At 26.7% G+C, this 57,671-nt stretch carries 46 protein-coding genes, 3 tRNA genes, 1 riboswitch and 1 other annotated feature (2 of these 51 cut by a window edge); of the genes, 41 read left to right on the top strand and 8 right to left on the bottom strand.

The window, feature by feature from the left end:
• From IGS63_RS11500 to uvrB, 14 genes are all read left to right on the top strand, one after another.
• Positions 1 to 408 carry the 3' end of a hypothetical protein gene (locus tag IGS63_RS11500; RefSeq protein ID WP_190614982.1) on the top strand. 429 nt of this gene lie to the left of the window's left edge, so the window shows 408 of its 837 coding nt (coding positions 430-837); its start codon lies beyond the left edge, outside the window; it ends in the stop codon at positions 406 to 408.
• A gap of 124 nt (positions 409 to 532) precedes the next feature.
• Positions 533 to 608: transfer RNA gene (locus IGS63_RS11495), tRNA-Thr, on the top strand.
• Positions 609 to 621: 13 nt separating this feature from the next.
• Positions 622 to 708 (top strand) — tRNA-Tyr (locus IGS63_RS11490).
• Between the two features lie 36 nt (positions 709 to 744).
• Positions 745 to 909, top strand: coding sequence for a 50S ribosomal protein L33 (rpmG, locus tag IGS63_RS11485; protein ID WP_190614981.1), 165 nt, complete (start codon positions 745 to 747; stop codon positions 907 to 909).
• 68 nt (positions 910 to 977) lie between these two features.
• Positions 978 to 1,205: a preprotein translocase subunit SecE gene (gene secE, locus IGS63_RS11480; RefSeq protein WP_232521235.1), complete on the top strand. Its 228-nt coding sequence runs from the start codon at positions 978 to 980 to the stop codon at positions 1,203 to 1,205.
• 26 nt (positions 1,206 to 1,231) lie between these two features.
• A complete protein-coding gene (locus IGS63_RS11475) occupies positions 1,232 to 2,293 on the top strand; it encodes a transcription termination/antitermination NusG family protein (RefSeq protein WP_190614979.1) in 1,062 nt (353 codons plus the stop codon).
• A gap of 121 nt (positions 2,294 to 2,414) precedes the next feature.
• Positions 2,415 to 2,843: a 50S ribosomal protein L11 gene (gene rplK, locus IGS63_RS11470; RefSeq protein ID WP_190614978.1), complete on the top strand. Its 429-nt coding sequence runs from the start codon at positions 2,415 to 2,417 to the stop codon at positions 2,841 to 2,843.
• A 16-nt stretch (positions 2,844 to 2,859) separates the two neighbouring features.
• Positions 2,860 to 3,558, top strand: coding sequence for a 50S ribosomal protein L1 (gene rplA / locus IGS63_RS11465; protein WP_190614977.1), 699 nt, complete (start codon positions 2,860 to 2,862; stop codon positions 3,556 to 3,558).
• 12 nt (positions 3,559 to 3,570) lie between these two features.
• Positions 3,571 to 3,717 (top strand) — a sequence feature (ribosomal protein L10 leader region).
• 7 nt (positions 3,718 to 3,724) lie between these two features.
• Positions 3,725 to 4,273, top strand: a complete 549-nt coding sequence (gene rplJ / locus IGS63_RS11460) for a 50S ribosomal protein L10 (RefSeq protein WP_190614976.1) — start codon at positions 3,725 to 3,727, stop codon at positions 4,271 to 4,273.
• Positions 4,274 to 4,300: 27 nt separating this feature from the next.
• On the top strand, positions 4,301 to 4,678 hold the full coding sequence (rplL, locus tag IGS63_RS11455) for a 50S ribosomal protein L7/L12 (RefSeq protein ID WP_190614975.1): 378 nt from the start codon (positions 4,301 to 4,303) through the stop codon (positions 4,676 to 4,678).
• A gap of 229 nt (positions 4,679 to 4,907) precedes the next feature.
• A complete protein-coding gene (gene rpoB, locus IGS63_RS11450; RefSeq protein ID WP_190614974.1) occupies positions 4,908 to 8,468 on the top strand; it encodes a DNA-directed RNA polymerase subunit beta in 3,561 nt (1,186 codons plus the stop codon).
• 60 nt (positions 8,469 to 8,528) lie between these two features.
• Positions 8,529 to 13,466 carry a DNA-directed RNA polymerase subunit beta' gene (locus tag IGS63_RS11445; protein ID WP_190614973.1) on the top strand — a complete coding sequence of 1,646 codons (4,938 nt, stop codon included), beginning with the start codon at positions 8,529 to 8,531 and terminating at the stop codon, positions 13,464 to 13,466.
• A 90-nt stretch (positions 13,467 to 13,556) separates the two neighbouring features.
• Complete coding sequence (locus IGS63_RS11440) at positions 13,557 to 14,210, top strand: HAD family hydrolase (protein ID WP_190614972.1); 654 nt, start codon at positions 13,557 to 13,559, stop codon at positions 14,208 to 14,210.
• Between the two features lie 4 nt (positions 14,211 to 14,214).
• The gene (gene uvrB, locus IGS63_RS11435) at positions 14,215 to 16,179 is read left to right on the top strand and encodes an excinuclease ABC subunit UvrB (RefSeq protein ID WP_190614971.1); all 1,965 of its coding nucleotides are present in this window, start codon (positions 14,215 to 14,217) and stop codon (positions 16,177 to 16,179) included.
• A gap of 15 nt (positions 16,180 to 16,194) precedes the next feature.
• Here the strand turns inward: uvrB and IGS63_RS11430 are convergent, their stop codons facing one another.
• From IGS63_RS11430 to IGS63_RS11415, 4 genes are all read right to left on the bottom strand, one after another.
• A complete protein-coding gene (locus IGS63_RS11430; RefSeq protein ID WP_190614970.1) occupies positions 16,195 to 16,554 on the bottom strand; it encodes a hypothetical protein in 360 nt (119 codons plus the stop codon).
• A 91-nt stretch (positions 16,555 to 16,645) separates the two neighbouring features.
• Positions 16,646 to 18,472, bottom strand: coding sequence for a translation elongation factor 4 (gene lepA, locus IGS63_RS11425; protein WP_190614969.1), 1,827 nt, complete (start codon positions 18,470 to 18,472; stop codon positions 16,646 to 16,648).
• Positions 18,473 to 18,588: 116 nt separating this feature from the next.
• Positions 18,589 to 21,159 (bottom strand): type I pullulanase, encoded by a 2,571-nt coding sequence (gene pulA, locus IGS63_RS11420; protein ID WP_190614968.1) that lies wholly within the window; start codon positions 21,157 to 21,159, stop codon positions 18,589 to 18,591.
• An 11-nt stretch (positions 21,160 to 21,170) separates the two neighbouring features.
• Positions 21,171 to 22,157, bottom strand: a complete 987-nt coding sequence (locus IGS63_RS11415) for a LacI family DNA-binding transcriptional regulator (RefSeq protein WP_190614967.1) — start codon at positions 22,155 to 22,157, stop codon at positions 21,171 to 21,173.
• Between the two features lie 244 nt (positions 22,158 to 22,401).
• Between IGS63_RS11415 and secG the strand changes: the two genes are divergently transcribed.
• The 14 genes from secG to IGS63_RS11345 all read left to right on the top strand — a co-directional run bounded on the left by secG (position 22,402) and on the right by IGS63_RS11345 (position 37,591).
• Positions 22,402 to 22,641, top strand: a complete 240-nt coding sequence (secG, locus tag IGS63_RS11410) for a preprotein translocase subunit SecG (protein ID WP_190614966.1) — start codon at positions 22,402 to 22,404, stop codon at positions 22,639 to 22,641.
• 18 nt (positions 22,642 to 22,659) lie between these two features.
• The gene (tyrS, locus tag IGS63_RS11405; RefSeq protein ID WP_190616179.1) at positions 22,660 to 23,835 is read left to right on the top strand and encodes a tyrosine--tRNA ligase; all 1,176 of its coding nucleotides are present in this window, start codon (positions 22,660 to 22,662) and stop codon (positions 23,833 to 23,835) included.
• A 95-nt stretch (positions 23,836 to 23,930) separates the two neighbouring features.
• A complete protein-coding gene (locus tag IGS63_RS11400; protein ID WP_190614965.1) occupies positions 23,931 to 24,668 on the top strand; it encodes an S-layer homology domain-containing protein in 738 nt (245 codons plus the stop codon).
• Positions 24,669 to 24,790: 122 nt separating this feature from the next.
• On the top strand, positions 24,791 to 26,284 hold the full coding sequence (locus IGS63_RS11395; RefSeq protein ID WP_190614964.1) for a hypothetical protein: 1,494 nt from the start codon (positions 24,791 to 24,793) through the stop codon (positions 26,282 to 26,284).
• A gap of 57 nt (positions 26,285 to 26,341) precedes the next feature.
• Positions 26,342 to 27,988, top strand: a complete 1,647-nt coding sequence (locus IGS63_RS11390) for a hypothetical protein (RefSeq protein ID WP_190614963.1) — start codon at positions 26,342 to 26,344, stop codon at positions 27,986 to 27,988.
• 13 nt (positions 27,989 to 28,001) lie between these two features.
• Complete coding sequence (gene mtnA / locus IGS63_RS11385; RefSeq protein WP_190614962.1) at positions 28,002 to 29,054, top strand: S-methyl-5-thioribose-1-phosphate isomerase; 1,053 nt, start codon at positions 28,002 to 28,004, stop codon at positions 29,052 to 29,054.
• Positions 29,055 to 29,227: 173 nt separating this feature from the next.
• Positions 29,228 to 30,382 (top strand): glycosyltransferase family 4 protein, encoded by a 1,155-nt coding sequence (locus tag IGS63_RS11380; protein ID WP_190614961.1) that lies wholly within the window; start codon positions 29,228 to 29,230, stop codon positions 30,380 to 30,382.
• Between the two features lie 6 nt (positions 30,383 to 30,388).
• Positions 30,389 to 31,468, top strand: coding sequence for a lysylphosphatidylglycerol synthase transmembrane domain-containing protein (locus IGS63_RS11375; protein ID WP_190614960.1), 1,080 nt, complete (start codon positions 30,389 to 30,391; stop codon positions 31,466 to 31,468).
• Entirely contained in the window at positions 31,434 to 32,324 is an 891-nt protein-coding gene (locus tag IGS63_RS11370; RefSeq protein ID WP_190614959.1) for a glycosyltransferase family 2 protein, read from the top strand. Before IGS63_RS11375 ends, IGS63_RS11370 begins: the two co-directional genes overlap by 35 nt.
• A gap of 7 nt (positions 32,325 to 32,331) precedes the next feature.
• Entirely contained in the window at positions 32,332 to 33,438 is a 1,107-nt protein-coding gene (gene glf / locus IGS63_RS11365; RefSeq protein ID WP_190614958.1) for a UDP-galactopyranose mutase, read from the top strand.
• Between the two features lie 10 nt (positions 33,439 to 33,448).
• Positions 33,449 to 33,880 carry a Mini-ribonuclease 3 gene (locus IGS63_RS11360; RefSeq protein ID WP_190614957.1) on the top strand — a complete coding sequence of 144 codons (432 nt, stop codon included), beginning with the start codon at positions 33,449 to 33,451 and terminating at the stop codon, positions 33,878 to 33,880.
• Positions 33,853 to 34,581, top strand: a complete 729-nt coding sequence (gene rlmB / locus IGS63_RS11355; RefSeq protein ID WP_190614956.1) for a 23S rRNA (guanosine(2251)-2'-O)-methyltransferase RlmB — start codon at positions 33,853 to 33,855, stop codon at positions 34,579 to 34,581. Before IGS63_RS11360 ends, rlmB begins: the two co-directional genes overlap by 28 nt.
• Positions 34,581 to 36,452, top strand: a complete 1,872-nt coding sequence (gene mutL, locus IGS63_RS11350; RefSeq protein ID WP_190614955.1) for a DNA mismatch repair endonuclease MutL — start codon at positions 34,581 to 34,583, stop codon at positions 36,450 to 36,452. Before rlmB ends, mutL begins: the two co-directional genes overlap by 1 nt.
• A 2-nt stretch (positions 36,453 to 36,454) precedes the next feature.
• Positions 36,455 to 37,591, top strand: coding sequence for a glycosyltransferase family 2 protein (locus IGS63_RS11345; protein ID WP_190614954.1), 1,137 nt, complete (start codon positions 36,455 to 36,457; stop codon positions 37,589 to 37,591).
• Between the two features lie 18 nt (positions 37,592 to 37,609).
• Here the strand turns inward: IGS63_RS11345 and sdaAB are convergent, their stop codons facing one another.
• On the bottom strand, positions 37,610 to 38,269 hold the full coding sequence (gene sdaAB, locus IGS63_RS11340) for an L-serine ammonia-lyase, iron-sulfur-dependent subunit beta (protein WP_190614953.1): 660 nt from the start codon (positions 38,267 to 38,269) through the stop codon (positions 37,610 to 37,612).
• An 84-nt stretch (positions 38,270 to 38,353) separates the two neighbouring features.
• Between sdaAB and IGS63_RS11335 the strand changes: the two genes are divergently transcribed.
• The 4 genes from IGS63_RS11335 (at position 38,354) to IGS63_RS11320 (ending at position 42,683) form a co-directional block, all read left to right on the top strand.
• Positions 38,354 to 39,475, top strand: a complete 1,122-nt coding sequence (locus IGS63_RS11335) for a hypothetical protein (RefSeq protein WP_190614952.1) — start codon at positions 38,354 to 38,356, stop codon at positions 39,473 to 39,475.
• 102 nt (positions 39,476 to 39,577) lie between these two features.
• Entirely contained in the window at positions 39,578 to 41,161 is a 1,584-nt protein-coding gene (locus tag IGS63_RS11330) for a DNA-binding protein (protein ID WP_190614951.1), read from the top strand.
• Between the two features lie 87 nt (positions 41,162 to 41,248).
• A tRNA-Leu gene (locus tag IGS63_RS11325) sits at positions 41,249 to 41,338 on the top strand.
• A gap of 76 nt (positions 41,339 to 41,414) precedes the next feature.
• Positions 41,415 to 42,683 carry a glycoside hydrolase family 1 protein gene (locus IGS63_RS11320; protein WP_190614950.1) on the top strand — a complete coding sequence of 423 codons (1,269 nt, stop codon included), beginning with the start codon at positions 41,415 to 41,417 and terminating at the stop codon, positions 42,681 to 42,683.
• Positions 42,684 to 42,731: 48 nt separating this feature from the next.
• Here IGS63_RS11320 and IGS63_RS11315 read toward each other — a convergent pair whose 3' ends face one another.
• Complete coding sequence (locus tag IGS63_RS11315) at positions 42,732 to 42,944, bottom strand: hypothetical protein (RefSeq protein ID WP_190614949.1); 213 nt, start codon at positions 42,942 to 42,944, stop codon at positions 42,732 to 42,734.
• Between the two features lie 373 nt (positions 42,945 to 43,317).
• On the opposite strand from IGS63_RS11315, the gene aspC reads away from it, so the two are divergent.
• From aspC to IGS63_RS11280, 7 genes are all read left to right on the top strand, one after another.
• Entirely contained in the window at positions 43,318 to 44,475 is a 1,158-nt protein-coding gene (aspC, locus tag IGS63_RS11310; RefSeq protein WP_190614948.1) for an aspartate aminotransferase, read from the top strand.
• A gap of 5 nt (positions 44,476 to 44,480) precedes the next feature.
• Positions 44,481 to 45,827, top strand: a complete 1,347-nt coding sequence (locus IGS63_RS11305; RefSeq protein WP_190614947.1) for a GlmL-related ornithine degradation protein — start codon at positions 44,481 to 44,483, stop codon at positions 45,825 to 45,827.
• A 7-nt stretch (positions 45,828 to 45,834) separates the two neighbouring features.
• A complete protein-coding gene (locus IGS63_RS11300; RefSeq protein ID WP_190614946.1) occupies positions 45,835 to 46,686 on the top strand; it encodes a deoxyribonuclease IV in 852 nt (283 codons plus the stop codon).
• Positions 46,687 to 46,887: 201 nt separating this feature from the next.
• Positions 46,888 to 47,496: a class I SAM-dependent methyltransferase gene (locus tag IGS63_RS11295; protein ID WP_190614945.1), complete on the top strand. Its 609-nt coding sequence runs from the start codon at positions 46,888 to 46,890 to the stop codon at positions 47,494 to 47,496.
• 36 nt (positions 47,497 to 47,532) lie between these two features.
• Entirely contained in the window at positions 47,533 to 51,732 is a 4,200-nt protein-coding gene (locus IGS63_RS11290) for an acyl-CoA dehydratase activase (protein ID WP_190614944.1), read from the top strand.
• An 81-nt stretch (positions 51,733 to 51,813) separates the two neighbouring features.
• Positions 51,814 to 52,680: a DegV family protein gene (locus IGS63_RS11285; RefSeq protein WP_190614943.1), complete on the top strand. Its 867-nt coding sequence runs from the start codon at positions 51,814 to 51,816 to the stop codon at positions 52,678 to 52,680.
• A gap of 146 nt (positions 52,681 to 52,826) precedes the next feature.
• Complete coding sequence (locus IGS63_RS11280) at positions 52,827 to 53,930, top strand: MFS transporter (RefSeq protein ID WP_190614942.1); 1,104 nt, start codon at positions 52,827 to 52,829, stop codon at positions 53,928 to 53,930.
• A 44-nt stretch (positions 53,931 to 53,974) separates the two neighbouring features.
• On the opposite strand, the gene IGS63_RS11275 is transcribed toward IGS63_RS11280, so the two are convergent.
• A complete protein-coding gene (locus tag IGS63_RS11275) occupies positions 53,975 to 54,808 on the bottom strand; it encodes a CPBP family intramembrane glutamic endopeptidase (protein ID WP_190614941.1) in 834 nt (277 codons plus the stop codon).
• A gap of 78 nt (positions 54,809 to 54,886) precedes the next feature.
• Positions 54,887 to 55,837 (bottom strand): sensor domain-containing diguanylate cyclase, encoded by a 951-nt coding sequence (locus tag IGS63_RS11270; protein ID WP_190614940.1) that lies wholly within the window; start codon positions 55,835 to 55,837, stop codon positions 54,887 to 54,889.
• 166 nt (positions 55,838 to 56,003) lie between these two features.
• On the opposite strand from IGS63_RS11270, the gene IGS63_RS11265 reads away from it, so the two are divergent.
• The gene (locus tag IGS63_RS11265) at positions 56,004 to 56,753 is read left to right on the top strand and encodes a substrate-binding periplasmic protein (protein ID WP_190614939.1); all 750 of its coding nucleotides are present in this window, start codon (positions 56,004 to 56,006) and stop codon (positions 56,751 to 56,753) included.
• Between the two features lie 119 nt (positions 56,754 to 56,872).
• On the top strand, positions 56,873 to 57,553 hold the full coding sequence (locus tag IGS63_RS11260) for a substrate-binding periplasmic protein (RefSeq protein ID WP_190614938.1): 681 nt from the start codon (positions 56,873 to 56,875) through the stop codon (positions 57,551 to 57,553).
• 101 nt (positions 57,554 to 57,654) lie between these two features.
• Positions 57,655 to 57,671: riboswitch (Lysine riboswitch) on the bottom strand (it continues 153 nt past the right edge of the window).

Raw genomic sequence — 57,671 nt, 5'->3', positions numbered from 1 at the left:
TTAAAAGCCCTTTTTGCATATACTTATGTTAATGTAGACATTTCAGTTGATACAATAACTCAAATAGATCAAAGAAAAAATATAGGTAATACAATTACATACCTTTATGCAAAAAATTCTCCATATGATCCTTATTTAAATTGGAATTCAAATACAATTACTCTTAGAAGAGGAACTTTTCCAACGATTGCTACTGGAGTAAGAAAAATTAAACAGATTTATAATTATAGAAAAAAAGAATTACATATAGAAAATTTATTTCCAATAATATCTTGGGATATTTGGAGTGGATTTTATAGATTTCCAGAGTTAGAATTATATTCGAATATGTATATTCCAAGCAATTTAGAGCCTGGGAATCATGTAGTGGTTTTAGATATAAAAGTATTCCCTCAAACAGCTTTTTAATTTTTAATATACATGTAACACAAATGAAATTGACAACGTAGTAAATCTCTGCTATAATAATTCACGTTTGGCGCAGAAAACAAATGCGAAAAACACAAAGGATCTTTAAAGTAATTAAGTAATTGCCGACGTAGCTCAATTGGCAGAGCGGCTGACTTGTAATCAGCAGGTTGGGGGTTCAAGTCCCTTCGTCGGCTCCATTTTTTAAAAAGTGGTGAAGTGCCCGAGCGGCCAAAGGGGGCGGACTGTAAATCCGCTGGCGGATTGCCTTCGTAGGTTCGAATCCTTCCTTCACCACCATTTTTATATAAAATAAATACTTGCGAGGTGGAAAAAATGGCTGCAAAGAATCAGATCGTCCATTTTTCTTTAAAGTGTACAGAGTGCGGAACAAGAAATTACTATAAAGTAAAAAACAGAAACGTTAAAGAAAAATTTGAAATGAAAAAGTACTGTCCGAAGTGTAATAAACACACTCTACATAAAGAATCTAAGATATAATATAAGCCCCTCGGCATGGTGAGGGGCTTTATTTCATGACTGCGACTTTTTCTCGGGGAGGTGGACTTGTGTCTAAATTTTGGGTTTTTTTAAGTTCTGTAATGCAAGAAGCAAGAAAGGTTAATTGGCCATCAAGAAAAGAACTATTAAATTCAACAGCTGTTGTATTAGTAATAATAGTTTTTATAGCCTTATACCTTATGCTAGTAGATTTTGGTATGTTGAACTTTTTCCAAAAACTAGTTTATCCATTATTACTTGGAGGTGCATCAGCAACTTTGCCACCCGGTAAGTAAAAAAAATAAAAAGTGGGTGATGTTAAGTGCGTAAAGAGTGGTATGTTTTACAAGCATACTCCGGAATGGAAAATAAAGTAAAAGAAATGATACAAGAAAAAGCAAAGATGCATGGAATTCAAAATTATTTTGGAAAAATTTTAATTCCAGAAGTTGAAGAAATAAATTATTCTAATAAAAAAGGAGATAGATTTTTTGTATCTCCAAATGCTGAAATTTTTATAAAAAAAGGTAAAGATGTAAAAAAGAATGATTTAATCGCAGAAGAACCCGCTACATTAGTTAAACATTCCGGAGAAATAATTGAATCAAAGAATTATAGAAAAATAATAGTAGAAACAAATGATAAAAAATATTCAAAAACATTTTTGATTCCAGAAAGAGCTGGAATAATTCCTGGTATTCGTGTTGGTAAAAATGTAAAACCAGGTACTCCATTTACAAAAGATTTTTCATATGAAAGTGATGTTGATGGAGAAGTTGGAGCAGTAATAAAAGTAAAAAGGCTAGTTGTTGAAACAACAGATGGTGAAAATGATGTTTACGTTGTTCCATTGAAACTTTTTAATAGTAAGGTATTTAAAGTTGGAACAACTGTCAATAAAGATGAAAAATTGGCGAGTGGAGAACAATATTTTGCAAAATCGTCTGGAAGAATAGAAATTAAAGAACATTCTATGAGAAAAGAAATTAAAATAATAAAGACAAGCAGAGTAAAGTTATTTCCTGGATATATTTTTATTGAGATGATTCATTTAAAAGAATCTGAAAAATTAATACAATCTATTCCTTATGTTTCAACGTTTTTAAATGTTGGTGGAAAGCCTATTAAATTGAATAGAAAAGAGATAAGGGTGTTATTAAGAACATCTGGTGAAGAAGAATATAAGGAAAAGAAAGTTAAAATGAGATCGGATTATTCTCTTGATGAACATGTAAAAATAATTTCAGGACCTTTTGAATTCTTTACTGGTAAAATTAAAGAATTAAATTTACAAAAACAAGAAGTTACAGTTTCTGTTACTATGTTTGGTAGAGAAACAGAAGTGGAACTTTCTTTATCGGAAATAGAAAAAATTCTTGATTAAATTTAACTTTTTCTAAATCAATATTTTACGATTGTGCTTTTTATTTTAAAAATAATATATTATTATAAAGAAGTAAATCGTGGGAGGAATTTTTCCGATATAACCACAAGGAGGTAGAAAAATGGCAAAAAAATTAACAAGAGTTATAAAATTACAGTTGCAAGCTGCTAAGGCAACACCAGCTCCACCTGTAGGACCTGCTTTAGGTCAAGTTGGAGTTAATTTAATGGAATTTTGTAAAAAATTTAATGCAGCAACAGCAGATAAAGCTGGTACACTTTTACCTGTTGAAATTTCAGTTTATGAAGACAGATCATTTACATTTGTAGTAAAGACTCCTCCAGCTTCATTTCTTATCAAAAAAGCTCTTGGTTTAAAATCAGCAGCAAGTAATCCTGGAAAAGAAATTGCTGGTAAGATTAAAAAGAGCCAAGTAAAAGAAATAGCAGAAATAAAAATGCCTGATTTGAATGCAAGAGATATCGATGCAGCAATGAAAATAATCGAAGGAACTGCAAGACAAATGGGTATAGAAGTAATAGAAGGATAAGAGAGGAGGAGAATAAATGAGACGAGGTAAAAAATATCTTGAAGCTAAAAAATTAGTTGATAGTTTGAAATTATACAGTATAGATGAAGCAGTGGAATTAGTAAAAAAAGTTGCTTATTCAAAATTTGATGATTCAGTTGAAGTTCATGTTCAACTTGGTATTGATTCTACAAAAAGTGATCAAAATGTTAGAAATACAGTTTCTTTGCCTCATGGTACAGGTAAAGATGTTAAAGTATTAGTTTTTGCTACAGGTGAAAAAGCAGAAGAAGCAAAAGCAGCAGGTGCAGATTACGTTGGTTCTGATGAATTAGCAGATAAAATAGTAAAAGAAGCATGGTCTGATTTTGATGTAGCAATAGCAACACCTGATATGATGAGAGTTGTTGGAAAGTTAGGAAGATTTTTAGGACCTAGAGGTTTAATGCCTTCTCCTAAAGCAGGAACTGTTACAGCAGATGTAACTGCTGCAGTAAAAGAATTTAAAGCTGGTAGATTAGAAGTTAGAAATGATAAAACTGGTAATGTGCATTTTCCAGCTGGAAAAAAATCTTTTGATAATGAAAAATTAAAAGAAAATATAATTTCTGGTTTAGAACAATTGAGTAAACTAAAACCTTCATCATCAAAAGGTAAATTTATAAAGAAAGTTTCAATTGCACCTACAATGGGACCTGGAGTTAAACTTGACACAACAGGTATGGATATAGTATAATAATACGAAATTTAAAAAATGAATATAATACCAAAGACAGTAGGTACTTGTATTAAAGTCTTAATAAATTAAGACGCCTGCCGAGGTATGTAGAATACAAGGGCATAATAGTCCATAATTTTTCTGCGACCTCAAGGTCGCAGTTTTGTTTAAGGAGGTGCAAAAAGTGTTGACAAAAGCAAAAAAAGTTGAATTATTAGATGAATTAGCTGTTGTTTTAAAGGAATCTTCAATAGTTGCTTTTACAGATTTTAAAGGTGTTCCAGTTTCTGATTCAAATGAAATGAGAACTGAAATTTTCAAAAAATTTGAAGGTGGAGCAAACTATAAAGTAACTAGAAACTCTTTAATTAAAACTGCTATAAAAAAAGCTGAGTTAAATGTTGAAGACTTTGAAGAAATTTTAAAGGGTAGTACAGGTATTTTTTATGTTAAAGAGGGCGATCCTATTGAAGGACTTAAGCTTTTAACAGATTTTGCAAAAAAACATAAAGATTTACCTATTATTAAAGGTGGTTTGCTTGAAGGTAAAGTATTTACAGCTGAAGAAGCAATTGAACTTTCTAAATTACCATCAAAACAAGAACTTCTTGCAACATTGGTTGGCAGCTTAAATGCTCCTATTTCTGGAATTGTAAATGTTCTTGCAGGAACAGTTAGAAGTTTAGTAAATGTTTTAAGCGCAATTAAAGACGAAAAAGAAAAAAGCGAATAATTATAAATTTAGTGGAGGTGTTTTTAAATGACAAAAGAAGAATTAATTACAGCTATTAAAGAAATGAAGGTTGCTGACTTAGCAGAATTAGTAAAAGCTTTAGAAGAAGAATTTGGTGTAAGTGCATCAGCTCCAATGATGGCAATGCCAGTTGCAGGTGCAGCAGGTGCAGCAGCAGCTGAAGAAAAAACAGAATTTGATGTTATCTTAACAAGCTTTGGATCAGCAAAAATAAAAGTTATTAAAGCAGTAAGAGAAATTACTGGTTTAGGTTTAAAAGAAGCTAAAGACTTAGTTGAAAAAGCAGGACCAGCTAACAAAATTAAAGAAGGTATTTCTAAAGATGAAGCAGAAGAATTAAAGAAAAAATTAGAAGAAGCTGGAGCAGAAGTAGAAGTAAAATAATTTAACTAATTGTTTTGCTTTTTTAATATGAATTTTATAAAACAATGGTAAAATTAAAACCGCATTGGGCTAATTAGTTTAATGCGGTTTCGTTTTGCTTAGAATTTTATTTATAAAATAAATTTAAAATTGTTTCAAATTACAAATTTAAATCATAATTTTTCCGAAAATATTTTTTCGGAAATTATTTATATGAAAACCATATTTTTAAAAGTCGAGGTGATTCATTGTGAACACCCGCACCTTAAAGGTCGGAAACAGGGAAAGAGTATTTTTTGGTAAGGTTCAAGAGGATTTTGCCATTTATGATGATTTAATCAAAATTCAAAAAGAATCATTTAATGAATTTTTGAGAACGGGTTTGATGGAATCTATAAAAAAACATATGCCTATGAAGGTTCCAATCAAAATTACGGGAAAGAAAACAAAAGAAGTTATTGTTAACTTTTCTGGTATTAAGTATGAAGATCCAAAAATTACCGAAATAGAGTGTAAATTAAAAAATTTATCTTATTCGGGTAGAACTTTTTTAAAAGTTCAAATTACGGATACTTCTACTGGTGAAACAATCGAAAAAGATGACGTGTTTTTATGTAATATACCTTATATGACAGATAGAGGTATATTTATTATTAATGGTGCAGAAAGAGTTATTGTTAGTCAGCTTGTAAGGTCACCAGGAATTTATTTTGTTAAAGAAGAAGAAAAGGATTCTAACAAGGAATTATTTATTTCTCATTTTCTTCCTGTAAAGGGAGCATGGTTAGAAATAATGTTTAATCCTAATCCTGGTAAAGAAATTCTTCAAATAAGAATTGATAGAAAAAGAAAATTTAATTTCTTTCTATTCTTAAAAGCTATAGGGTATGAAAATGATTTAGATATATTAGATTTATTCCCTGTAGACCTTGAATTGAGTTCTGAAGTCGATATTGAATCATATTTAGATTCAATGGTTCTTTCGGATATGAATTTTCAAGAGTTGGATGAATTAGAACCACCTAGAACTTCAATTAGAGGGATGAGACTTCAAGAAGCTATGCCTTATTTAGAAAAATACGGTATAGAAAAAGTTAGAGTTGCTCATAGAGTTTCTCAAATAACTTTAGATAAGATGAAAAAAAGATATGAAAAAGAAGGGCCATTAACTTCTCTTGAAGCTTATAAAGAAATGTATATAAAATTGAGACCTACTGAAATTCCAAAGGGTCAAAAGGCAAAAGAAGAAATTGACAATATGTATTTTGTTGATGATAAATTTGATTTTTCTGAGATAGGTAGAAAGAAAATTCAAACAAGATTAAAAGATGTTTATATAAGATATTTAAAAGAAGTTGAAAACAGAGATCTTGGAGAAGATGAAGAAAAAATAGAATATCCAATTAGCAATAGAACAATAGATAAGCTTGATATTATAATTTCTGCAAGACATCTTTTAGAACTTGAAAAGAACTTGGAATTTTTAGATACAAGAGATCACTTAGGTAATAAAAGAGTTAGAGCTGTTGGAGAATTAATGCAAATTGAATTTGAAAAAGCTTTTTCAAAAATGCTTCAACACATACCAGAAAAAATAACAATGGCTCAAGATTTAAATAAAATAAATCCACAATCATTGATAAATTCGAGAGCAATAATTACAGCATTTCATCAATTTTTTGCTACTAGCCAACTTTCACAGTTTATGGATCAGGTAAATCCTTTATCTGAATTAACACATAAAAGAAGATTGTCTGCAATTGGTCCTGGTGGTTTAAAAAGAGAACATGCAAAGTTTGAAGTTAGAGATGTCCATCATTCTCATTATGGTAGAATGTGTCCTATTGAAACACCTGAAGGTGCTAATATAGGTCTTATAACTTCTTTGGCAATTCTTGCAAAAACTGATGAATTTGGATTTTTAAAAACTCCATATTATAAAGTAAAAAAAGGTAGAGTTTTAAGCGATGAACCAATCTATTTATCGGCGGATGAAGAAGAAGTTTATAAAATAGCTCCAGCATCTGTTGAAAGAAATGAAAAAGGATATTTAGTTCCAGAATACGTTGAAATAAGACATTTAGGTAAAGTTACTTTTGTTCATAGGGAAGATGTTGAATATATAGCATTAGTTCCAAAACAAATAGCTTCTGTATCAGCTTCATTGATACCTTTCTTAGAACATGATGATGCTAACCGTGCTTTAATGGGATCAAACATGCAGAGACAAGCAGTTCCATTATTGTATACTGATGCACCATATGTTGGAACAGGTGTTGAATGGCTTGCAGCAAGAGATTCAGGATACTTATCTTTAGCTAAGCATAAAGGTATTGTTGAGTTTGTAGATGGAAGTAAGATAATTGTTCAAAGAACTGATGACAAGGACAATCCGTTAAAGGATAAATATGGAAACTTATTAAAAGATGAATATATACTTTCAAAATATGTACGTTCGAATCAAGATATGTGTATTAACCAAAGACCATTAGTTCATTTGGGGCAAAAAGTTGAAAAAAGGCAACCATTATCAGATGGACCTTCAACTGAAATGGGCGAACTTGCTCTTGGTAAAAATATTTTAGTAGCATTTTTACCTTGGGAAGGTTATAATTTTGAAGATGCTATAGTTGTTAGTGAAGAATTACTTGAAAAAGATTCTTTTACATCAGTACATATAGAAGTTTATGAAACAAAGGCTATGGATACACAACTTGGACCTGAAGAAATAACTGCTGATATTCCAAATGTAAAAAAAGAATTGTTAAAGAATTTGGATGAAAGAGGAATAGTAAGAATAGGTGCTTACGTTTCATCAGGAGATATTTTAGTTGGAAAGGTAACTCCAAGAGGAGAATCTGAAACTTCTCCTGAAGAAAAATTAATAAAATCTGTATTTGGTGATAGAGGAAGAGATGTAAAAGATTCATCTTTAACCCTTCATCATGGTATAGAAGGAAGAGTAATAGATGTACAAGTATTTACTAGAGATGATATACCTAATCTTGAAATTGGAGTAAATACTTATGTTAAGGTTTACATTGCAACTAAAAAAACATTACTTGCAGGAGATAAACTTTCTGGAAGGCATGGTAATAAAGGTGTTGTTTCTAACATTCTTCATAAAGAAGATATGCCATTTTTACCAGATGGTACTCCAATACAAATGATGCTTTCTCCTTTAGGAGTTCCATCACGTATGAATATTGGACAGGTATTAGAACTACATCTTGGATGGATTGCAAATCTTTCAAATAGATACTTTGCAACTCCTATTTTTGATGGTGCAAGTGAAGAAGAAATAATGAATGAATTACATAAATTAAGAAAAGAAAATGGTTTAGAACTTGGTGAAACTGATGAAAATATAACTGGTAAAATTATATTGAGAGATGGAAGAACAGGTGTTCCATTTGATTATCCAGTAGATATAGGTTATATGTATATGTTAAGGCTTGCTCATATTGCTAAAGATAAAATTCATGCAAGAGCAACAGGACCTTATTCTTTAATACATCAACAACCTCTTGGAGGAAAGGCTCATTTTGGTGGACAGAGATTTGGGGAAATGGAAGTTTGGGCTCTTGAGGCATATGGTGCAGCACATACATTAACTGAAATGTTGACTTATAAATCAGATGATATAAGGGGAAGAAATGATGTTTATAAAGCTATATTAAAAGCAGAAAATCTTCCTGAACCAGGAATTCCTGAAAGTTTTAAAGTTCTTGTAAAAGAATTACAAGGTTTAATGTTAGATATAAGATTATATGATGAAGATGGTAATGAGCTTGATGTCGATAAATTATAATGAAGGGCGCACAAGGGTGTGCCCATTCTCTAAAAATATACCCTCAAGGAGGGAAGATGGATGACAAAGGTATCTTCTTTTCAGAGAAAAATCGCTAAGATAAAAGTTGGATTAACTTCTCCTGAAAAAGTTTTAGAATGGTCAAATGGAGAAGTAAAAAAACCAGAAACATTGAATCATAGAACTAGTAAACCAGAAAAAGATGGTTTGTTCTGTGAAAAAATATTTGGTCCTACAAAGGATTATGAATGTGCTTGTGGTAAGTATAAAGGCAAAAAATACGAAGGAACAGTGTGTGAACGTTGTGGAGTTCGTGTTGAATCAAAAGAATCAAGAAGAAGAAGAATGGGACATATTGAACTTGCAACACCTGTATCTCATATATGGTTTTTAAAGTCTTCTCCTTCAATATTGTCTATAATTCTTGGAACAAGTGTAAAAGATCTTGAAAATATTATTTATTATGGTTCTAAAAGAGTTATAGAAAGATCTTATTTAACTCTTGCAAACGAAAATTCTGAGGAAACAGAAGATTTAGATTTAGATTATTATCCAGGTGAAATTTTATATCAAAGAGAATATGATATATATTCTCAATATATGGATATGGCAGTTGAACCTGCAATTAGAATTAGTAGAATAAAAGGACTACCTACTACTGAAGTTTCTGGAACAGTTGAATTAGAAACAGAAATGACTCATACAGAAAGAGAAATTACTTGGGTAAAGGTAAAAGCGGAAGATGGTACAATAAGAAAGTATCCTTTATTTGAAGGCGTTACCTTAATGGTAGAAGACGGTCAAGAAATAGAAGCAGGTACAGCACTTGCAGATAGATTCCTTTTTGAAGAAGATTATTTAACTCATCAAGAGTATACTATTTTTTCTGATTATTATCCAGGAAGAATAGAAATAGAAAGGGATATAGAAAGGGATACACCAATAGTTGTTATAAGTGAAATAGATAAAAGATTTTCAAAAAGAATTGGTAAAAAAGTTGGTGATATTCTTTTAGAAGATGAAGCAAGAGCTTATGAAGAAGTAATGAGAATTCTTAATTCAAAAGTAAAATATCAAAGAGAAGAGATTATAGGGACTACTCTATCTGAAGATATATTTGTTAATGGTAAAAAATATGAAAAAGGTATAGAAATAGATCAAGAATTTCTTGATGAAATGATTGATTATGGAATAAAAGATGTTCTTGTTATTACAAATGAAAATGAAGAAAAGAAACTTCAAATAAATTTGTATGAAGAGTTTGAAGCTAGTTATGGTGCTGAAGCTGTAAGAAAACTATTACAAGAATTAGATCTTGAAGTTTTAAAAGCTAAACTTGAAAATGAATTAGAAAAATTAGATAAGAGAAGTCAAAAAGCTCTTAAACTTTTAAAAAGATTAAAGGTTGTAAAAGACTTTTTGAAATCTGGAAATAAACCTGAATGGATGATTATAAAAATTTTACCAATTATTCCACCAGATTTAAGACCTTTAATACAAATAGATGGTGGCCGTTTTGCTGCTACTGACTTGAATGACCTTTATAGAAAAGTTATAAATAGAAACAACAGATTGAAAAAATTAATGGATATGGAAGCTCCAGAAATAATTGTAAGAAATGAAAAAAGAATCTTACAACAAGCTGTTGATTCATTAATTTATAATGGTAGAGTCGGAAAAGCCATGACTGATAGAAGTAAAAGACCTTTGAGATCTTTAACAGATTTATTAAAAGGTAAAAAAGGTAGATTTAGAAGAAATCTACTTGGAAAAAGGGTTGATTACTCTGGAAGGGCTGTTATTACAGTTGGTCCTGATCTTGAAATTCACGAATGTGGTCTTCCAAAGAAAATGGCTCTTGAATTGTTTAAACCATTTGTACTTGCAGAATTATTAAAAGATTCAAATGTTGCTAGTAAAAATGCAAGAAAATTAAAGAAAACAATAATTGAAAAAGAGATGCCACAAGCTTGGGAGATACTTGAAGAAGTTATAAAAGGACACCCTGTTATGTTAAATAGAGCTCCAACTCTTCATAGAATTTCAATACAGGCATTTATACCAAAATTAATAGAAGGTAATGCTATAAGATTACATCCATTAGTTTGTCCTCCTTTTAATGCTGATTTTGATGGAGACCAAATGGCTGTACATGTTCCATTATCTGCTGTTGCACAGGCAGAAGCAAAATTCTTGATGCTATCAAGATACAATATTATATCACCTGCTAATGGTAAACCTGTATCAATGCCTGCAAAAGATATAATAATAGGTTCATATTATTTAACGACACATGATCCTGTTGAATTTAATAAATTAAAGGTTCCTAAAAAATACAGTGATTTAAATAAAAAAGGATATATAAAGAATATATTCTCAGATAATTTACATGCAGAATATGCACATGAATTTTCAAAGGTAACAACAGCTGGAGTTTTTTATAATAAGGATAAATTTTCTTGGAGTAGAGCAAAATTAACCTTACATAATACAATTGCATTTAGAAAAAATGATAAATTAATAAAAACGACAATTGGTAAGATAAGATTCAATGAAGCTTTACCAGAAGATTTAAGAGATTACGAAGCTAAAATAGGTAAAAAGTCAATAAAAAAATTAATCTTTAATACGTTTAAAAAGTATGGAATTGACAAAACAGCAGATATACTTGATGAAGTTAAAACATTTGGATTCCACTATGCTACTATTTCTGGATTAACTGTATCTATAAGAGACGTTTTAGTATCTGATAAAAGACAAGAAATTATTAAAAATTCTGAAGAAAAAGTTTTTGAAATTGAACAAATGTATGAAGAAGGATACTTGACGGATAATGAAAGATATAAAGAAATAGTTCATATTTGGGAAAATACTACAAAAGATGTTACTGATGTAACTGCTGATGAATATATGAAACCTGAAAATGTATTTAATCCAATATGGATGATGGTTGATTCTGGAGCAAGAGGTAATATTGACCAATTGAAACAACTTGCTGGTATGAGAGGTTTGATGGCAGATCCTTCTGGTAAGATTATAGAGGTTCCAATTAAATCAAACTTTAAAAAAGGCCTTTCAGAACTTGAATTCTTTACTTCAACTCATGGTTCAAGAAAAGGATCAGCTGATACTGCTTTAAGAACGTCAACTGCAGGTTATTTAACTAGAAGACTTGTAGATGTAGCTCAATCAATAACAATAACAGAAAATGATTGTGGAACACATCGTGGTGTTGAAGCAGAAGAATTATGGTCAGATGGTTCAAAGATAGAAGATCTTTCAGATTTATTATTTGGAAGAGTTCTTGCTAAAGATGTTTTAGATCCTGTAACGGATAAAATTATAGAAAAAGATGGTAAAAAATATTTAAGAAATATGATGTTAGATGAAATTGATGGAACCTTCTTATCAAATTATAATAGAACAATAAATGTTTTTGAAGAAAAAGAATTAAAAGTAAAGAATATAAATGAAAATGTTTATTATGAATTATTAGAAGATTTAGAAGTAGAAAATGAAGTTATTTTAGAAAAAGGTGAAAGATTAACTGTAGATGTTGTTAAAGAATTAACCTTACATAATATAAAATCAATAAAAGTAAAAGAATATAAGGCAGTTAATTTTATTCACATTGGAGAATCATTAAAAGTAAAAGACGAAAATGATAAAGAAATTGAATTATTAAAATATCAAGAAAAAATAGATATAAAAACGGCAAAATTATTAGAAAAATTCAACATAAAAACTGTTGAAGTAAGACCTTCAATTTATATAAGATCAGTATTGACTTGTGAAGCGGGAAATGGTCTTTGTGCAAAATGTTATGGTATGGATCTTGCTTCTCATAAACCTGTTAACATAGGTGAATCAGTTGGGGTTATTGCTGCTCAATCAATTGGTGAACCTGGAACGCAATTAACTATGAGAACTTTCCATACAGGTGGTATTGCAACTGCTTCAGATATTACTCAAGGATTGCCAAGAGCTGAAGAATTATTTGAAGCTAGAAAAAAGACAAAAGGTCCAGATGGAACTTTTTCTAAGATAAAAGGTATAATCAAAGCAATAGATAGAGAAGAGAGTAAAAAATCAACTGTATTAAGATTTGTTGTTGAAAGTTTAAATGGAGATACAGAAGTATATGATGCAGACTTTAGAACTAAACCTGTTGTTAATGTTGGTTCAAAGGTATTGCCTGGAGAAAGATTAACTTCTGGAAACATTAAGCCAAGGAAAGTACTTGATGAACTTGGTGTAGATGCTGTTTCTAACTATCTATTAAAAGAAATTAAGAAAATATATGCAGAACAAGGTGTTGAAATCCACGATAAACATTTTGAAATAATTATAAAACAAATGTTGAATAAAGTTGAAATAACTGATAGTGGAGATACAGATTTCATGCCTGGAGATTTATTGAGTTACAATAGAGCAAGAAAAATAAATGAACAAATTTTATATGAAAATTCTAAAATTTCTGAAAATAGAGAACTTGTTCTAGGTAAAAAGCTAGCAAAAAGAGTCATTATAGAAATAAATGAAGATACTGATGAAGAAAAAATATTTAATGTTGGTGAAATAGTTACAAAAGAAATGTTGAATGAAATGATAAAAATAAAAGTAAAAGAAATAGAAGTTTTTGAAAGTTATGAAGAAGATATTAATGAAAAAGAAGAAATAGTATTAACAGGTGTAAAAAAGACATATCTTATAACTCCAAGAAGTACAATTAAATATGAAAGGAAACTTTTAAGAATTACAAAAGCTTCGTTGGAAAAAGAAGGATGGCTTTCAGCTGCTTCATTCCAACAAACTGTTCAAATATTAACAGAAGCAGCAATTGAAGGAAAAATGGATTACTTAAAAGGATTAAAAGAAAATGTAATTGTAGGACAACCTATACCTGCAGGAACTGGATTAAAAATATACTCTGAAAATGATTTTGAAACAGTTACAAAAATAAGTCAAGAAACAGAAACTACAGAACAAGCAGGATAAAATAATAAAAAAAAGAAGAATCAGAAATCTGATTCTTCTTTTTTTATGCTATAATAAGTTTGAAATAAAAAGTTGAGGGAGGTAAAAAAAATGATAAAAGGTATAATTTTTGATTTATATGGAACTCTTATAGATGCAAGTTCTTTATTTAAAAAAGTTGCATTTGAATTATCTGATGAAACTAATATAGATCCTTTAATAATAGAAAATAGAATTTATGAATTGTATGATGATATTTTTAAAAATTATTATTTAAATGAATTTAAATCAGAGAGATATTATTATGGGAAATTATTTAAGAAATTAAAAGAAGAAATATCTTTTATTTCAAGTATAGAAGAAATTATAGATTTTATGTATGAATCATTTTCAAAATTACCACTTTATGCAGATGTGACATATTTAAATGAATTACGACAAAATGGTTATAAGATAATAATTCTTAGTAATGCAGATTCATCTTTTGTAAAAGAAGGATTAATAAATAATAGACTTTTTTATAATGAATTAATAATTTCAGAAGAAGTAAAATTTTATAAACCATCAAAAGAAATTTTTGATATTGCATTGAGTAAAAGTAATTTAAGAACAAGTGAAGTTTTATTTGTGGGAGATAATTTAGACACAGATATAAAAGGTGGAGTAAATGCTGGAATAAAATCTATTTTAATTGATAGAGATAATAAATATAAATATGCACTTAAAATAAAAAATTTATATGAATTAAAAAAATATATGGAGTAAAGGTATGTATAAATTAAAATCAAAGTTTAAACCACAAGGTGATCAACCAGAAGCAATAAAAAAATTAGTTGAAAATATAAATATGGGAATAAAATATAATACTTTATTAGGTGTAACTGGTTCTGGAAAAACTTATACTATGGCAAAAATTATTGAAGAAACTAAAAGGCCTGCATTGATTCTTTCACCAAATAAAATTTTAGCTGTTCAACTTTATAGAGAATTTAAAGAATTTTTTCCAGAAAATAGAGTTGAGTTTTTTGTTAGTTATTATGATTATTACCAACCAGAAGCTTATTTACCAACTAGAGATATGTATATTGAAAAAACTGCTGATATAAATGATGTTTTAATGAAAATGAGACTCTCAACATTAAAATCTATTTTAACGAGAAAAGATGTTATAGTTGTATCAAGTGTTTCGGCTATATATGCAAGTGGAAATCCAGCAGATTTTGCAGAAACAAATCTTTATTTAAAGGTTGGAGAAGAATATAATAGAAGAAAGATTTTAGAAAAGCTTTCTAAAATGCAGTATACAAGAAAAGAAGATGATTTTGCTGGTGGAACGTACAGATTAAAAGGAGAAATTTTAGATATTTTCCCACCATATGATGATTTTGGAATAAGAGTTGAATTTTTTGATAATGAAGTTGAAAGTATAAAATCGTTTGAAATTTTAAATAAAACAACAATAGAAAAATTTGATAAAATAACTTTATATCCAGCTAAAGAATTTATTACAAGTGAAAAAAAAATTATGAATGCTTTATCTTCAATAGAAGAAGAATTAAATCAAAGAATTAATTTTTTTAAAGAAAATGGAAAATTATTAGAAGCTCAAAGAATTGAACAAAGAGTTAGACAAGATATAGAATTTCTTGAAGTAATGGGATACTGTAAGGGAATAGAAAATTATTCGAGATTTTTTGATGGTAGAAATCCTGGAGATACACCTTCAACTTTATTAGATTATTTTGAGAAAGATTTTATAACTTTTATAGATGAATCTCATATAGCAATTCCACAAATAAGAGCAATGTATCGTGGAGATCATGCAAGAAAGAAAAATTTAATAGAGTATGGATTTAGACTTCCGGCTGCATTTGATAATAGACCTTTGAGATTTGATGAATTTATGGAAAAAACAAATCAAACTGTATATGTTTCTGCAACTCCTGGCCCATTTGAATTAGAAATTTCAGACTCTATTGTTGAACAAATAATAAGACCAACAGGATTATTAGATCCAGAAGTAGTTGTTAAGCCTACAGAAGGACAAATAGATGATTTTATTGAGGAACTCAATAAGGTAATAAAAAGAAATGAAAGATCTCTTGCTGTTGTGTTGACAAAGAAAGATGCTGAAATGCTTTCAGAACATTTAAATTTAATAGGGATAAAATCTGCTTATTTGCATTCTGAGTTAGATACATTAGAAAGAACAGAGGTGGTAAAAAAATTAAGAAATGGTGATATAGATGTTGTAGTTGGTATTAATTTACTTAGAGAAGGGCTTGATCTACCTGAAGTTTCTTTGGTTGTAATTATGGATGCAGATAGAGAAGGTTTTTTACGTTCTGAAACAACATTAATTCAAACTATAGGAAGAGCTGCAAGAAATGTCAATGGGAAGGTGTTATTGTACGCAGATAAAGTGACAAAAGCTATGAAATTTGCAATTGATGAAACAAATAGAAGAAGAAAATTACAAAAAGAATTTAATGAAAAAAATAATATAATTCCTAAGTCTATAATTAAAGAACTTCCAAAAGATATATTTGAAACTTACAAAGAAACAATAAAAGAAAATGAATTTATTTTTGAAGTAGCAGAAGATACATCTATGGAAGATTACATAGCATTACTTGAAGAAGAAATGTATAAAGCGGCATCTGAATTAAATTATGAGAGAGCAGCTGAATATAGAGATGAAATAAATAAAGTAAAAAAACAATATAAAAAATAAACGGGATATACCCGTTTATTTTCTTTTTATTTTCAAAAATCTTTTTGAATCAAAGAAGAATGTATAAATTCCCCATGAAAATATTATGAGAAGTGTAAAAGTTATCCACAACATCTCAATACCTTTTGGTGCCATTCCAAAGTATCCAGTTCCTCTTACAACTGTTAATAAAAGGCCAAGTAACCATTCTTTAGAAATTGCAGCCAAGAAAACTGGAATAGCTAATAATAAAGGTTGATTTAAACTAGGTATACTTTTCCATAATGGTGAAAAAATAATGAGAATAGCAAAACCCGCAACCCATAGTGAAACTCTATACACAAAAAGCCAATTAGTATTATTAGCCTTTGCGTTAGTAACTGTTTTTGCAGTCAAAACACACACCTCCACAATAAACTTTGTATTTTCAAAAACATTATACATTAAAATGAAAAATTTTTCAAATATAAAAATAACTGGTAATTAGCTATTTTTTAGTGTCTTCATCATTTATTCTTAAAAGAGCTAAGAAAGCATCTTGTGGGATATTTACATTTCCTATTTCTCTCATCTTTTTCTTTCCTGCTTTTTGTTTTTCGAGTAATTTCATTTTTCTTGTTATATCTCCACCATAACATTTAGCCAAAACATCTTTTCTAAAGGCTTTTATAGTGGAACGAGCTATTATTCTTCCATCTGCATATCCTTGAACAGGTATTTCAAACTGATGTTTAGGAATTAAATCTTGTAATTTATCTACAACTTTTCTTGCCGTTTCATAAGCTTTTGATTTGTGAGCAATAAAAGATAAAGCATCTACTGGTTCTTTATTTACTAATATTTTTACTTTAATTAAGTCTGATTGTCTATAATCTAAAAATTCATAATCCATAGAAGCATAGCCACGACTTATTGCTTTCATTTTATCAAAGAAATCAAAGATTAATTCAGCTAAAGGAATTTCAAAATGTAAAACAACTCTATTTTTACCAGCATTTGAAACTGATAAAAATTCTCCTCTTTTTTCAACTTGAGCAAGGTTTATTAAATTGCCCATATATTCAGGAGGAGTTATTATTTCTAATTTTGCATAAGGTTCAAAAACTTTGTCTATACTATCAGGTTCTGGGTATTCTGCTGGATTATTTATTTCTACAATTTCAGAATTTCTTAATTTTGCTTTATAAACAACACTTGGAGCAGTTAATATTACTGCAAGTTCGAATTCTCTTTCAATTCTTTCTCTAATTACTTCCATATGTAATAATCCCAAAAATCCACATCTAAATCCAAAACCCATTGCTGGAGAATTTTCTGGTATAAAACTAAATGATGCATCATTTAGTTTTAATTTATCAAGAGCTTTACGGAGTTCTTCGTAATAATCGGGAACACCAGGATATAATCCAGCATAAACCATAGGTTTGACTTCTTGATACCCTTCAAGAGGTTTAGAAATAGGATCAAGAGAAGATGTTATTGTATCTCCGACTTTTGCTTCTTCAATATTTTTAATACCAGCAACTATGTATCCAACTTCACCAGCTGATAAACTATCGCTTTCTGTCATCTCTGGATGAAAAATTCCTAATTCTATTACTTCATAATCTTTTCCGGTGGCCATTAATTTTATTTTGTCTCCTTTTTTTATGGTGCCAGAAAATACTCTTGTGTTAATTATTATTCCTTTATATCTATCATATATTGCATCAAATATTAAAGCTTTTAATTTATCTTTAGATGTTCCTTTTGAAGTTGGTGGTGGGATTTTTGAAACAATTGTTTCTAATAGTTCTTCAACACCTTCTCCTGTTTTTCCACTAATTGTTTTAATGCTATCTACATCTAATCCAATTAGATCATCGAGTTCTAACATTGTTTCTTCTGGATTTGCATTTGGTAAATCTATTTTATTTAATGCAGCTATTATTTCTAAATCATTTTCAATAGCAAGATATGTATTCGTAACTGTTTGAGCTTCAACTCCTTGTGATGCATCAACAAGCAATACAGCGCCTTCACATGCTGCTAAACTTCTTGAAACTTCATATGTGAAATCAACGTGGCCAGGAGTATCTATTATATTTATTTCATACTTATTTCCATCCTTTGAATTAAAGTAAATTTTTACAGGTTGAGATTTTATAGTTATTCCACGTTCCCTTTCTATATCCATCATATCTAAATATTGATCTTTCATTTTTCTTTCATCAATAGAATGAGTTAATTCAAGTATTCTATCTACAAGTGTAGTTTTACCATGATCTATATGAGCGATAATAGATATATTTCTTATCAATTCTGGGTTGTACAAAGATGGCACCTCCAAAAAATTTTTTACAAAAGAATTTTCAACATTTTATTATACCATAAAAATATAAATAGCCAAATCATATTTAATAATAAATCTATTATGATTTGGCTATTTTATTAGTTGTTTTTATAAAGTATATAAATAGAAAGAGGAGTTACTTCAATATTATTTTTCATATTTTTTATAGAATTCATATTTACTGTGTTTCCATTAACTACTAAATTCCAAACTCCGTTAGGTAGATTAAATTCTATTGTTTTATCTAAGTTTGCATTATAAATTACAATTATATCTTTCCAAGAATCTTTTTCATAATTTATTTCAAATGAAACAACTTTTTTTGGAGATTTAAAAAAAGTTATAGAATTCTTAATATCCTTTGAATTAGTTAATTTAAAAGCAGGATGATCTTTTCTAAGAGAAATTAGATCTTTGTAATATTTAAAAACATCATAATTTTTTTCTTTTAACGACCAATCAAATATATTTGGCTTTTCTATATTATATGGATTTCCATTACCTTCTTTGCTTCTACAAAATTCAACTCCTCCACTTAAAAAAGGAATTCCTTGCATAGTTAATATTATAGCGTTTGAAAATTTTTGAGATTGTTTTAAAAGATTTAAATCTTTTTCAGAAATTTTGTTTTTCCAAGGTTTTAAACCAAGAGCAAGCGCATTTTTATCCCATAGTGTATTATTATCATGGTTAGAAACATAATTTATTGTTTCTTGTGGAGAATTTGTCCAAGATCTTATTAATGAGTTATATTCTATTGATCCAACAATACCTCTTTTAATTCTAGTTTCTTTTCCAAATCCGCCTAATCCAAATCCTTTTAGCTTTACAACAGAAACACTTCCTCGTATTGCATTTCTAACATCATCATTAAAAACGGCAATATTTAAATTTTTTTGATCGCCTTTTCCAAATCTTAATTTTCCTCCACCAGTCCATGGTTCTCCATAGAGTAAAATAGAAGGTAGCTCTTTATGTAATTCTTTAGAAATTAATTCAACTGTTTCTTTATCAAACATACCAAGAAGATCAAATCTAAAACCATCAACATGATAGTTATTTATCCAATACTTTAATGAATCAAGAATGTATTTTCTTACCATATATCTTTCCGTTGCTATTGAGTTACCACATCCCGATCCATTTATATATTTTCCTGTGGAATTTGTTCTATAATAATAGTATGGAACAGTTTGATCAAATGGAGAATCTTTACCTATTTGAAATGTGTGATTGTAAACAACATCCATGATTAATCTTATTCCGTTTTTATGTAAAGTATTTACCATTTCTTTTACTTCTTTTATTCTTGTATAAGGATCTTTTGGATTTGTAGAATAAAGTCCATCTGGAACAAAGTATAATTTAGGGTCATAACCCCAGCCATACTGTGAAAAATTATTTTCATCTAATGAACCAATATCTTGAAATGGCATTAAATGTATGTGTGTTATTCCTAGTTCTTTTAAATGTTCTAATCCTGTTTTATAACCATTATAAGAAGTATTTTCTTCAACTAATCCAATATATTTACCTTTATTAGTAACTCCTGAATTTTTATTTAAAGTAAAATCTTTTACATGTGTTTCGTAAATAATTGAATCTACAGGATCATTTAAAATTGGTCTTTTTCTCCATTTTATATTAGTTTTATTCAAATTAATAATGGCAGATCTTTGAGAGTTTAAAGTAACCGCTTTTGAATATATATCTGGAGTTAAGTGTTTTTCTCCATAAGAAGTTAATTCGTAAAGATAGCTTTTACCTTCTAAATCACCATTTATGGATAATTCCCATACTCCTTCTTTATTTTTTTTCATTGGAAATTTTTTATTTTTATTTGAATAAAAGTCATCATAAAGTATTAATTCTACCTTTGAAGAAACTGGAGACCATACTTTAAAAGTTGCTTTTTCTTTTGTGTAAGTTAAGCCAAGATCATTTTTTTCATATCTAAAAATCTCATTATCTAATACATTTCTCATTATCCCATAATTATTTGAAGTAAATCCTCTTATTTTTACAGTAAGCAATTTAGATACATCAGTGATTTTATTAGAAAGATTTATTGTTATTGAAGTAGTAGTTGAGATATCTGTTGGATCTGTTTTTACAACTGAATCAATTTTTAATTCAGTATTTCCAGATAAAACTTTTATTTTATTTTTCCAAGTTTTAACATTAAGCCCTTTAGTTAAATTTACTTTTATAGAGTCTAATGAATCAATTATTATACTTTTTACTTTTGGGCCAAGATCAATTTTTTGAGGATCTGTATAAAATTTTTCTGTATCAGATAAAACCCATATTTCAGCAATACCATTTTTTGGAATGTCAATAAATCTATCAATAGAAACATCTTTTTCCCATTTATCTGTTCTGACTATGAATCCTATTTTTGTGTATTTATCATCAAAATTTATTATGGCATACTTTCCAAAATTATCTTTTCCTGTAAAAAGATATCTTTTTCCATCTAAACCAACAGGTGCTTTTGGCCAAATCCATAAATTCCATTTTTCATAGTTCCCATCAGGTCTATTATAATGAATTATAACTGTAGTTTTAGATTTAGATGTTATGCTCGGAGCCAATGGTTTAAACTGAGAAGCAAAAATAACATTCAACAATAAACTAAAAACAAGTACCATAAAAAACTTTTTTTTCATAAAATCCCTCCTCAAGATTCTCTTTTAATTAATTTTGATTCAAGTTCTATATTTTCAACTTCTTTTCTTCCATTTAAGTGTGAGAAAAATAATTCACAAGCTTGTTTTGCCATCATTGCTATTGGTTGCCTTATAGTTGTTAAACCTATTATTTTACTTTGTGGCAAATCATCTGTGGAAATTAAATTATAGTCTTTATTAGGAATATATTCATTTTTATCAAAAAATATTTTTGCACCATATCCAATAATGTCACTAATTGTAAAAACAGCTATTTTCTTTTCTTTTTTTGTTTTAAATAATTTTTCGCATGCTTTATATCCACCATTCCATCTTAAATCACCATAAAATACTTTTACTTTTTCCTTTCCAATTGTATCAATAAATCCTTGACCCCTTTTTTCAAAAACGCCTGAATTGAACTCATTTTTAAATTCTTTAAAAGTAATTAAATAAAATTCAGTGTTTTTATCAGAATTTTTTAATAAGTATTTTGCAGCCATTTGTCCAATTTTATAGTTATCAACATAAACAGAATCAAATCTTTCATCTTTAGAATCCATTAGTATTAACTTTTTTGTTGGAATCTTATCTTTAAAAATATTTTTTACAGGTATTGAAGCTAAAAAAACAGCATCTGTATGATAAATTATATCGGTTTTCCTTTTTATCATTTGAAGTGAAAAATCATCGATTAAAGGAAAATAAATTAATCTATAATTATTTAAAGATAGTCTTTTTTCCATTTCAGTATACATTATTCCAAAAAATTTTGTTCCAACATCGGGGGCAACAAAGGATAATGAATAGCTTCTTTTACTAGATAAAAAACGAGCATTCATATTTGGAACATATCCAATTTCTTCTATAATTCTTAATATTTTTTCTCGTGTTTTTTCGTGAACTTTTCCTGAATTATTTAATACTCTTGATACAGTTGTTATACCAACATTTGCTAGTCTTGCTACGTCTTTTATTGTTGGTTCTTTGTTAATCATAAAAATTCCTCCTAAAAAATGAAATCGTTTTCTATTTTTATTTTAACCTTTTAATTAAAAGATAACTAATATATTTATAGATATTTAATAGAGATTATAGATGTTTTGAATAAAATAAAAAATGAAATCAGTAAAATTTTTAAAGATATTAAAATTTTTTTATCATTTGACTTGAAAATAAATTTCTGATAATGTATAATCGTAAGTGATAAAGTTTAATAAAAAGTTGAAGGAGGATATTAAGATGAGTGCACTTGGAATTATATTTGTTATTGTACACGTTATTTTGTCTTTAGGATTAATTTATTTTGCATTACAAAGAATGCAAAAAAATTCTGAATTAGGTGGTGCTTTTGGTGGTGGAGCAGCAAATACTCAATTTGGTAGAGAAAAAGGATTCGATCCAGCAGCAAAATTGGCAATGTGGTTTGGGATTTTTTTCATGATATCTTGTTTTGTAACAACAATATTTTTAACTAGATAAAGAAAGGAGAGGGTTGATATAACTCCTGAAGAACAATTAAAAATAATAAAAAATAATACTATTGATTTTATTTCAGACGAAGAATTTATTGAAAAATTAAAAGAAAAAAAGCAATTGAGAGTAAAATTTGGTGCAGATCCTTCAAGACCGGATTTGCATTTAGGTCATGCTGTAGTAATGAAAAAATTAAGAGATTTTCAAAAATTAGGTCACAAAATAGTATTAATAATAGGAGATTTTACGGCAAGAATAGGTGATCCAACGGGTAAAAGTAAAACCAGACCAATGCTTTCAAAAGAAGAAGTTTTTGAAAATGCCAAGACTTATGAGGAACAAGTTTTTAAAATTCTTGATCCAAAAATGACAGAAATAAGATTCAATGGTGAATGGCTTGATAAAATGAATTTTGAAGATGTAATAAGATTGGCTGCAAAGTATACGGTTGCGAGAATGCTTGAAAGAGATGATTTTAATAAAAGATATAAAGAAAATCAATCTATAAGTGTTGCAGAATTTTTGTATCCTCTTGCTCAAGGTCATGATTCTGTTGCAATAGAGGCAGATGTTGAACTTGGTGGAAGTGATCAGCTTTTTAATTTTCTTGTTGCAAGAAAATTACAAGAAGAAGCTGGTATGAAACCTCAAGTTGTAGTTACATTACCTTTACTTGAAGGAACAGATGGGCACAATAAAATGAGTAAAAGTCTTGATAATTATATTGCTTTTACTGATGAACCAAAGGATATGTTTGGAAAAGTTATGTCTATTCCAGATACATTAATAATAAAATACATGAAATTATTAACAGATTTAAATTATAAAGAGTATGAAAAAGAAATGAATGATGGAGTAAATCCAAGAGATATAAAAATGATTCTTGGAAAAGAAATTGTTAAAATGTTTTACAACGAAGAAAAAGCTAATTATGCAGAACAAGAATTTATAAATGTATTTAGAAAAAAAGATTTACCAGACGAAATTCCAGAACTAGAAACCTTAAAAGAAATAAATATAGTTGAGTTAGTTTTCAAAACTAAGTTTGGAAGTAAGAGTGAAATAAAAAGGTTAATAAAACAAGGTGGCATTAAACTAAACAATGAAAAAATAACAGATTTTACAACAACTTTAACTCTTTCAGATGGGGATATATTGAAAGTTGGTAAAAGAAAATTTTTTAAAATAAAAATTTGTTAAATTAACCATTTTGAAAAAAAGCTATTTATGTAGTATAATTAAGTGGGAATTTATTCTTAAACAAAAAATCACTTTACTAAAGGGGGTAAGGAAGGATGAAGAAACTCATTTCATTGATTGTTGTTCTTGTTGTGGCAATTGCTGCTTTTTCCTTAGGTTTTAAAGATGTTACGGAAGATTATTGGGCATATGATTATGTTACAAATCTTACGGAAAAAGGGATTATCCCAACAGATGAAGATAGCTTTAACGGATTTCAACCACTTACGAGAGCAGATGCATCAGTTTGGTTGACAAGACTTTTAACTTATGTTGAAAATTCTCCAATGATTGCAAAGTATGAAGATATTCAAAGAGTAGAAAATTTACTTAAAGCTACAAATATGAAATCAGAAGAATTAGCAAAACAATTAGAAGGAATACCAGAATTTGAACAAAGAATTACAAGAAATATTTTAAAACTCAAATATGATTCATTTGGACAAATCGATGAATTAAACAGTAAAATTAAAGAATTAGATAAAAAAATTGATGGTGTAGATCAAGGTTGGAAAAAGTATGAAGATTTATTAAAATCAGTACAAGCCTCTTATAATGACGTAAAAATGGCAGCTTATAGAGGAAAAAATATGGCAAATTCTTTAACAGAAGATCTTTTGGACTTACAAGATCAATTAGATGAAGCAACAACAGATATGGCTTCTTTAAGCTCAAAAGTAGAAGAAACAAATAAAAAAGTTACAACACTTGAAGGAAAAACAGACCATACAATGATTTGGATAGGTATTGCTGTGGCCGCTGCTTTAGGTGTAGCTGGAATTATAGTAAAATAATTTAAAACAATTCTGGCATTTTATGCCAGAATTGTTAACTTCTATTGACAAATAAAAATGTATTTGATATAATAAATAAGGTTTAAAACAAAAAGACAACTTTTGAAGGGGGTTAAGTTTATATGAAGAAACTTTTAGCAGTAATGCTCATAACTGTATTCGCAGTAGCCGCATTTGCTGGTATAACAGCAACAGGTCCATCTTTAACAACAGCTATTGAAGGTAGTGCAACTTTTGGTCTTATCTTTGATGAAACAGGATTAGATCTTTATTTGAATAATGGGATTCAATACCAAGCATATTGGGGTTTTAGTGTTTCTATAGATGCAGTTGCATCTGATAATGCAACATTGACCTTAGCTTTGGGTGGTTCAATGCAAGAAGGTAGCGATTATGTAGGCGCTTCTTTATATTCAGCAACATATGAAGATAATCTATTAAAAGCTTATTACAACAATGGTGCTTATGGAGATACATTAAATAAATATTTCTTAGGAAACCAACTTGATGGTGATGGAAATCCTACAGAAGCTTTAGGTACAAGATACTTAACAGTTAATTTAAAAGACTTAAATGCAGACTTACTTTACATAACACTTGATAACAAAGAATCAAAGCATTCAACAGAAACTGGTGAAATGCTTTGGGCAGATGTTTTTGGTGCAAAAAAATCATTAGATGTTTCAGTTGGTACATTAAATCTTTCTGCAGCTATGTGGGCAGCAGAAGCAGGATCAAGAAATATTGATGTTGATGCTGGAGCTACTTCAACTCCAACAACAGCAGGAACAACAATTGGTTATGCAGCTGGTTTCGAATTTGCTGGTGCAAATGATTTAGATGGTTTAACAGTTAATGGTGCATATGGTATGATGGCTAAAAATTCAGGAATGGGTTTTGACGCATCATATTCAAAAGATATCAATTTAACTTCAGCTCCAACAATGACAGTAACTCCACACGTTTCTATGAAATACAGAAAAGATGTTGCTAACTTACCTTTAGCTCATCAAGATTACACATCAGATGCATCTTGTGCAAATGGTGGAGTTGACTTTAAAGCTGAAATGAATAAAACAACTTTAGAAGTTTATGATACAGTAACTTATGCTATGGCAGACTCTAGCTTATCTTATAAATATGGTGTAAAATTAACAGATACAACAGTAGATTTAGCAAATGTATATGTTAATGTTGAAAAAACTGATGGATCAGAAGCAGCAACTCCATTCACATTTACAGCAAAATTAAATGGTAGCACAACAATGGATAATCTTTCATTTGATTACTTTGTACAAGTTATGGATTTAGGAAATGCAAATGTAGCATTTGATGCACTTTCTGATTTAACAAAGAAATATATGGCTTATGAAGCAAACTTAACATACACAATGGATAAAGTAGAAATGACAGCATCTGTTTACAACTATGCTAAAGATTCAGATGGAAATTATTCAGTAATTTCAGAAGTTTCTAAACCAGTTTATGAATTAGGTGTTAACTACAAACCAAATTCAATCTTAACACTTGGTGGACACTTAGGAAATGAATCAAACTGGGGAGACTTTGCAGCTATTCACTGGTATTTATCAGCTTTTGCAAGTTACTCATTCTAATAATAAAACAATCAAACCCGGCATATTCTTGCCGGGTTTTTTTAATGGAGGGTATTTATGAAAAAAATAATTTTTAGTATTGTGTTTTTATTAATATTAATGAGTATGAACTTTTCTATTGATTTTAAAGATTCATACTTTAAAGTTAAATACAACTTATATTTTAATCAAGATGGTATAGATTCAGAAAATGATTTTAAGATGTACTTTCATACAAGAGAAATGAAGTATGATTTTTTAAAAGAGCCAAAATTTGTTGTTAATCTTGACTTTAAATATTTATATAGTACTAATTCAAAGTACTATCTTTATCTTAATTTTGGGAAACTCGATATAAAGTTTCAAAACTTTCAACTTTCATTAGTTACTGATTATTATAAAAATGGAGAAATTAGGCTGTATCCTTACATTCTTACAAAAAATTGGTATGTTTATTATAAGGATTTAAATGGTAAGTATAGAGAAAACTTAAATAATTTTTTTATGGGAACGGAAAATGAAGATTTTGATTTGAAAAATATAATAAAAAATGATGAATTTGGAATATCGCAAGATGCTACCTTCAATAGAAATAGATATACTTTTAAGGTTTCGTATAATAATAAAACTTTAAAAACAGAAGGAGGAAAGTTTTCTACTTCTTCAGATGAAAAAAAATATGATGAATTTAAAGATGGTTCAAAACAAGAAATAACTATTGATGGAAGTAATGCAACAATAAAGACATATGTATATGGAAGTATTGAAAATAATATAAGAAGCAATAAATTTGAATACAATGTAGAAGAATACTATGGAAATTTAAATTTTTCATTTAAAACAGGCTTTTTAAAGGGTTTTAGGAGTAATTCTTCTGTTTATTATAAAGCAGATACTTCTGCAGTTTATAATTCCGAAATAATAAGTGCAAACTATAATTTAATAACTCAAGAATTATCAGATGAAAGTACCACTTCAACAACGACAATTACATCTGGTACAGATTTTATTAATTATAAATATAAAAGTATAGAAAAAGAAATGAACCTTTATTATTTAACTGATACATATTATAATCTTACAATAATTCCAATGAGAGGAATTATTGTAAAGCCACATGTGAACTTATACTATAAAAAAATGTGGTATGGAGTTAATACATTAGGATACGATCATTACATGAAAAAAAGATATGAGTTTAAAGGATTGGGGTTATTGACAAAAGAAGCTTCTACGATAAATGCAGGATTAGATTTGTTTTACGTGACTAAAGATTTTTCATTGTATGCATTGAATAATTATTATGTGAAACTAAATAGTATAAAAGAAAAAGAACTTTCTGATGCATTTTATTTAAATCTAAATGGAAGATACACCTTAAGACCAGTAATATTTAAAACTGATTTTAAAATGTATGAAGAAAATGGAACAACAGATGTGACTTTAATGCCAGAACTACAAATTAAATATGGTGTATTTAATTTTGATTTAAAAAGATACTATGATTATCAGTATAAAAAAGATGAAAGTATTGATTTTTCAAATATTACTAAAACCTTTGAAGGAAAAATATATATGAAAAAAAATGATATAAACTTTGGTTTAGCATTTTATGATGGAAAGTATAGAAGATATGGAGATCCTTATTTTAAAAATTTTAATGAAAAAGATGATAAAATTAATTGGTACATATATTTTAAAATACTCAAATACTTAGATTTATAAGGAGGAAATACTTATGGGAACATTAAAAGGAATGTCTATGGAATGGACAGGAGATACACTCATACTCATAGATCAAAGATATATACCAGTAGAAGAATTATATGTTGAATGTAAGACATTTGAAGAAGCTGCAGTTGGTATCAAGGATATGATAGTAAGAGGAGCACCAGCAATTGGAGCTACAGCTGGATTTGGATATACTCTTGGTTCATTTCAATTTGAAACACTAACAAAAAAAGACTATATGGATAAAATGAAAGAAGTAAAAGAAGTTTTAGCAGCAACGAGACCAACAGCAGTAAATTTATTTTGGGCGTTAGATAGAATGGAAAAAAAGATGAATGATGTAATAAAAAATAATGATCTAAAAGAAGTATCAAAGATTTTAGAAAAAGAAGCACTTTTAATAGCTGAAGAAGACATTAAAATAAACAAAGAGATGGGAAAAAATGGAGCAGAATTATTAAAAGATGGCGATACAGTTTTAACTCATTGTAATGCAGGCGCACTTGCCACTGTTGATTATGGAACTGCACTTGGAGTTATAAGAGCAGCTATTGAATCAGGCAAAAACATTAAGGTATATGCAGATGAAACAAGACCTTACTTACAAGGTGCTCGTTTAACAGTTTGGGAATTGATGCAAGACAATATAGATACAACTTTAATTTCAGACAATATGGCTGGTTGGGTTATGAAACAAGGGAAAATAAATGCAGTAATTGTTGGTGCCGATAGAATAGCTGCAAATGGAGATACTGCAAATAAAATAGGAACTTATTCAGTTTCTATTCTTGCTAAAAAGCATGGAATTCCAATGTATATAGCTGCTCCACTTTCTACAATAGATTTAAATACACCAACAGGAGAAGAAATACCAATAGAAGAAAGAAGTCACAATGAAGTTAGATTTTGTCATAAATCAAAGATGGTTCTAGATAATGTAAAAGTCTTTAATCCAGCTTTTGATGTGACTCCTAATGAATTAATAACTGCAATAATAACAGAAAAAGGAGTTGTAAAACCACCATTTAAAGAAAATTTAAGAAAGTTATTTGAAGATTAAAGAAGATGTTAATAACATCTTCTTTATTTTTTTAACTAAAAATAAATTTTAGTGTATAATATTATAGTATTTAGGTTTTATTTTTAATATAATTGTTTCAAATATGATTTTTTTATTTGGTATAATATACTTAATGTATTTTTTTAATGTATTTTTATTTAGGAGGAATTTAAATGAATATAGGTATTTTTACTGATACTTATGTACCACAAGTAAATGGTGTTGTAACTGTTATAAGAAATTTAGAAAAAGGATTGAAAGAAAAAGGACACAATGTATATATATTTACTGTAGAACATCCAGAAGCTATGCCTATGGATAATGTTTTTAGATTACCCTCAATAAAATTTATTTGGGAACCACAGCATAGATTGGGAGTTCCTGTTTCACCTACCATAACAAAAAAAGTAAAAAAATTGAACTTAGATATAATACATTCTCATACAGAGTTTTCACTTTTAACTTATGCAAAGTATATATCTAAAAAGTTAAAAATTCCTACAGTACATACTACACATACTTTTTATGAAGAATATTTACATTATGTACCTTTATTTGAAAAAGTTTCAAAGTTTTATTTAAAAAAAGAAATGAAAAAAATTTGTGATAGACAAAGAGCAGTTATAGCTCCTTCAAATAAAATAAAAAATGTTTTATTAGGCTATGATGTAAGTAAACCTATCGAAGTTGTTCCAAATGGAATTGATCTATCAAAATTTTATAATCCAGAAGTTGAAAATATAGATGAAAAGGTTAAGATATTTAAGAAAAACTTTGGAATAAAAGATAATGAAAAAGTTCTTGTGTTTGTAGGAAGAATAGCACAAGAAAAAAGTATTGATAAGCTTTTAGAAAACATGAAAGTTTTGAATGAAAAAAGAAAAGATATTAAATTATTATTAATAGGTGATGGGCCAGAAAAGCATGCACTTCAAAAATATGCATCAAAACTTGGTATAGATGACAAAGTAATTTTTGCAGGATATTTAAAGTGGCCTATAGAAATTTCAATAGCTTATAGAGCATCTAATATATTCATGAGTGCATCACATAGTGAAGTTCATCCTATGACCTTTATAGAAGCTATTGCAAGTGGATTACCTGTAGTAGCATACGATGATCCAAGTATTGATGAAATGATATTAAATGAAGTTAATGGATATAAATATAAAGATAAAAGTCAAATGTGGGAAGGCGTAATAAAAATATTAGATGATGAAGAAAAAAGAAAAGAAATGTCAAAAAAAGCAGTGGAAATATCTAAAAACTATTCAATGGAAGTTTTTGTTGAAAGAATGATAAAAGTTTATGAAAAATATTTAAGGTGAGTTTATATGAATAATAATAATAATAATAATAATAATAATAATGATAATCCATTTGAAAATAAAAAAAAGTATTTAATAAATATAGTATTAGTAATAATTATAGGTTTGTTGACAAATATTTCAATGGCTTTTTTTTCAGATTTTAAAAGTATAATTTCTATATTAAAAAATGCAAATTATTTAATTGTTTTAAAAGCATTTTTGATTTACTCATTAATATATTTGATAGATGTTTTTAGAACAAAATTAGTGTTGAGAAGTATGAATTTTAAAATAAAATTTAAAGATGCTTTATACAACAGTGTTTCTGGTTATTTTATAGCAAATTTAACTCCAATGGCAAGTGGTGGACAACCTTATCAAATTTATCATTTAACAAAATTAGGAGTTGATTCAAAGACTTCTACTAATATAATTTTTTCAAGGTTAATAGAATTTTTAATTTTTTCTACAGTAACTGTTTTAATATTTTTAAAAAAAATTCTTGAAATAATGAATGGAGAATTTTTAGGTTCAAAGGTTTTAATAATTGGATTAATTGCTTCTATGGGAATAACCATTTTTATTTTGTCTATTTTTATTAATCCTAAAATAATATATAGAACGTTGCATTTTTTAAATAAAATATTTAGGTTTAAAAGAGGAAAAAAACTCTTAGAAAATTTAGAAAATTGGACAGATGAATTGAGAGAAAGTATTAGTTTTTTATGGAAAGAAAGATTTTTAATAGTTTTAATAGATTTTGCATTAGGCGTGTTAAGTGCAGTTTTTCAGACGTATGCTTTTTTTGTAGTTTTGACAAGTTTAACAGGCAAGAACTTTGATTTTTTTAGTTTGTTTTTAATATTTATTTTATTAAATTTTGTTATTTATTATGTACCAACGCCGGGGTCAAGTGGTGGAGTTGAAGGAATATACAATATGGTTCTTGTAGGTTTTGTTGGAACTCCACATTATGTGACAGCTGCTATATTTTTATGGAGATTTACAACATATTACTTACAAATAGCATTTCAAATAATAGTTCTTTTAATATCAAGGAGGAAAATGAATGAAAGTAGCAGGGTTGATAGTAACCTTCAATAGGAAAAAATTACTTGTAGATACGATAAATTCTATGTTAGAACAAACAAGAAGACCAGATAAGATAATTATAGTGAATAATGCAAGTACAGATGGAACAGATGAGATTTTAAAAAATTATGAAGAAAAGAATAAATGCATAGAAGTAGTAACTTTAAATGAGAACTTAGGAGGTTCTGGAGGTTTTTATGCTGGCATAAAGCATATATATGATAAACAAGAATATGATTGGATATGGCTAATGGATGATGATGCTCTTCCAGCTAAAAATAGTTTAGAAACATTAATTGCGTATTATGAAAGTCTTTCTGAAAAAAAGAAAAGAAAAATAGGAGTTTTGCAAAACAAAAGAATTTTAGATAGAAAAAAATTTGATGAAATAAATGGAAAATCTTTTGAATTAACTGCTAAAAAACGAAAAGTTGGAACTTTTGTTGGATATTTTATAAAAACAGAAGTAGTAGGTAAAATAGGTTTCCCTGAAAAAGATTTTTTTATTTATTCAGATGATGTTGAGTATACAAATAGAGTTTGGAAGATGGGATATAGAGTTGAAACAGTAATTGGAAGTTATATATTTCATCCAGTTTGGACAACTCAATTAGATTATATCTTAAAAAAGAAGGAATTAAACTTACCTTTGTGGAAAATTTATTATATCTTTAGAAATCCTTTTTTAATGTATAAAAATAATGAATTTGTAAAATTTTTCTTGAAATTATACTTTAAATTAGATATGAAAATGTGGAAAAGAATAAATCCCGAAACAGTACCTTTTGCAAAAAAAGGATTGGAAGATGGATTAAATTGTGTATATGGAAAGATAGTAAAACCAGGGCAAAAAGAAATTAAGGAGTGAAAAAATAATGTATGATATATTAATAGTAGGAGCAGGACTTGCAGGTGCGACATCAGCAAGAATTTTTGCAGAAAAAGGGAAAAAAGTATTAGTTGTAGAACAACACAAACATGTAGCAGGTCATTGTCATGATTATAAAAATGAGCATGGAATAACAGTACACACCTATGGGCCACATATTTTTCATACAACAAATAAGAAAGTTTGGGACTTTTTAAATAAATTTACAGATTTCAATTTTTACCAACATAAAGTATTATCTTATGCAAATGGTGATCTAATACCTTTTCCAATAAATAGAGATACATTGTGTAAGGTATATGGAATAGAAATAGGAGCAAATGAAGTAAGAGAATTTTTAAATAAAGAAGTTGAAAAATCAAAATACAATAATCCACCAAAAAACTTTAAAGATGCTGTTGTATCACAAGTTGGAGAAAGATTGTATGAAATGTTTTTTAAAAATTATACAATAAAACAATGGGAAAGAGATCCAGAAGAACTATCAGCAGAAATAGCTAAAAGAATACCTGTTAGAGAAAATAGAGATGATAGGTATTTTGCAGATAAATATCAAGGTATACCTCTTCATGGATATACAAAAATGGTTGAAAATATTTTAGACCACGAAAATATAGCAGTGTTAACAGGAGAAGATTATTTTAACATAAAAGATATGTTTAAACCAGAATTGACAGTTTATACTGGAGAACTTGATAAGTTTTTTGATTATAAATATGGAAAGCTTGAATATAGATCATTGGATTTAAAGTTTAAAACATTAGATCAAAAAGAATACCAACCAGTAGCTACAGTGAACTATCCAAATGATTATGATTGGACGAGAATAACAGAATTTAAACATTTTTTAAATGAAAAATCTGACAAAACAACTGTTTGTTTTGAATATCCAAAATCAGAAGGTGAACCATATTATATAGTAATGACAGAAGAAAACATGAATAAAAAAGACAAGTATATGGAACAGGTAAATAAACTTGAAAAAACTGGAAAATACTTATTTATAGGTAGACTTGCTGAATATAAGTACTATAATATGGATCAAGTAATTAATGCTGCATTTGAAAAAGTTGAAAAGTACTTAATAAAATAGAGGTGTAATTTTGGATAAGTTTAAAGATCTAAAAAAATTATTTACTTTTTTAGATTTAGCTGATTTTAGGGAAATTCCAATAGATAACTTTGCATATATAGGAGATGCAGTAATAGCTCTTAGATATAAAATGAAGGTTTTAGAAGATGGAAGAAAAAAAACAAGAAAAATAAATGATGACTCGATAAACTTCATTAGTGCTAAAGCTCATTCTAAATTTATTGATAAAGTTTTAGATAAATTTTCGGAAGAAGAGTTTGGTGTTTATAAAAGAGCATTGAACTCTAAAGGAGCTAAAAAAAGAGGAAATGATTTAAATTATAGAAAATCAACGGGATTTGAAGCTGTTGTAGGATATTTATTTTTAAAAGAAAGATATGATAGGCTTCTAAAAATATTTGAGGTGATTGAAAGTTGTATGCATACGGAAGAAACGTATTAAAAGAAATTTTAAATGCAAAATATAGTATAAAAAAAGTTTACTTTACGAATAGTAAAAATATAGATTCTGAATTAAAAAAATTAATAAAAAAAGTTAGTGAACTTGGAATAAGCCATATTTTTTTAGATAATGAAAAGCTTGAAGAATTAGTTGAAACAACAAAACATCAAGGAGTTATTATAGATATTGGAAGAGAATTTAATTATGCTGATCTTAATGTTTTAAACTCAGTTGATCATGAACCATTAATAGTTATTTTAGACCAAATAAGTGATCCTCATAACTTTGGTGCAGTTATAAGATCTGCCGTTGCAAGTGGAGTAGATGCTATTATTATACCTAAAAATAATTCGGTAGAAGTTACTTCAACTGTAATAAAAGTATCTGCTGGACAAATATTTAAACTTCCAATAATAAAAGTAACAAATTTGAGTAGAACAATAGATGAATTAAAGAAAAAAAATATATGGGTATATTCTGCAGACATGAAAGGGACTCCATATTATGAACTCGATATGACATATGGAACTTGTATAGTTATGGGAAACGAAGGCAAAGGCGTAAGAGAAAATGTAAAAAAACATTCAGATGGTATAGTATCAATTCCTATGAACAATAATGTTGATTCATTAAATGTTTCAGTTAGTTGTGGAATAATTTTATTTGAAGCAAAAAAACAAAGAGATATTAGGAGTAAGTAATGAGAATACACAAACTTTCTGATGAAACAATTATGAAAATAGCAGCTGGTGAAGTTATTACTGGTACGTATGCTGTTGTTAAAGAATTAATTGAAAATTCAATAGATTCAAATGCTACCGCTATTAATGTAGAAATAATTGATGGAGGTAAATCGCTTATAAAAGTAATTGATAATGGAATTGGTATGAATGAAGAAGAGATAAAGTATGCAGTTCAACCACATACAACGAGTAAAATAAATAAAATAGATGATTTATATAATCTTGAAACATATGGGTTTAGAGGAGAAGCCTTATCTTCAATTTGTAGAGTTTCAAGAATGAAAATAACCTCGAGAACAAATAATGAAGAACTTGCTACAATGATAAGTTTTATTGGGGGTAAAGAAGTAAATAAAAAAAAGGTTTCTGCAAGTGTAGGAACACAGATAGAAATTGAAGATTTGTTTTTTAATATCCCTGCAAGAAGAAAATTTTTAAAAAGCAGTTCTGCAGAAGGAAGAATGGTAACTGAAATAATAGAAAAATTTATATTATCTTCAGATACATCTATTGTTTATAAAAGAGAAAATAAAGAAATATACAATATATCAAAAGATTATACTTTAAAAGAAAAATTTAAAATACTATTTCCAGAATTAAAAGATAATGATTTGATAATTTTAAATAAAAATTATAATTGGTTAAAAATAAATGGAATCATTTCTAATCCTAAGATTACAAGATTTAATAGAAGTGCACAAATATTTTTTGTAAATGGAAGATACGTTAAATCAGGAGATTTATTTTCTGTTTTTGAAAGAGCATATGGTGAGATGCTTGAAACAAGAAGACATCCATATGGAGTTCTTTTTATAGATGTAAATCCAAGAGAAGTTGATGTTAATGTACATCCTCAAAAATTAGAAGTTAAATTTTCTGATGCAAGTAAATTATTAAAACTATTAAAAACTTCTATTAGAGAAGAACTTGATAATCAAACAGAATTTAAATTAGAATTTTATGAAGATAATGAAGTAAAAGAAGATATAAAAAACACAAAAGATAGTAATGAGTTAGAAGATTATAGATTTTATGAAAATAAAATAAAAGAAAATGTTGAACAAAAAGAAACAACATACAATAATTTTTTAAACAATGATTTTTCAATTGAAGATAGTAATAAAAAATATTTTAATCAAGAAAAGTCAACTTTTAAGTATAATACTGAACAAAAAAAATTAAATTGGGAAAATTTAAATGAATCTCCCAAATCAACATTAAAAAATATTTCAAAAAATCAAATTTTTATAAGTAATACTAAAGATGTAGATGATTATAGAATAGTAGGTATAATTTTTAAAAGGTATATAATTCTTGAATTTAAAAATAAAATTAAATTAATAGATTTTCATGCTGCTCATGAAAGAGTTATTTTTGAAAAATTAAAAAAGCAATTTTTTGATAAAAAAATAAATACAAAATTACTTTTAAATCCAATAAAAATAAAATTAGATGAATTAAGAAAAGAAACATTGAAAAATAATATAGAAAACTTAAAGAAACTTGGTATTGAAATAGAAAAAAAAGAAGATGTCTTTTACATAAAAGGAGTTCCAGCAGAGTTTAAAATTGAAAATATTGAAAACACTGTATTTGAACTTTTAGATAATTTTAGATTAGAGGGTATAGAAAATATGAATAAAATTTACGATAATGCAATAGCTACAATGTCTTGTAGAGCAGCAGTAAAAACAGGAGATAATATTGTGGGAATAGAAACATTAATTCAAAATTTGATGGATATGAAATTATTAACTTGTCCACATGGTAGACCAATAGCAATGGATATAGATTTGAATAAACTCGATACATATTTTGAAAGGAAGTAATAATGGTTTATATTTATACTAATATATTTATATTGGCAATGTTAATTACTGTTTTGGGTAGATATAAAAATTTATTAAAAACTTATATTTTAAAAAAACAAGTAAAATTAGAAAAGCCAAAAAATTTTGTTTCAGTAATAGTTCCTGTATGGAATGAAGAAGTAGTAATAGAAAAAACTTTAATTAATATTTTAAATAGTACTTATGAAAATTTAGAAGTAATTGTTTTAGATGATAATTCAAAAGATTCAACTTATGATATTGTAAAAAATATGACGCAAAAATATAAAAATTTATTTTTATATAAAAAGCAAGGGAAGCAAGGAAAACCAGAATCTTTAAATGAAGCAGTGAAATATTCAAATGGAGATATAATTTTATTTTTAGATGCAGATTCATTAATAGAGAAAGATTATATAGAAAATTATGTAAAATTATTTTCTAAAGAAAAAATAGAAATGATTTTTACAGATTTTGAACCATATAATTATCAAAATAAAATAATATTTGAATATCAAAGATTGTATTTTGAAGTTGTTAAAAATCTGTTTTATTCAAACTTATTTTCAAAAATGATATTTATGGGAAACGGACTATTTATAAGAAAAGAAACTTTAGAAAAAGAACTCCCATTTGATAAAAATAGTTTAGTTGATGACTTCCATATGGCATTGAAATTGAAAAAGAGTAAAATAAAAGAATATTTTATAATAGAACCAAAAGTAAAAATACAATATGCAACAAACTTTAAAGATCTTTGGAATCAACATACAAGATGGTATATTGGAGGTATAAAAGAAGCAATTTCTTTTATAAAATCAGGAAATTATAGTATGCTATTAACATTTATAATCGGCTTATTTATCGTTTTTTCACCATTTTTATTTGTGGTTTTAGATTATTTTTATAAATTAAAATTAATAAAATATTTTGTAATGCCGATATATTTTTCTATATGGAGTGTTATAGTTAGTAGTTATATTTTTAACTTAAAAAGTATAAATTTAAACATATTTAAAATTATATTTATAGTCATTCCATGTTTGATATGCACTCAACATATTAATATGATTTTTAGTTTGTTTAAATCAATTAAAAAAAATATAAAATGGTATAAAGTAAAAAGAACAAAAATATGAAATAAAGATTTCTTTATTTCATATTTTTGATATATATCTACAAGATATTACAAATTCAGATTGTTTTAATCTTTCTATTAAGCATTTTTCTGGAATATCATCAAGTTCTATTACACAAGTGGCCTCTTCAAGAATTAAACTTATACGAGTTAAAGATAAATTTGCTACATTTATTCCTGTACTGGATATTATATTTAAAATAGAGCTTAATGATCCGTGTTCATCTTTATTTATAATAACTAATGTTGGAGATTTTCCGCTTAAATTAACCTTAACTCCATCTATTTCAGTAATTAAAATTTCACCAGCACCTATAGAAGCTGCTTCTATTTTATAAAGCGAGTTATTTTTTTCTAAAATAACTCTTACAGTATTTGGATGAACATCTCCTAAATCATCTGAAGAAAAAGAATATTTTAAATTCAATTCTTTTGCAATTTCGAATGAATTTTTAATTCTAAGATCAGAAACATCGAATCCAAGTATTCCACCAACTAAAGCTTTATCAGTACCATGCCCAAAATAAGTGCTACCAAATGAACCATGAAGTATAAATTCAACGGAATCAGGTAATCCACCAAGATAATTGTGGCAAAATTTCCCTATTTTTGCAGCACCAGCAGTATGAGAACTAGAAGGACCTACAATTACTGGGCCTATTACATCTAATATAGACATAAAACCCCTCCTGTTTTTTGAAATAAAATAAATTTTGATGTATAATATAGTATAACATATTAATATTAAAGGGAGGATTAAAAAATGAAGAAAATACATACAAAGTTTTTATTTTTTATATTTATACTTATATCAATATATTCATTTTCTTTTGAAAATTTTATTGAGGAATGGCGTTATGAAAATAGAAATATAAATGATAATAAAATTGTTGCATCGTTAATGGCAAAAGATACTTATATTTTTTTTGAAAATGTAGAACAAACACAAAATATGAATATAATTACTTTTAGTAAAGAGGGTAAAAAAATAAAAGAAGTAAAATTAAATGATTTTTTACTAATAAATGTTGAAAAAAAAGAAAATGGTTATGTATTATTTGGAAAATATAATTTTGAAGGTAAGAACTATGCATCAATTTATTTATTAAATAATGAATTGAATATAATTAAAAAAAATTATTATTTTATAGATGGGTATACTCCTATAAAAATGTTGTATAAAGAAAATAATATAGTTGTTTTTTGTGATAAATATGATGGGAAAAATAGTATATTTAAAGAAATAATATATGATGAAATGCTAAATGAAAAATCTACTTTTGAAAATATTGAAAAAGGTTTTATAAAAATAAATGATGTAGATACTTATAATGATACATTTTATATAACAGGTTGGAAAGATAACACCGATTCTAAATTAGACATGTATATATCAGTTAGAACAATAGAAAATAAAGTTTTATGGACAAAAACATTCGGTGGAAAATCTGATGATAAGGGATATAAAATAAAAATTTATGATAATTCTATAATTATTGGAGGAACAAATGAATCTTATAATGAGAAAAATAATAAAGATATTTGGATTTTGAGATTGAGTAATGAGGGAAATATAATTTGGTCAAAATTGTATGATAGTGGATTTTTAGATGAAATAAATGATATTAAAATAAAAGATCAAAAGATATACATAACTGGTTATAGTATAACTACTAAAAATGATGAAGATTCATATATTTTAAAATTAAATTTAAAAGGAGAAAAAGATTACCTAGATTTATCTAATTTTTTAGGAACAGATATAGGAAACTCATTAATTATAGATGATAAAAAACTAATTTTATCTGGTTTTTTTGTTTCAAGTAAAAACTCTGAAGAAACAACTGGTATAGATTCATTAATAATATTATTAAATAGAAAATAAAAAGCAAAAGACAAATTTTAATTATTAAAATTTGTCTTTTGCTTTTTTAGTTGATTTTATGATATAATTAAGTTCTATATAAAAAATATTGGGAGGTTGAAAATGAAAAAAGCTTTTTTAATTTTAATGTTTTCTATACTTTCTTTAATAGTATATTCAATGACTATTGAAGAAGTTAGAAGTCAAAAACAATTAGATGGAGTTGAATTTGAAGGAATAGTTACAGTTGAACCAGGTTTGTATGATATTAATCATATCTTTCTTCAAGATGAAACTGGAGGAGTTGATATTTATACTAAAAGTATTGATTTAACAAAAATGAATATAAAAAGAGGATATAAAGTAAAAGTAAATGGATATGTATGGGAACATAAAGGTAACCTAGAAATAGTTGTTGATCCTGATAATCCTAAGAATAAAATAGAAATAATTTCAAAAGAAAAAAAAATTATTAATCCAATATCTGTAAAAACAGATGATATAAATAAAGAAAAATATGAAGGTAAGTTAATAAAAGTTTCTGGAAAGATTACCAAAATAGAAGGACAGGACTTTTTAATGGACGATGGAAGCGGTGAAGGGATGGTTTGGATACGTGAAGGCACAGGAATAGATACCACTATCTTTAGAAAGGGAATAAAAATTGAAGTAACAGGAATACAAGGTCAATACTTATCCAAAAGAGAGTTATGGCCAAGAGATAAAAAAGATATAATAGCTGAAGACTTATATCCACCAAAAGTAAGATATTATTCTATGGAAGATGATAAAACTGTATTAGTAATGTTTAATGAACCAATATTAAGAAATTTAAAAGCAAATAAAACTGTTAGAATATTAAAAAATTCAGTTGAAAAAGTAGAGTATTTAACAGACTCTATAATAAAAATCACTGCAAAAAATCCAATTAATAATCAAAAAATAATATTTAGACTTCTTCAAGATTTAAATGGTAATAAATTAAATATGAGTTCCATATCTGTAAGTTATGAAAAAAACAAAAAAATAAAAAATGTATTATTTGATGCAGCACATGCTCAAAAAGCAGGGAATGCTGATTGGGTAACAGATGGAGCCTTTTCGGATTTTGGAGATAAAGTAAAAGAACTTGGAATGAATTTTTATTCAGAAAAATTGAAAATAACTAAAGAACTTTTAGAATTTTTTGGAATTTTAATTTTGCCAGAACCTAATGCACCATATACAAAAGAAGAAATAAATGCAATTATTAATTTTGTAAAAAATGGTGGTGGAATATTCATAATATCAGATCATGGACATTCAGATAGAAATGGAAATGGATGGGATTCTGTAAGAATATTTAATGAATTTGTAGATAAATTTGGATTTGAATTTGTAGGAGATAACTTAGAAGAAGCACCATTAGCCCATATACTATCAGATGAAATAACTAAAGGAATAAAAAAGATAGGATTGTGGAATGGATCTTCAATAAAAGTGTTAAAAAAAGATGTAAAAGTATTGATAAGAACATCAGAAAACAAACCATTTATGATAAAAACAAACTTTGAAAAAGGAAGTGTAATTGCAATAGGAGATTCTTCACCTTTTGATGATGGAACAGGTGATGCAGGCGATATGTTACACAATGGTTGGAAATGGGGAGATGATTCAAAATTAGCAGAAAATGTATTGAAATATATATTTAATGAATTAAATAAATAAAATCTAAAACCAAAAGCTTAAAGCTTTTGGTTTTAAATTTTGAGTATTGACAAAATAACTATTTTATAGTATAATACTTTGTGTTGTGCCGGGGTGGTGGAATTGGTAGACGCGGTGGATTCAAAATCCACTGGGACTGATACTCTCGTGCGGGTTCGAGTCCCGCCCTCGGCACCATTAAATGACCTTTATGGTCATTTTTTTTATTTTTTGTGGTAAAATAGTTTTGGGTGAAGTAAAAGGGGGATATTTTATGAGGGATATTGTTTTTTCGGAAAATTTTATGTGGGGAGTTTCAACCTCTTCACACCAAATAGAAGGAAATAATAAAAATAGTGATTGGTATGAATGGGAAAATGAAAAAGGTAGGATAAAAGATAATACGTATTCGGATCCAGGTTGTGATTCAGAACATAATTTTGATAGGGATTTAAGAATGATTAAAGATATAAATATGAATACTTATAGATTTTCTATAGAATGGGCAAAAATACAACCAAATGAAGATACTTTTGATGAAGAATACATTGAAATGTATGATTCTTTTATAAAAAATTTATTGGAAAATAATATAAAACCTATTGTTACTTTATTTCATTTTTCACTTCCAAAATGGTTTTCTAAAAAGGGTGGATTTCAAGAAAGTTCAAATTTAGATTATTTTTATAAGTATATTGAAAAAATGATTAAAAAGTTTGGAAATAAAGTTAAATATTATACAATAATAAATGAACCAGTAGTTTATGCATATCAATCATATGTTGAAGGAATTTGGCCGCCAGGAAAAAGAAATGAAGATGAAGCAATGAAAATACTTAAAAATTTATTGTATGTTTATGATACGTCTTATCAAATAATAAAAAAAATAAACCCTGATACTAAAGTATCAATTGCAAAACATACAGCTGTTTATAAACCATATAGAAGTTCTAATATATTTGATCAAATAGCATACAAAAAAGTAATGAAATATTTTGATCATTCTTTTATTGATTCTATTTTAGAAGGTCAAATAAAGAAACCAATTGGAAAGAACGAAAAATATAGTTTTAATTCTGACTTTGATTTTTTAGGAATAAATTATTATACCAAAAGATATATTAAGTATTCAAAGAATAAAATAATAATAGAAAATAGAAATGATATGCTTTCAGATATAGGTTGGCCAGTGTATCCTGAAGGAATAGAAGAAGTATTAAAAAGGTTTAAAAGATATAAAAAGCCAATAATAATAACAGAAAATGGAATAGCAGATTCTCAAGACAGATATAGAACAATGTACATATTGAGAACTTTATATGAAATAGCAAATTCAATAAAAGAAGGAATAGATGTAAAAGGATATATGCACTGGAGTCTTATGGATAATTTTGAATGGTCAGAAGGTAGAAGTATGAGATTTGGCCTATATAAAACTGATTATAGTAATATGAATTTTTATTTAAGAAATTCTGGAAAAATTTATGCAACAATAGCTCAAGAAAATAAGATAATTGAATCAAATATGATGTTTATAAAATAAAAACCCGCTTTGCGGGTTTTTATTTTTGGGGTTAAAGCTTGAGGAACTTTATATTGGGATTTTTATTGTCATTTCATTGTTTGTTGAATTTATATCAATTTCAAAGTTTTTTATATCCATATCTTTTTCTTTTAATTCTCTGTATAAGACAGCGATTTTTTCAGCAAAATAAGGATCAGAATTAAATAATTGCTCAAAATTTACATTTTCATTCAAAACAAAATGTTTTTTTATGGAAAAATTTTTTCTTTTTTTAAACATAAAACCACCCCTTTTATACGAATGTATACCTAAGCTTGTTATGTACATTATAACCCAAAAATATTAATTTGAAATTTCGTTATAGTTAATTTAAAGTTAACTAAATTGAATCTAATTAATGAAAATTTGTAAAAAAATCACAAAAAAAACAGAAAAATAGTAATGACAAAAAAGAAAAAAACCGTTATTTATATTTATTATTTAAATAGGATAAGTATTTAATAGAAAGATTATAATAAATAGCATTAAAGAATAATAAATGTAAAAAAGCAAGTTGCTAATGTAATAACCGTGTAGTAAAATAAAGGTGAAACAATTTGATAAAAAATCAGACTTTTGTTATACAAACGTCTTCAAAAGCAAGGAGGATTTTATGAATTTTTCAAAAAAAGTATTAGAAGTTACACCATCAATAACTCTTGAATTAAACTCTAAAGCTATTGAATTAGAAAAACAAGGAATAGATATTGTAAAATTAACAGCAGGAGAACCAGATTTCCCAACACCAAATTCTATAATTGAAGCTGCATATAAGGCTATGAAAGAAGGTAAAACAAAGTATACTAATTCCAGTGGAATAATAGAACTAAGAAAAAAAATCTCTGAATATATAAAAGGTAGAACAAATATAGAATATAAAACAAATCAAATAGTTGTTTCCAATGGAGGAAAACAAGCATTATACAATGTTCTATTAGCGCTTTTAAATGAAAAAGATGAAGTTATAATTTTTGATCCATGTTGGGTTAGTTATGAAGCTCAAATAAAAATTGCTGGTGGAAATACAGTACATGTTTCTTTGAAAGAAGAAAATAACTTTTTACCAACAGAAGAACAATTAAGAAAGGCTATAACTTCAAAAACAAAGGCTATACTAATAAATTCTCCAAATAATCCTACAGGAACGGTTTATCCATTAGAAACATTAAAAATGATAGCAAAATTATCAAAAGAATATGGATTTTATGTTATAAGTGATGAAGTTTATGAATTATTGGTATATGAAGGAAAACATTATTCAATAGTTAATATAGATAATATGATTGAAAGAACCATAATTATAAATGCACTTTCAAAAACATGGTCTATGACAGGATGGCGTGTTGGATACTGTGTTGGCCCTGAAGATTTGATTAAACAAGTGTCTAAAATTCAATCTCATACAACATCAAATATAAATACACCGGCTCAATATGCAGCACTTGCAGCCTTTGATGTAAAAGATGAAGTAGAAAAAATGTATACATCATTTAAAGAAAGAAAAGAGTATGTTTCTAAAGAATTAAAAAGAATTGGATTAAAATTTGTAGAACCAGCAGGAGCATTTTATTTTTTTATAAACATAAAAGAATTTGGCATAAAAGATACAGATTTTGCAAAACAACTTTTAGATGAAGTAAAGTTAGCGGTTGTTCCTGGATCAGGATTTTTTAAAGATGGATTTATAAGAATTTCATTTGCAACATCAAAAGAAAACTTAAAAAAAGCACTTGAAAGATTAGAAAGTTTTGTAAACAAACTCAGGGGGTAATTAAATTGACTGTAGACTTATTAATTGCAGAAATAGGAAGTACAACAACAGTAGTCACAGCCTTTGATAAAATAAATACAGAAAAACCAATTGTAGTAGGTCAAGGAGAACATTATACAACAGTTTTTGAAGGTGATGTTACAATCGGAATTGAAAGAGCTATAAAAGAAATAGAAAAAAAATTAAATATAAATTTAAAATGGAATAAATTTTTGGCAAGTTCTTCAGCTGCGGGTGGATTAAAGATGACAGTTCATGGACTCGTTTACGATATGACTGTAAAAGCAGCAAAAGAAGCAGCTCTTGGTGCAGGAGCTGTTTTGAAGTATGCTACTGCTGGAAAGATGAGAAAAACACATCTTGAAAATATTTTAGCAATAGAACCCAAATTAATTTTACTTGCGGGTGGAGTTGATTATGGAGAAGAAGAAACGGTTCTTCATAATGCAGAATTAATAAATGAACTTCCAATAGATGTTCCAGTTATTTATTCTGGAAATTGTGCAGTTGCAGATGAAGTAAAAAATATTTTAAAAGATAAAAAAGTGATAATAACAGAAAATGTATATCCAAAGGTTGATCAATTGAATGTAAAACCTGCAAGAATGGCTATACAAGAAGTCTTTTCAGAACATATAATACACGCTCCAGGTATGGAGAAAATACAAAATATGACTGATGATGAAATAATTCCAACTCCTGGTGCTGTTATGTTAACAACAGAATTGTTGGCTGAAATGTATGAAGATGTTTTGACTGTTGATATTGGTGGAGCAACAACAGATGTTGATTCTGTAACAGAAGGGGATCCAAAAGTACAAAAAATAATGCTTGCACCAGAACCAATATCAAAAAGAACTGTTGAAGGAGATATGGGTTTATTTGTAAATGCTCATAATGTTTTAGATATGATAGGTGAAGAAGAAATAAAAAAAGAATTTTCTGATTATGAAGAATTGAAAAAAAATTTATCTCCATATCCTAAAACAGAAAGACAAGAAAAGTTTGCTGCTTTCATAGCAAAATATTGTTTTACCAATGGAATTAGAAGACATGCAGGAAGGAAAAAACATTTATATGGACCAAATGGAAGGCAAGAAATAGCAAGTGGAAAGGATTTAACAGCTGTAAAGCATATATTTGGAACTGGTGGAATATTAACTCGTTCTAAGTTTAGAAAAGAAATTATGGAAAGTTTTCTTGAAGCAAACTTTCCAAATGAATTGTTGCCAAATAAAAAAGTTAAATTTGCATATGATAAGAATTATATATTTGCAGCACTTGGTGTATTATCTACTGTTGATAAGGAAACAGCAAAAAAAATATTAGAAATTGATATAGAAAGTATTTGAGGTGAATATGATAAAGTTAGGAGCACATTTTGGAATTTCAAAAGGATTTGCAAATGTACCAGAAGTTATGAATGAAATAGGAGCAAATGCTTTTCAAATATTTGTACATTCTCCAAGAACATGGAAAATAAAACAACTAAATGTAATTGATGTAGAAAATTTTAAAAATAAAATAAAAAAAATGAAAATTGATAAAGAATCGATGTTGGTGCATTCTGGATATTTAATAAATTTAGCTTCACCAAAAGATGAAGGGTGGAAAAAGTCAATTGATACTATGATAGAAGAGATAAAGATAACAGCAAGTCTTGGTATAAAATATTTCAATGTTCATCCAGGAAGTCATTTGAGTGAAGGAGAAGATTTTGGAATAGACAGAGTTGCAAATGCTTTAGATATTATAATAGAACAAATCAAAGATTTTGATATTATGATATTACTTGAAAATGTAGCAAAAAAAGGTGGAAATATAGGATATAAAATAAATCAACTTGGAGATATAATAAAAAGAACGAATTACAAAGAAAAAATTGGAATAACTTATGATACCTGCCATGGATTTGATTCAAATTATGATATAAGAACAAAAGATGGAATGGATAATCTTTTATTTGAAATCAATGAATATGTAGGAATTGATAAGTTAAAGATGATACACTTGAATGATTCAAAATTTGATCTAGGTGCTGGAAAAGATAGGCATGAAATTATAGGAAAAGGATTTATAGGAGAAGAAGGATTTAAAAATTTTTTTAAATATGAAAAAGTATTAAATACAGCTTTATTACTTGAAACTCCTGGAACTGATGAAGATCACAGAAAAGAAATAGCATATATAAAAAAGGCAATAGCTCAATGAGTTATTGCCTTTTTCCAATAAAAATATGATATAATATAATGTGTTAAAAAGTAAGTAATCACTTATAAATAAATTAATTTAATCTAAATAAAAATGTATTGACATTTAAAAATAAAAAGAATATAATATATGTACATATAACCATATATAATTATGTTTGACTTTTTAGTTTATAAAAACTAATTTTAGGAGGTGTATATTATGTATAAAATTATTTCAAACGTTTATGATATACTCTTATATTTACCTTTAATATCCATTAGATTGAAAGTAAAAAAAATAATTAAAACTTTAGGAGTAAAAAGTATAATAGATATTTGCTGTGGGACAGGAAATCAATTAAAAATGTTAAAAAGATCTGGATATGATGATTTAACTGGAATAGATCTATCTGAAAATATGTTGAAAGTAGCAAATAGGGGAAAATATAAATTAAAATGTCAACAGCAAGATGCTACAAAATTATCTTTTAAAGATGATAATTTTGATTTAGGAATAATAAGTTTAGCACTTCATGAAAAACCATTAGAAGTACAAAATTTGGTTTTAAATGAAGCAAAACGTGTAATAAAAAAAGATGGATATTTAATTGTTGTAGACTATATGTTTGATAAACACGCATTTATTTTAGGTGTATTAGAAATATTTATAGTTGAAGCTATGGTTGGTGGAGATCATTTTAGAAACTTTAGAAAATTTATAAAAAATGGTGGATTAGAAAGCATAACAAAAGATAAATTTGAAAAAATAAATGAGTATAAATTTCATTTTGGAGGTACAAGATGTTTTGTTTTAAAAAATATAAAATAAAAAAATATTAAAATATATATGAATATGGAGGGAAAAATGTTAGGAATAGATTTAGGTTCAGCAACAGCAAAGGTAGTTTTACTGAACAAAAATTTTAATATAGAGCATAAAAAATATGTAAGACATAATGGAAAAATAAAAGAAGTTTTAATTTCAGAATTAGAAGAATTAAAAAAGAAAGTAGGAAATAAAAAGCTTTCTATTTCAATAACAGGAACTGCTGGAATGGGACTTGCAAATAGAAATGACTTTTCTTTTGTTCAAGAAGTAATAGCAATTTCAAAAGCCATAAAACTTTTATATAAAGAAGCTCATACCTTAATAGAACTTGGTGGAGAAGATGCAAAGATAATATTATTTGAGGAAGGAAAAATCCCTGAAATGAGAATGAATGGAAGTTGTGCAGGAGGTACAGGGTCTTTTATAGATCAAATGTCTGTTTTATTAAATGTTGATCCATTAGAATTAAATGAATTGGCAAAAAAATCAAACAAAACATTGTATATAGCTTCAAGATGTGGAGTCTTTGCAAAAACAGATGTACAGGCTTTATTAAATAGAGGAGAAAGTAAAGAAGATATAGCTAAAGCCGTATTTTTAGCTGTTGCAAATCAAACAATTACTACATTATTATCAGGAGCTGATATAAGAGAAAAGGTTATTTTTGCAGGAGGACCTTTAACTTTTTTATCAGAATTAAGAAAGTCTTTTCATGAAACATTAAAGTTAAATGAAAATAAATTTATACTTCCTGATAATTCAGAAGTTTTAGTTGCTGTTGGTGCTGCTTTATATTCTGAAAATAATGATAAACAATATACAATTGATGAAATTATAAATAAAATAAAAAGTGAAAAAAAAGTAGAAAGAACAATAAGAACTTTAGAACCTCTTTTTACAGATAAAGATGAGTATGAAAATTTTAAAATGAGACATTCCAATCTTAATTTAAAATATTTAGATGAAAAAGAAAAGAAAGAGAAGAAAAATTTATACATAGGTATTGATGCGGGATCTACTACGACAAAGTTAATAATGATTGATGATAAAAATAATATTATAGATAGTTTTTATAAAAATAATTTTGGTTCTCCATTAAATGTTGCAGTTGAGGGATTAAAAAAGTTTAAAAAATATATAAAAAATAATAATTTAAAAGCTGTATTTTCAACAGGATATGGAGAAGAGTTTATAAGTAAAGCTTTAAATTTAGATGGTGGTATTGTAGAAACAATGGCGCATTTTGTTTCTGGACAAAGTTTTAATGATAAGTTGAGTTTTATAGTTGATGTTGGTGGTCAAGATATAAAAGCAATAAAAATAGAAAATAAAATAATAACTGATATAAGATTAAATGAAGCTTGTTCTTCTGGAACAGGTTCTTTTATAGAAACCTTTGCAAAAAATTTAAATATGACTTTAGATGAATTTGTTGAAAAGGCTATAAATGCAAAGTTTCCTGTTGATTTAGGAACAAGATGTTCTGTATTTATGAATAGTAAAGTCAAGGAAGCTCTTAAAGATGGAGTAGATGTTGGAGATATTGCTGCTGGATTAGCTTATTCTGTTGTTAAAAATGCTCTTTACAAAGTTATAAAATTAAAAAATGTTGATGAACTTGGAGATAATATATTTGTTCAAGGTGGAACCTTTAAAAATGATGCTGTTTTGAGAGCTTTTGAAAAAATAACTGGTAAAAATGTTTATAGATTAAATATTTCAGAGTATATGGGAGCATTTGGAGCTGCAATATATGCAAGAAATTTATATAAAAGTAGAGAAGATTATAAAACAAAATTTAATATAGAAAGTATAAACAATATAGAGTATAAAAAACAATTTATACAGTGTAAAGGATGCGGAAATAATTGTAATATTACAAAATTTGTATTTGATAATAATAATATTTTTTATACTGGAAATAAATGTGAGAAGTATTTTTCTAATAAAAAGGTACAAAAAGATAAAGAAAGTATAAATTTTTTTAAAGAAAAAGAAAAAATGATATTTGAAATTGATGAAAATTATGAATATGATAAAAATAAACCTGTAATTGGAATACCAAGAATGTTATCTATATATGAGCATTTTCAATTTTTTTATAATTTGTTTAAAAATTTGGGATTTAAAGTTGTTTTATCTGATAGAACAACACAAAAGCTATATTATAAAGGATTAAGGACAGTATCTGCAGACAATATATGCTTTCCAGCTAAAATATCGAATGGTCACGTTTTAAATTTAATAGATAAAAAAGTAGATAGAATATTTATACCAACTATAATATTTGAAAAAACAGAAGGAAATGATGCTAAAAATGCTTATAATTGTCCTATAGTAACTGGTTATGGAGAAGTTTTAAAAAGAAATATAAAAACAAATATTCCAATAGACACTCCTTCACTTAGTTTTAAATATGAAAAGGGATTAGAAGAAAATTTATTTAAGTATGTAAATAAATTTGGAATTAATAGAAAAGAATTTAAAAATGCTTATATATTGGCTAAAAAGAAAGAAGAAAAACTTTTATTAAATTTAAAATTAATGGCAAAGGATGTTATTGAAGAAGCACAAAAAAATAAAAAAATTCTTGTAATAGTTTTGGGAAGACCATATCATATGGATCCAATGGTAAATGCAGGGGTAATGGATTTAATATATGAGCTTGGCGCATATGGAATAACAGAAAGTGATATACCAGAATTGTATGAAATGAACTTAGATGGTGTTTTACCTTTAACTCAATGGTCTTATCATAATCGTTTGTACTTAGCATCAAAATGGATAGCAAAGCAAAAATATGATAAAGTGTTAGCTTTACAATTAAATTCTTTTGGTTGTGGACCAGATGCTGTAGTTGTTGATGAAGTTAAATCATTGGTTGAATCAGGAGGTAAAATATTCACTGTATTAAAAATAGATGAAATGTCCAATATAGGTGCTGCAAAAATTAGAATTAGATCAGCTTTTGAGGCATTAAATAATACTAAGGGAATAAATCTTGTAAAGAAAAGAAAAAACGTAAAGCCTTATACGAAAGATGATCAAAGAAAAACTATATTGGTACCAAAATTTTCAAAGCTCTACTCAGCTTTGTATGAAGGAGTAATGTATAATTTAGGATATAAATTAAAAACTATAATGAATCAAAATAAAGAAGCAATAGATGAAGGGTTGAAATATGTAAATAATGATATGTGCTATCCAGCTGTAGTTGTAATTGGAGATGTAATTAAAGCTTTAAAAAGTGGAGATGTTGATCCTAAAAATACAGTGGTTGGACTTTCTCAAACTGGTGGACAGTGTAGAGCTTCAAATTATGTTCCTCTGTTAAAAAAGGCATTAATAGATGCTGGTTTTGAAGATACACCAGTAATTTCAATAGGAACCAATGCTTCAGTTGAAGGGTTGAAAATAAATCTTATAAAACTTTTAAAGTATAGTGTTATAGCATTTTCTATTGGAGATAGCCTTTTAAAATTAAAGTTAGCAACAGCTCCTTATGAAAGACATTCAGGAGAAACGAATAGAGTTTTTTCACAGCTTTTATCAGAAATAAAAGAACAAATGTTTAATGAAAAACCAAGCAAAAAGATGATGAAAAGATTTTTAATTAAAGCTGTTAATGAGTTCAATAAAATAGAAGTTAATATGCCCAAAAAAAGAAATAGAATAGGTTTAGTTGGAGAAATATACATGAAAACAAATTGTTTTGTTAATAATGAAATTATCAAAAGATTAGAAAATGATGGATATGAAGTTATTGTTCCAACATTTTTGAAGTTTTTAGAGTATGATTTTTATAGTAAACAATATAATAAGAGAGAAAAAATTGAAAATGATAATAAAATGTATTTAACAAAAGCAGTTATAAAAAATACTATAGACCATTATAGGAATATTTCAGAAAAAATCCTTTCTAATTTTATTAGATATATTCCAGAATCAAAACTTGGAAAAACTATAAAAAGTAATAATAACATATTGCCTCTTTCTTTACAATTTGGAGAAGGTTGGCTTTTGGCAAATGAAATAGGAGATATGGCAAGAGAAGGGATAAAAAATATAATATCTTTACAACCTTTTGGATGTATTTCAAATCATATTATAGCAAAGGGAATTTATAGGGAATTAAAAGATAAATTAGATGTGAACCTACTTCTTTTAGATTATGAATCGGGAACTAGTGAGATAAATATAATAAATAGACTAAAATTATTTTTAGAAACAAAATAAAAAATAAGCATTTTAAATGCTTATTTTTTATTATTTATGATATAATAAAAGTATAATATTTTGTAAAAAGTAGGTGAAATTATGATAGGAATAGTTTGTGATTCTGCAACTGATTTACCCCAAGAACTTATAAAAAAATATGAAATAAATGTTGTTTTTTTAAAAATAATACTTGGTGAAAAATCTTATAAAGATATAATTGAAATAAATGAAGAAGAAGTTTTAAAGTACATGGAAAATAGTTTTGCAAAAACATCATTGCCTTCATATACGGAAATAGAAGAAGTTTTTTTAGAAATGATAAATAAAGGCTATGATGAAATAATTGCTATAAATATTTCAAGTGGATTAAGTGGTACATACAATCTATTTAACATGGTTGCAAGAGACATTATGAATAAACATAAAAGTGTTAAAATTAAGGTAATAGATTCATTGAGTGTTTCAATTGGAACTGGATTAATGGTTTTAAAGGCTGCTGAAATGAATAAAAATGGAGAATCTTTTGATAAAATTGTTTCGACAATAGAAAGTATAGCTAAAGAGAAAAAATCTGATGGTGGATATACAATACCAACTTTAAAGTATTTAAAAGCAGGAGGGAGAATAAGTCATTTAAAAGCAACTATTGCAAGTGTTTTACATATGAAACCAGTTATATCTGTTGATACATATGGAAAATATTTTACAGTTTCTAAAGCTCGTGGAATGAAAAATGCAGTAAATAATTTATATGAATATTTTAAAACATTTACAAATGGAAAAGAAATAGAAAAAGTTGCTATTTATAGATCTGGAGAACTTCAAAGAACAATAAACTTTGTAAATGAATTGAAAGAAAAAGTAGAAAAGTTTTATGATAAAGAAATATTAATTGGAAAAGTTTCTTCAGCAATGACGGTTCATGCGGGTGCTGGTTTAGTTTGTATAGTTGGTTTAGTAAAGTAGTTAAATAATAAAAAAATTAAAAGTATCCAATTTTAATTGGATACTTTTTTTGATATACAAAATTAATATAAAATAAAAAAAATTTAATATTTATTGTGATATAATCAATAAAAAAGTTAGTAAAACTAACTAAAGGAGTGAGAGGTTTGACAATTTATATAGCTTTTACACATTTTTTAGCAGATTTTTTAAACTCTTTTTTTAAGCCCCTTGGACCTTATTTTATTGAAAAATATGGAATAGATAGTAGAACATTTACAAGTTCTATAGCTTTAATAGGTGCTTTTTCTTCAATTGTTCAAATATTTTTTGGACTTTATTTTGATAGAAAAAAAAGAGATGGTTTGTATGTAGTGCTTTTAGTCTTTTTAGAAATAATAATAATTTCTTTAACAGGATTTGTAAATGGATTTTATTTGTTAATAATGATGATCTTTTTAATGAGGTTAACTAATTCTGCTTTTCATCCTATTGGAGCAAGTTTTGCTGGTAGACACAATAAGGGAAATCATGTTGCTTTATTTTCTGTTTTTGGAGCGCTTGGAGCTGCAGTAGGTCCAGTGGTAATAACTTTATTTATGAAAAATTATGAATTTTCTAAAGTTTATATAATAGCTATTATTAGTTTTATGATTCTTTTGATACCTGCTTCTAAGATATGGAAATATGAAAAGAAAGAAGTTTCGGAAAAAACAATTCCAAAGTTAAAAGATACTATGGTTCTTTTACCAGTTTTTTTATTAGTAGCAACAAGAGGATTTATTATGAATATATTTCATACTTTTGTTCCAATATTTGTTAATTTAAAAGGTTCAAGTATGGTAATGGGAGGAGTAATACTTTCTATAGGTTTAATTGCAGGTATGTTTACTAATTATTTTGGTGCATACTTAAGAGAAAAAAGTGGAATAAAAGTTATAAACTTGATAGGATTTTTAGGTATGGGAGTTTTTGGACTTTTGTTTTATTTTTCAGAAAATGATTTTTTAAGAATTTTATCCTTTATGTCATTTGATATTTTTGGATTTTTAACTATGTCTGCAAATCTTGTTGAAGCTCAAGTTTTAATGCCTAAAAATAAAAGTTTTGCATCATCTATTGCTATGGGATTTTCGTGGTCAATAGGAGGATTTATTGCTAGTGGATACTCGGCTATTTTTGGTAATAATGTTCCATTTGTTATTTTTAGTGTTAGTATAATATCTATTGTTGTTGCATTTTTATTTCCAATTTTAAAATATAAAAAATAAATAAATAAAAAAATAAAAAATTCAAGATTTTAATCTTGAATTTTTTATAATTTATCATATTTTGCTTGTGATATTTCTTCATTTATTTTTTTTGAAAATTCTTTATCATATTTTGAAAGTCTATAAGTTGAAAAAAATGAGTATAAAAATTTTGAAGAGTAGAATATAATTAAAATAAATATTGGTATTAATAAATATACAAATAAGTTTGAAATAAATAAAATTTTTAGAAATATATAAGCTGTAAGATTATTGAGCATGTGAATAAAAGTATTCAATTTCAAACTTTTTGTTTCTAAGTATATTATTGAAACTGCAATGGCAAATAAAAATGTACCAAAAAAATTTGGATGCATTAAAGCAAACATTGTTGAAGAGAGTATAACTGCTTTTTTTATTCCCCATTTTAATGCAAATCTGTTAATTAAAAAAAATCTAAAAAATAGTTCTTCAACAAATGGTACAAAAATAATTAAATTAAAAGCAAAAAACAATTCTTCTAAAGGTTGCCTTTTTTTCATATAAAAGTTTACAAGATCCTTGTCATTATAAAGAGATGGAAAATGAAAAAATGAAATTATAAAATCTTGTAAAAAACTAAACATTATTGATATAGCTATTAAACTTATAGTTAATTTCAAAATGTATTTTTTTTCAAACTTGTTTTCAGATATTTTATATTGATCTTTTACAATAATATTATTTTTTTTAAATTTTATAAGAAGCCAAAATAGTGTGAAAATATCTGTAAAAAAATTAAAAAGAATTGAATTTTCTGTATTAATATTAAAATGCTCAAATAAAATTTCCAAACAAACTGCAAATATAAAAAAGTACAAAATAAAATTTCTAAATTTTATTCTTTCAAATTCAAACAAAATAAACATCTCCCTTAATTAAAATATTATAAATTTAAAATATTTAATTTAAAAAATTATCTATATATTATAAAAAAATTATTTGAACCTTTTTTGTTTTTTCATTTTGTACATATTGTTATCTGCTTCTATTATCATTTCCTTTATTGATTGATTATTAAATTCAGAAAAGCCATAACTAAAACTCAATTTATATTTAGTAGAAGTTTTATTAAATAAATTTAAATTTTTTTGTATTCTTTCAAAAACTAATTGAGTTGTATCTAAGTTAGCATCAGTGAGCACTAACAAAAATTCATCTCCTCCAACTCTTATAATAAAATCACTTTCTCTAATTGAATCTTGTATTACATTAATAAAATCTTTTAAGAAGGTATCTCCAGTAGAATGTCCAAATTTATCATTTATTTTTTTTAGATTATCTGTATCCATAAAACAAAGAGTAAACTTTTTTTTATATCTTTTAGAATATTTAAAAACTCTCTCTAAAATATCAAAACCAGATTTATAATTATAAACTCCAGTTAAATCATCATAAGTAGAATGCTTTAATAGTAATTTTTCAATATGTTCTTGATTCCTTAAATCTGTAATAAGTCCAAAAAACAAATCAGGATTTTTAGATGTACAGACAGGAATTCCAGTGATTAAAACTGGAATATCTTTTTTGTTTATATCAATGATTTTAATTTCATACATTGATTTAATCTTTTTTTTTCTTAACTCTTTGTGTTTGATTACTATTTCTTTATAATTAGAATTAATAACTTTCCAAATTTTCATATGTGTTAATTGGTTTTTGGTATATCCAATTAAATTACAAAAACTATTGTTTACAAATATAAATTTATCTTTTTCTATTAGAACAATACCTTGTTCTATTGAATTTGCTATATTATTTAATATTTTAGATTGTTCTTTTGGATATTGATTTAAAAGTTTTATAAATTTATCTTCATTAAAATTAAAAATAAGTTCTTTTTCAATTTTTTCAAAAAAGTTTTTATTTAATTTGTTTGAATTATCCATGTTTTACACCACCAATTAAAGATAATCTTGTTATAAAATGATATCATGAATTAAATAACTTGTCAATATAAACTTTTTATTAATTAAAATTAATTTATCAGTAATAAATATTTTTTTTAATATTAATTGATTTTGTGATATAATATTAACATAGAGGTGGGTTTTAATGAAAAAAATTATGATTTTATTAATCTTGATATTAAATATTTTAATATTTTCTGAAAAAACAATAAGAATAACAAATGGGGAATGGACCCCATATTTATCAAAAAAGCTAAAATATTATGGAGTAGCGTCAAGAATAGTAACAGACGCATTTAAAAATGTGAATATAAAAGTAGAATATGGATTTTTCCCATGGAAAAGATCATATAAATTAGCAAAGATTGGAGAATGGGATGGTTCTATTGGTTGGTCGTATAATGAAGAAAGAGGAAAAGATTTTTATTTTTCAATGCCTTTTTTAGATTTAAAAGATGTTCTATTTTTTAAAAAAAGTGGGAAAACAAAATTTGAAAGTTATGAAGATTTAATTGGAAAAACGATAGGAACAGTAATTGGATTTTACTATGGTGAAGAATTTGAAAAAGCAAAAAAACTTAAAATTTTCAAAATAGACGAAGCAAAATCAGATGAAATTAATTTTAAAAAATTGCTTGCAGGTAGAGTTGATTTTATAGTTGAATCTTATTACGTTGGTTTAAGTATACTGAGAAAAAACTTTACTAAAGAAGAAATAGAACAAATAGGTATTTCAAAGAAAGTAGTAAGAGTAGGACATTATAGTTTAATTTTAAATAAAAAAGATGAAAATCATAAAAAAATAATAGAATTATTTAATAAAGGATTAAAGCAATTGAAAGAAAGTGGAAAGTATGATCAATATTTAAAGGAAATGTATGAAAATAAATACTAATAAAAATAGAATATATATTATTATAATTATTTATGGAGGTGAAGTATATGAAAAAAAGCTTATTGATTTTATTGGTATTAGTAGTGACTATTTTAATGTTTTCTGAATAAACTATAAGGTTGACGAATGGAGAATGGGCCCCATACTTATCAGAAAAATTAAAATATTATGGTTTCTTTTCAAGAGTTGTAACGGATTCATTTAAAAATGTAGGTATAAAAGTAGAGTATGGATTTTTTCCGTGGAAAAGATCATATGTTTTAGCTGAAAATGGAAGTTGGGATGGATCACTTGGATGGTCACGTAATGAAGAAAGAGAAAAATCTTTTTATTATAGTGATCCGGTTATAGAATTAAAAGATTTTTTATTTTATAAAAAAGATAAAAAAATAAAATTTGAAAGTTATGAAGATTTAAGAGGTAAAACAATAGGGATAGTTATAGGTTACTATTATGGAAAAGAATTTGAAAAAGCTCAAAAAGCAGGGATTTTTAAAGTAGATCAGTCTACATCAGATGAAATTAATTTAAAAAAATTACTTGCAGGAAGAATAGATTGTACAATTCTAACTTATGATATAGCAATGGATATTTTAAAGAATAAATTCAAAAAAGAAGAAATAGAACAAATAACTAATACAAAAAAGCCAACAAAGGTTAGCCCATATTATTTAATATTAAATAAAAAAGATAAAAATAATGAAAATATAATTAAGCTTTTTAATAAAGGATTAAAACAATTGAAAGAAAGTGGAAAGTATGATCAATATTTAAAGGAAATGTATGAAGGAAAGTATTGAATTTATGATATAATAAAAAAGGGTCGGATGCCCATTCCGAACCCTTGCCAGAAAAATATTAAAAAAATGCTTCTCACAAGTTTGTGGGAAGCATTAAATTTTATGCTAACGGCTCTCC

Origin of the sequence: Tepiditoga spiralis (genome assembly GCF_014701195.1) — a bacterium.
GTDB classification, from domain to species: domain Bacteria; phylum Thermotogota; class Thermotogae; order Petrotogales; family Petrotogaceae; genus Tepiditoga; species Tepiditoga spiralis.
The sequence above is the reverse complement of the archived record's forward strand: the minus strand, read 5'-3'. Positions and strand labels throughout refer to the sequence as shown.

What these genes read in the sequence shown, in the direction of transcription:
- IGS63_RS11415 (WP_190614967.1), bottom strand. Translation starts at nt 22,157, where the DNA reads ATGATTAACAAAGAACCAACAATAAAAGACGTAGCAAGACTAGCAAAT.
- glf (WP_190614958.1), top strand. Translation starts at nt 32,332, where the DNA reads ATGTATGATATATTAATAGTAGGAGCAGGACTTGCAGGTGCGACATCA.
- pulA (WP_190614968.1), bottom strand. Translation starts at nt 21,159, where the DNA reads ATGAAAAAAAAGTTTTTTATGGTACTTGTTTTTAGTTTATTGTTGAAT.
- IGS63_RS11445 (WP_190614973.1), top strand. Translation starts at nt 8,529, where the DNA reads ATGACAAAGGTATCTTCTTTTCAGAGAAAAATCGCTAAGATAAAAGTT.
- IGS63_RS11270 (WP_190614940.1), bottom strand. Translation starts at nt 55,837, where the DNA reads ATGGATAATTCAAACAAATTAAATAAAAACTTTTTTGAAAAAATTGAA.
- rplL (WP_190614975.1), top strand. Translation starts at nt 4,301, where the DNA reads ATGACAAAAGAAGAATTAATTACAGCTATTAAAGAAATGAAGGTTGCT.
- IGS63_RS11285 (WP_190614943.1), top strand. Translation starts at nt 51,814, where the DNA reads ATGATAGGAATAGTTTGTGATTCTGCAACTGATTTACCCCAAGAACTT.
- IGS63_RS11440 (WP_190614972.1), top strand. Translation starts at nt 13,557, where the DNA reads ATGATAAAAGGTATAATTTTTGATTTATATGGAACTCTTATAGATGCA.
- IGS63_RS11400 (WP_190614965.1), top strand. Translation starts at nt 23,931, where the DNA reads ATGAAGAAACTCATTTCATTGATTGTTGTTCTTGTTGTGGCAATTGCT.
- secG (WP_190614966.1), top strand. Translation starts at nt 22,402, where the DNA reads ATGAGTGCACTTGGAATTATATTTGTTATTGTACACGTTATTTTGTCT.
- IGS63_RS11315 (WP_190614949.1), bottom strand. Translation starts at nt 42,944, where the DNA reads ATGTTTAAAAAAAGAAAAAATTTTTCCATAAAAAAACATTTTGTTTTG.
- mtnA (WP_190614962.1), top strand. Translation starts at nt 28,002, where the DNA reads ATGGGAACATTAAAAGGAATGTCTATGGAATGGACAGGAGATACACTC.
- IGS63_RS11375 (WP_190614960.1), top strand. Translation starts at nt 30,389, where the DNA reads ATGAATAATAATAATAATAATAATAATAATAATAATGATAATCCATTT.
- IGS63_RS11345 (WP_190614954.1), top strand. Translation starts at nt 36,455, where the DNA reads ATGGTTTATATTTATACTAATATATTTATATTGGCAATGTTAATTACT.
- IGS63_RS11330 (WP_190614951.1), top strand. Translation starts at nt 39,578, where the DNA reads ATGAAAAAAGCTTTTTTAATTTTAATGTTTTCTATACTTTCTTTAATA.
- IGS63_RS11395 (WP_190614964.1), top strand. Translation starts at nt 24,791, where the DNA reads ATGAAGAAACTTTTAGCAGTAATGCTCATAACTGTATTCGCAGTAGCC.
- IGS63_RS11295 (WP_190614945.1), top strand. Translation starts at nt 46,888, where the DNA reads ATGTATAAAATTATTTCAAACGTTTATGATATACTCTTATATTTACCT.
- IGS63_RS11265 (WP_190614939.1), top strand. Translation starts at nt 56,004, where the DNA reads ATGAAAAAAATTATGATTTTATTAATCTTGATATTAAATATTTTAATA.
- aspC (WP_190614948.1), top strand. Translation starts at nt 43,318, where the DNA reads ATGAATTTTTCAAAAAAAGTATTAGAAGTTACACCATCAATAACTCTT.
- IGS63_RS11390 (WP_190614963.1), top strand. Translation starts at nt 26,342, where the DNA reads ATGAAAAAAATAATTTTTAGTATTGTGTTTTTATTAATATTAATGAGT.
- IGS63_RS11320 (WP_190614950.1), top strand. Translation starts at nt 41,415, where the DNA reads ATGAGGGATATTGTTTTTTCGGAAAATTTTATGTGGGGAGTTTCAACC.
- rplA (WP_190614977.1), top strand. Translation starts at nt 2,860, where the DNA reads ATGAGACGAGGTAAAAAATATCTTGAAGCTAAAAAATTAGTTGATAGT.
- sdaAB (WP_190614953.1), bottom strand. Translation starts at nt 38,269, where the DNA reads ATGTCTATATTAGATGTAATAGGCCCAGTAATTGTAGGTCCTTCTAGT.
- rplK (WP_190614978.1), top strand. Translation starts at nt 2,415, where the DNA reads ATGGCAAAAAAATTAACAAGAGTTATAAAATTACAGTTGCAAGCTGCT.
- IGS63_RS11290 (WP_190614944.1), top strand. Translation starts at nt 47,533, where the DNA reads ATGTTAGGAATAGATTTAGGTTCAGCAACAGCAAAGGTAGTTTTACTG.
- rpmG (WP_190614981.1), top strand. Translation starts at nt 745, where the DNA reads ATGGCTGCAAAGAATCAGATCGTCCATTTTTCTTTAAAGTGTACAGAG.
- mutL (WP_190614955.1), top strand. Translation starts at nt 34,581, where the DNA reads ATGAGAATACACAAACTTTCTGATGAAACAATTATGAAAATAGCAGCT.
- IGS63_RS11335 (WP_190614952.1), top strand. Translation starts at nt 38,354, where the DNA reads ATGAAGAAAATACATACAAAGTTTTTATTTTTTATATTTATACTTATA.
- IGS63_RS11370 (WP_190614959.1), top strand. Translation starts at nt 31,434, where the DNA reads ATGAAAGTAGCAGGGTTGATAGTAACCTTCAATAGGAAAAAATTACTT.
- uvrB (WP_190614971.1), top strand. Translation starts at nt 14,215, where the DNA reads ATGTATAAATTAAAATCAAAGTTTAAACCACAAGGTGATCAACCAGAA.
- IGS63_RS11380 (WP_190614961.1), top strand. Translation starts at nt 29,228, where the DNA reads ATGAATATAGGTATTTTTACTGATACTTATGTACCACAAGTAAATGGT.
- IGS63_RS11300 (WP_190614946.1), top strand. Translation starts at nt 45,835, where the DNA reads ATGATAAAGTTAGGAGCACATTTTGGAATTTCAAAAGGATTTGCAAAT.